The organism is Pleomorphomonas sp. T1.2MG-36 (assembly GCF_950100655.1).
In the GTDB taxonomy this organism is placed as follows: Bacteria; Pseudomonadota; Alphaproteobacteria; order Rhizobiales; family Pleomorphomonadaceae; genus Pleomorphomonas.
This window is the reverse complement of record NZ_CATNLY010000006.1, coordinates 1-56,988: the sequence shown is the minus strand read 5'-3', so window position 1 is coordinate 56,988 and position 56,988 is coordinate 1. Positions and strand designations below refer to the sequence as shown.

Annotated in this window: 46 protein-coding genes and 1 pseudogene (1 of these 47 only partly in view); 30 read left to right on the top strand and 17 right to left on the bottom strand. The window is 65.3% G+C overall.

All coding sequences use genetic code 11. The features are described from left to right. Positions 1 to 908, top strand: partial view of an SDR family oxidoreductase gene (locus tag QQZ18_RS06775; RefSeq protein ID WP_284539371.1) — the 3' portion only. The gene continues 136 nt to the left of window position 1, outside the view; 908 of the gene's 1,044 nt are visible here — the last part of the coding sequence; the start codon falls outside the window, past its left edge; it ends in the stop codon at positions 906 to 908. Positions 909 to 1,529: 621 nt separating this feature from the next. Next, entirely contained in the window at positions 1,530 to 3,635 is a 2,106-nt protein-coding gene (locus tag QQZ18_RS06770) for a methyl-accepting chemotaxis protein (protein ID WP_284539370.1), read from the top strand. Positions 3,636 to 4,673: 1,038 nt separating this feature from the next. Here the strand turns inward: QQZ18_RS06770 and QQZ18_RS06765 are convergent. Continuing rightward, positions 4,674 to 5,117, bottom strand: coding sequence for an SRPBCC family protein (locus tag QQZ18_RS06765; RefSeq protein ID WP_284539369.1), 444 nt, complete (start codon positions 5,115 to 5,117; stop codon positions 4,674 to 4,676). Between the two features lie 204 nt (positions 5,118 to 5,321). Here QQZ18_RS06765 and QQZ18_RS06760 point away from each other — a divergent pair, with 204 nt between their 5' ends. Further along, positions 5,322 to 5,618 (top strand): DUF1330 domain-containing protein, encoded by a 297-nt coding sequence (locus QQZ18_RS06760; protein WP_284539368.1) that lies wholly within the window; start codon positions 5,322 to 5,324, stop codon positions 5,616 to 5,618. 19 nt (positions 5,619 to 5,637) lie between these two features. On the opposite strand, the gene QQZ18_RS06755 is transcribed toward QQZ18_RS06760, so the two are convergent. Then, entirely contained in the window at positions 5,638 to 6,036 is a 399-nt protein-coding gene (locus tag QQZ18_RS06755) for a VOC family protein (protein WP_284539367.1), read from the bottom strand. Positions 6,037 to 6,142: 106 nt separating this feature from the next. Between QQZ18_RS06755 and QQZ18_RS06750 the strand changes: the two genes are divergently transcribed. Next, a complete protein-coding gene (locus QQZ18_RS06750; RefSeq protein ID WP_284539366.1) occupies positions 6,143 to 6,721 on the top strand; it encodes a TetR/AcrR family transcriptional regulator in 579 nt (192 codons plus the stop codon). 110 nt (positions 6,722 to 6,831) lie between these two features. On the opposite strand, the gene QQZ18_RS06745 is transcribed toward QQZ18_RS06750, so the two are convergent. From QQZ18_RS06745 to QQZ18_RS06730, 4 genes and pseudogenes are all read right to left on the bottom strand, one after another. After that, positions 6,832 to 7,668, bottom strand: coding sequence for a hypothetical protein (locus QQZ18_RS06745; protein ID WP_284539365.1), 837 nt, complete (start codon positions 7,666 to 7,668; stop codon positions 6,832 to 6,834). Positions 7,669 to 7,759: 91 nt separating this feature from the next. Continuing rightward, positions 7,760 to 7,894 (bottom strand): annotated as a pseudogene (locus QQZ18_RS06740) (nucleotidyl transferase AbiEii/AbiGii toxin family protein); the annotation flags it as partial. Next, positions 7,881 to 8,669, bottom strand: coding sequence for a type IV toxin-antitoxin system AbiEi family antitoxin domain-containing protein (locus tag QQZ18_RS06735; RefSeq protein ID WP_284539364.1), 789 nt, complete (start codon positions 8,667 to 8,669; stop codon positions 7,881 to 7,883). The pseudogene QQZ18_RS06740 and the gene QQZ18_RS06735, both read right to left, overlap by 14 nt. Before the next feature lie 129 nt (positions 8,670 to 8,798). Then, the gene (locus tag QQZ18_RS06730) at positions 8,799 to 9,320 is read right to left on the bottom strand and encodes a 2'-5' RNA ligase family protein (RefSeq protein WP_284539363.1); all 522 of its coding nucleotides are present in this window, start codon (positions 9,318 to 9,320) and stop codon (positions 8,799 to 8,801) included. A gap of 415 nt (positions 9,321 to 9,735) precedes the next feature. Here QQZ18_RS06730 and QQZ18_RS06725 point away from each other — a divergent pair, with 415 nt between their 5' ends. The 4 genes from QQZ18_RS06725 to def all read left to right on the top strand — a co-directional run bounded on the left by QQZ18_RS06725 (position 9,736) and on the right by def (position 12,547). Further along, positions 9,736 to 10,275, top strand: a complete 540-nt coding sequence (locus tag QQZ18_RS06725) for an AAA family ATPase (protein WP_284539362.1) — start codon at positions 9,736 to 9,738, stop codon at positions 10,273 to 10,275. Between the two features lie 260 nt (positions 10,276 to 10,535). Then, positions 10,536 to 10,922: a hypothetical protein gene (locus QQZ18_RS06720; RefSeq protein WP_284539361.1), complete on the top strand. Its 387-nt coding sequence runs from the start codon at positions 10,536 to 10,538 to the stop codon at positions 10,920 to 10,922. A gap of 102 nt (positions 10,923 to 11,024) precedes the next feature. Next, positions 11,025 to 11,849 carry an SDR family NAD(P)-dependent oxidoreductase gene (locus QQZ18_RS06715; RefSeq protein ID WP_284539360.1) on the top strand — a complete coding sequence of 275 codons (825 nt, stop codon included), beginning with the start codon at positions 11,025 to 11,027 and terminating at the stop codon, positions 11,847 to 11,849. A gap of 98 nt (positions 11,850 to 11,947) precedes the next feature. Beyond that, positions 11,948 to 12,547, top strand: coding sequence for a peptide deformylase (gene def / locus QQZ18_RS06710; RefSeq protein ID WP_284539359.1), 600 nt, complete (start codon positions 11,948 to 11,950; stop codon positions 12,545 to 12,547). Between the two features lie 803 nt (positions 12,548 to 13,350). Here def and hemA read toward each other — a convergent pair. Beyond that, complete coding sequence (gene hemA / locus QQZ18_RS06705) at positions 13,351 to 14,571, bottom strand: 5-aminolevulinate synthase (protein WP_284539358.1); 1,221 nt, start codon at positions 14,569 to 14,571, stop codon at positions 13,351 to 13,353. Between the two features lie 315 nt (positions 14,572 to 14,886). On the opposite strand from hemA, the gene QQZ18_RS06700 reads away from it, so the two are divergent. The 4 genes from QQZ18_RS06700 to QQZ18_RS06685 all read left to right on the top strand — a co-directional run bounded on the left by QQZ18_RS06700 (position 14,887) and on the right by QQZ18_RS06685 (position 18,915). Next, positions 14,887 to 16,263, top strand: a complete 1,377-nt coding sequence (locus QQZ18_RS06700) for an aminotransferase-like domain-containing protein (protein WP_284539357.1) — start codon at positions 14,887 to 14,889, stop codon at positions 16,261 to 16,263. Between the two features lie 73 nt (positions 16,264 to 16,336). Further along, a complete protein-coding gene (locus tag QQZ18_RS06695) occupies positions 16,337 to 17,752 on the top strand; it encodes a cytochrome ubiquinol oxidase subunit I (protein ID WP_284539356.1) in 1,416 nt (471 codons plus the stop codon). A gap of 12 nt (positions 17,753 to 17,764) precedes the next feature. Then, the gene (gene cydB / locus QQZ18_RS06690) at positions 17,765 to 18,772 is read left to right on the top strand and encodes a cytochrome d ubiquinol oxidase subunit II (RefSeq protein WP_284539355.1); all 1,008 of its coding nucleotides are present in this window, start codon (positions 17,765 to 17,767) and stop codon (positions 18,770 to 18,772) included. Continuing rightward, positions 18,772 to 18,915, top strand: coding sequence for a DUF2474 domain-containing protein (locus tag QQZ18_RS06685; RefSeq protein ID WP_284539354.1), 144 nt, complete (start codon positions 18,772 to 18,774; stop codon positions 18,913 to 18,915). Before cydB ends, QQZ18_RS06685 begins: the two co-directional genes overlap by 1 nt. 200 nt (positions 18,916 to 19,115) lie before the next feature. Here the strand turns inward: QQZ18_RS06685 and QQZ18_RS06680 are convergent, their stop codons facing one another. Then, a complete protein-coding gene (locus QQZ18_RS06680) occupies positions 19,116 to 19,664 on the bottom strand; it encodes a TetR/AcrR family transcriptional regulator (RefSeq protein WP_284539353.1) in 549 nt (182 codons plus the stop codon). A 111-nt stretch (positions 19,665 to 19,775) separates the two neighbouring features. On the opposite strand from QQZ18_RS06680, the gene QQZ18_RS06675 reads away from it, so the two are divergent. From QQZ18_RS06675 to QQZ18_RS06665, 3 genes are all read left to right on the top strand, one after another. Continuing rightward, on the top strand, positions 19,776 to 20,564 hold the full coding sequence (locus tag QQZ18_RS06675; RefSeq protein WP_284539352.1) for an SDR family NAD(P)-dependent oxidoreductase: 789 nt from the start codon (positions 19,776 to 19,778) through the stop codon (positions 20,562 to 20,564). Between the two features lie 109 nt (positions 20,565 to 20,673). Further along, positions 20,674 to 21,498 carry an oxidoreductase gene (locus QQZ18_RS06670; RefSeq protein ID WP_284539351.1) on the top strand — a complete coding sequence of 275 codons (825 nt, stop codon included), beginning with the start codon at positions 20,674 to 20,676 and terminating at the stop codon, positions 21,496 to 21,498. A 68-nt stretch (positions 21,499 to 21,566) separates the two neighbouring features. Beyond that, the gene (locus QQZ18_RS06665; RefSeq protein ID WP_284539350.1) at positions 21,567 to 22,568 is read left to right on the top strand and encodes an NADP-dependent oxidoreductase; all 1,002 of its coding nucleotides are present in this window, start codon (positions 21,567 to 21,569) and stop codon (positions 22,566 to 22,568) included. Between the two features lie 1,125 nt (positions 22,569 to 23,693). Here the strand turns inward: QQZ18_RS06665 and QQZ18_RS06660 are convergent. Both QQZ18_RS06660 and QQZ18_RS06655 read right to left on the bottom strand, forming a co-directional pair. Then, positions 23,694 to 24,974: an MFS transporter gene (locus QQZ18_RS06660; protein WP_284539349.1), complete on the bottom strand. Its 1,281-nt coding sequence runs from the start codon at positions 24,972 to 24,974 to the stop codon at positions 23,694 to 23,696. Between the two features lie 85 nt (positions 24,975 to 25,059). After that, positions 25,060 to 27,357 (bottom strand): beta-glucosidase family protein, encoded by a 2,298-nt coding sequence (locus QQZ18_RS06655; RefSeq protein ID WP_284539348.1) that lies wholly within the window; start codon positions 27,355 to 27,357, stop codon positions 25,060 to 25,062. Positions 27,358 to 27,499: 142 nt separating this feature from the next. Between QQZ18_RS06655 and QQZ18_RS06650 the strand changes: the two genes are divergently transcribed. Then, on the top strand, positions 27,500 to 28,129 hold the full coding sequence (locus QQZ18_RS06650) for a TetR/AcrR family transcriptional regulator (protein WP_284539347.1): 630 nt from the start codon (positions 27,500 to 27,502) through the stop codon (positions 28,127 to 28,129). Between the two features lie 106 nt (positions 28,130 to 28,235). Here QQZ18_RS06650 and QQZ18_RS06645 read toward each other — a convergent pair whose 3' ends face one another. Continuing rightward, positions 28,236 to 28,871, bottom strand: a complete 636-nt coding sequence (locus QQZ18_RS06645) for a YceI family protein (RefSeq protein ID WP_284539346.1) — start codon at positions 28,869 to 28,871, stop codon at positions 28,236 to 28,238. A gap of 62 nt (positions 28,872 to 28,933) precedes the next feature. Then, the gene (locus QQZ18_RS06640; protein WP_284539345.1) at positions 28,934 to 29,641 is read right to left on the bottom strand and encodes a hemerythrin domain-containing protein; all 708 of its coding nucleotides are present in this window, start codon (positions 29,639 to 29,641) and stop codon (positions 28,934 to 28,936) included. A gap of 215 nt (positions 29,642 to 29,856) precedes the next feature. Between QQZ18_RS06640 and QQZ18_RS06635 the strand changes: the two genes are divergently transcribed. The 8 genes from QQZ18_RS06635 (at position 29,857) to QQZ18_RS06600 (ending at position 38,018) form a co-directional block, all read left to right on the top strand. Further along, complete coding sequence (locus QQZ18_RS06635) at positions 29,857 to 30,327, top strand: hypothetical protein (protein ID WP_284539344.1); 471 nt, start codon at positions 29,857 to 29,859, stop codon at positions 30,325 to 30,327. Continuing rightward, a complete protein-coding gene (locus QQZ18_RS06630; protein ID WP_284539343.1) occupies positions 30,324 to 31,670 on the top strand; it encodes a GAF domain-containing protein in 1,347 nt (448 codons plus the stop codon). Before QQZ18_RS06635 ends, QQZ18_RS06630 begins: the two co-directional genes overlap by 4 nt. A 641-nt stretch (positions 31,671 to 32,311) precedes the next feature. After that, positions 32,312 to 32,602: a GIY-YIG nuclease family protein gene (locus tag QQZ18_RS06625; RefSeq protein ID WP_284539342.1), complete on the top strand. Its 291-nt coding sequence runs from the start codon at positions 32,312 to 32,314 to the stop codon at positions 32,600 to 32,602. Between the two features lie 440 nt (positions 32,603 to 33,042). Beyond that, the gene (locus tag QQZ18_RS06620) at positions 33,043 to 34,623 is read left to right on the top strand and encodes an ABC transporter substrate-binding protein (protein WP_284539341.1); all 1,581 of its coding nucleotides are present in this window, start codon (positions 33,043 to 33,045) and stop codon (positions 34,621 to 34,623) included. 1 nt (position 34,624) lies between these two features. Further along, positions 34,625 to 35,632: an ABC transporter permease gene (locus QQZ18_RS06615; protein ID WP_284539340.1), complete on the top strand. Its 1,008-nt coding sequence runs from the start codon at positions 34,625 to 34,627 to the stop codon at positions 35,630 to 35,632. Continuing rightward, positions 35,629 to 36,489, top strand: coding sequence for an ABC transporter permease (locus QQZ18_RS06610; RefSeq protein WP_284539339.1), 861 nt, complete (start codon positions 35,629 to 35,631; stop codon positions 36,487 to 36,489). The genes QQZ18_RS06615 and QQZ18_RS06610 overlap by 4 nt, the downstream gene beginning before the upstream one ends. Next, the gene (locus QQZ18_RS06605; RefSeq protein WP_284539338.1) at positions 36,486 to 37,274 is read left to right on the top strand and encodes an ATP-binding cassette domain-containing protein; all 789 of its coding nucleotides are present in this window, start codon (positions 36,486 to 36,488) and stop codon (positions 37,272 to 37,274) included. Before QQZ18_RS06610 ends, QQZ18_RS06605 begins: the two co-directional genes overlap by 4 nt. 150 nt (positions 37,275 to 37,424) lie before the next feature. After that, the gene (locus QQZ18_RS06600; RefSeq protein ID WP_284539337.1) at positions 37,425 to 38,018 is read left to right on the top strand and encodes an ABC transporter ATP-binding protein; all 594 of its coding nucleotides are present in this window, start codon (positions 37,425 to 37,427) and stop codon (positions 38,016 to 38,018) included. Positions 38,019 to 38,827: 809 nt separating this feature from the next. Here the strand turns inward: QQZ18_RS06600 and QQZ18_RS06595 are convergent. Continuing rightward, positions 38,828 to 40,915 carry a methyl-accepting chemotaxis protein gene (locus QQZ18_RS06595; RefSeq protein WP_284539336.1) on the bottom strand — a complete coding sequence of 696 codons (2,088 nt, stop codon included), beginning with the start codon at positions 40,913 to 40,915 and terminating at the stop codon, positions 38,828 to 38,830. Positions 40,916 to 42,159: 1,244 nt separating this feature from the next. On the opposite strand from QQZ18_RS06595, the gene QQZ18_RS06590 reads away from it, so the two are divergent. From QQZ18_RS06590 to QQZ18_RS06580, 3 genes are all read left to right on the top strand, one after another. Beyond that, on the top strand, positions 42,160 to 43,068 hold the full coding sequence (locus QQZ18_RS06590) for a FecR family protein (protein WP_284539335.1): 909 nt from the start codon (positions 42,160 to 42,162) through the stop codon (positions 43,066 to 43,068). Between the two features lie 23 nt (positions 43,069 to 43,091). Next, positions 43,092 to 45,821: an EAL domain-containing protein gene (locus QQZ18_RS06585; protein ID WP_284539334.1), complete on the top strand. Its 2,730-nt coding sequence runs from the start codon at positions 43,092 to 43,094 to the stop codon at positions 45,819 to 45,821. Between the two features lie 101 nt (positions 45,822 to 45,922). Next, positions 45,923 to 46,555, top strand: a complete 633-nt coding sequence (locus QQZ18_RS06580; RefSeq protein ID WP_284539333.1) for a hypothetical protein — start codon at positions 45,923 to 45,925, stop codon at positions 46,553 to 46,555. A gap of 1,009 nt (positions 46,556 to 47,564) precedes the next feature. Here the strand turns inward: QQZ18_RS06580 and QQZ18_RS06575 are convergent. Together QQZ18_RS06575 and QQZ18_RS06570 are read right to left on the bottom strand one after the other, a co-directional pair. Next, positions 47,565 to 47,819, bottom strand: coding sequence for a BrnA antitoxin family protein (locus QQZ18_RS06575; protein ID WP_284539332.1), 255 nt, complete (start codon positions 47,817 to 47,819; stop codon positions 47,565 to 47,567). Then, complete coding sequence (locus tag QQZ18_RS06570) at positions 47,782 to 48,051, bottom strand: BrnT family toxin (protein ID WP_284539331.1); 270 nt, start codon at positions 48,049 to 48,051, stop codon at positions 47,782 to 47,784. Before QQZ18_RS06570 ends, QQZ18_RS06575 begins: the two co-directional genes overlap by 38 nt. A gap of 1,181 nt (positions 48,052 to 49,232) precedes the next feature. Here QQZ18_RS06570 and QQZ18_RS06565 point away from each other — a divergent pair. After that, entirely contained in the window at positions 49,233 to 50,495 is a 1,263-nt protein-coding gene (locus tag QQZ18_RS06565; RefSeq protein WP_284539330.1) for a TCR/Tet family MFS transporter, read from the top strand. A gap of 217 nt (positions 50,496 to 50,712) precedes the next feature. On the opposite strand, the gene QQZ18_RS06560 is transcribed toward QQZ18_RS06565, so the two are convergent. Then, complete coding sequence (locus QQZ18_RS06560; RefSeq protein WP_284539329.1) at positions 50,713 to 52,323, bottom strand: P-loop ATPase, Sll1717 family; 1,611 nt, start codon at positions 52,321 to 52,323, stop codon at positions 50,713 to 50,715. Between the two features lie 285 nt (positions 52,324 to 52,608). Beyond that, positions 52,609 to 53,025: a hypothetical protein gene (locus tag QQZ18_RS06555; RefSeq protein ID WP_284539328.1), complete on the bottom strand. Its 417-nt coding sequence runs from the start codon at positions 53,023 to 53,025 to the stop codon at positions 52,609 to 52,611. Positions 53,026 to 53,914: 889 nt separating this feature from the next. On the opposite strand from QQZ18_RS06555, the gene QQZ18_RS06550 reads away from it, so the two are divergent. Together QQZ18_RS06550 and QQZ18_RS06545 are read left to right on the top strand one after the other, a co-directional pair. Then, on the top strand, positions 53,915 to 54,973 hold the full coding sequence (locus QQZ18_RS06550; RefSeq protein ID WP_284539327.1) for a hypothetical protein: 1,059 nt from the start codon (positions 53,915 to 53,917) through the stop codon (positions 54,971 to 54,973). 3 nt (positions 54,974 to 54,976) lie between these two features. Then, positions 54,977 to 55,378: a terminase small subunit gene (locus QQZ18_RS06545; protein ID WP_284539326.1), complete on the top strand. Its 402-nt coding sequence runs from the start codon at positions 54,977 to 54,979 to the stop codon at positions 55,376 to 55,378. Positions 55,379 to 56,988: the final 1,610 nt, after the last annotated feature.

Genomic DNA, 56,988 nt, shown 5'->3' with positions numbered 1-56,988 from the left:
ACAAGGCGGCGCGGCAGTTCGCCGGGCTCGACGTGGAGATCGTCAAGGGCGACATGCTGGACGTGGCGGGCTTTGCCGATGCGCTGTCCGGCGTCGACGTGGTGTTCCACACGGCCGCCTATTTCCGCGATTCCTACAAGGGCGGCAGCCACTGGCCGGCGCTGAAGGCGGCCAACGTGGACGGCACGCGGGCGCTGCTGGCGGAGGGCTGGCGGGCGGGGGTGCGGCGCTTCGTGCACGTCAGCTCGATCGCGGTGCTCACCGGCGCGCCGGGCTCGCTGATCGACGAGACCATGCTGCGCCGCGAGCGCGACGCCGACGACTACTACCGCAGCAAGATCCTGGCCGACCGCGAGGTGCTGGGCTTCCTCGCCGCCCACCCCGATTTCTGGGCGGCCATGGTGCTGCCCGGCTGGATGCACGGGCCGGGCGACATCGGCCCCACCTCGGCCGGGCAGACGGTGCTGGACGTGGCGGCGGGGCGCCTGCCCGGCCTGCCGCCGGGCTCCTTCTCGGTGGTGGACGCGCGCGACGTGGCGCGGGCGATGATCCTCGCCAACGCCCACGGCCGGCGCGGCGAGCGCTACCTCGCCGCCGGCCGCCACATGACCATGGCCGAGCTGATACCGCTGATCGGCGCGGCCACGGGGGCCAGGGCGCCGACCCGGCGCATCCCCCGGGCGCTGTTCTACCTGATCGCCGCCGGCAACGAGGTCTACGCGCGGCTCACCGGCAAGCCGGTGCTCCTGAGCTGGGCCATGGCGCGCACCGTGGCGCGCGAGGCCGACCGCTCGCGCTACGACCCCGGCAAGAGCGCGCGCGAACTGGGCCTGACCTTCCGCCCGGTGGCCGAGACGCTGGCCGACGAAGTGGCGTGGTTCCGGGCCAACGGGTGGCTCACCCCCTGACGTAGCGGCCGATCAGCTCGACCTCGGCGGCCGCCACCGACCGCATCGCATCCATCGCGCCGTCGGTTGGACTGTCCGACGGCGCTACTTTCGTCGTGGTGGGCGGCAAGTGGGCGCTCGGTATCGGGCGAGGGCTTGAGGCGGGGCGTGGGCGCCAAGCGAGGCGATCGGCGTTGGATCGTTCCAATTGGCGATAGCGTTCCTTGGCAATTTTTCCCATCACAATGCGGTCTGCACGAAGTCAACGCCGGGCCTTGGCCCGTGTCGTGATGGCAACGTTACGGTTGGTTGCCGGGCGAGGCCGAGGAGGTTTGGGTCGATCATCCTTATTTTTCGAGATTAAGCCGTGATCTTATCGCGAAACGTGTAGGGTTTTCTGGTGATACAAGTGTTTTGTGCAAGAATAACTGGGATCCATTCTGGTGTTCTTGTGCGCGGCCTATGGTTGAAGCTGCTCGTAAACCACAAGCAAAAGATAGAATAATTTCTATAAATGCCCGTTTTCATGGGGTTGGAAATTTGGAAAACCAAATTCCATTACCGGTTGCTCCAGTTTTTACTTAAGGATCTGTTCAGCAAATTCGTTCTACCCATTTCATATGTTGCGCTTGGGAGGGCAAATTGAGCAAGTTTCTAAGTCGCTTCAGCCTGGGGACCGTTCTGGGCTTTTTCACGCTTCTCATCTGCGTCGCCGTCGTCGGGCTCAGCGCCAAGCTGATGGTCGCCAGCTATTCGTCCTGGCAGACGGCGCGGTCGGTCACCGCGCTGACCGACCAGGACGTCTTCGTGTTCAACGTGCTGCAGGCCCTGCGCTATGAGCGCGTCGACACCGACACCGTGCTGCGCATGCCGGCCGACAAGGCGGCGGCGCTGGTCAAGGGCGTTGCCGACTATCGCGCCACCGTCGACGCCAACATGGCCAAGGTGACGGCCGAGCCGCTCGACGATTTCCCGGCCTGGGCCGAGACGGCCAAGGCGATCGACGACGGCTACCGCGCCATCCAGGCGCTGCGCACCTCGGCCGACGGCAACCTCGCCAAGGCGCCGGAGGCGCGCGACGCCGCGCTGCTGGGCAGCTACATGAAGGACACCGCCGGCATCCTGACCGTGTTCGAAGCCGCGTCCAAACAGCTCGACGCCGAGATCCGCCGCCGCGACGCGGCCAGCGGCGAACTGCTCTTGACCAAGCAGATGGCCTGGAACGCCCGCTCCGTGTCTGGCACGCCGGCCGTGTTGTTGCAAGGTGCGCTGGCCGCTGGCCGGCAGCTTGCCCCGGCCGAGGCGCGCGCCATCGTCGCCGGGCGGGCGCAGGCCGAGATCACCTGGGCCAGCATGAAGGAAATGGCGAAGACGCAGGGCCTCGGCCCGGCCTTCGACGCCGCCGTGAAGACGGCCGACGAGGCCTATTTCACCGGCGCCTTCAACGACGCCTACCTGAAGGCGCTCGACGACCTGACCGCCGGGACCACCACCGCGCTGACCTTCGACGCCTTCAAGGGCGAGATCACCGTGGCGCTCGGCAAGATCGCGGCGGTGTCCAGCGCCGTGCTCGACGTGGCGCTCGCCCGCACGGAAGCGGAGGCCGGCCGCCAGCAGGGGCTGTTCGTCGCCTACGCGGCGCTGATGGCGCTGGCGATGGCGCTGTCGCTGGTGAGCTATCTCGTGGTGCGCGGGCACGTGCTCCGGCCGCTCGACGCCATGACGCGGGCCATGTCGCGCCTCGCCGACAACGACCTCACGATCGACATCCCCGGCGCCGGCCGGGGCGACGAGATCGGCGCCATGTCCTCGGCGGTGGGCTTCTTCAAGGACAAGCTGGTGCACAACCGCCAGCTGGAGGACGACGTCGCCGCCGAGAAGGCCAAGGCGGAGAACGACCGCCGCCGCGTCATGGCCGAGATGGCCGATGGCTTCGAGGCGGCCGTCGGCAGTGTGGTGGGCGCCGTTTCCACCGCCTCCGAGCAGCTGCAGGGCGCCGCCGAAACCATGTCGGCCACCGCCGAGGAGACCACGCACCAGTCGACGGCGGTGGCCGCCGCCGCCGAGCAGGCCTCCTCCAACGTGCAGACGGTGGCCTCGGCGGCCGAGGAGCTGGCCGCCTCCGTCGGCGAGATCGGCCAGCGCGTGCAGCACTCGGCCCAGATCGCCGGCGAGGCTGCCAAGGATGCCGACGCCGTGGCCGCCAAGGTGGGGCGGCTCGCCGAGGCGGCGCAGAAGATCGGCGCTGTGGTCGAGCTGATCAACTCCATCGCCGGGCAGACCAACCTCCTGGCGCTCAACGCCACCATCGAGGCGGCGCGGGCGGGCGAGGCCGGCAAGGGCTTTGCCGTGGTGGCGGCCGAGGTGAAGAACCTCGCCGACCAGACGGCCCGAGCCACCAGCGAGATCGCCCGCCAGATCGAGGAGATCCAGGGCTCGACGATGGAATCGGCCTCGGCCATCGGCACCATCACCACCACCATCCGCGAGATGAACGACATCGCCATGGCCATCGCCGCCGCCGTGGAGGAGCAGGGCGTTTCCACCAACGAGATCGCCCGCAACGTCCAGCAGGCCTCGACCGGCACCAGCGAGGTGTCGTCCAACATCGTGGGCGTGACGCGGGCGGCCTCCGAAAGCTCCGCCGCCTCCACCCAGGTGCTGGCCTCGGCCTCCGAGCTGAGCCGGCAGTCGGCAAAGCTGGGGGAGGAAGTGGCCCGCTTCCTCTCCACCGTCCGGGCGGCCTGACCGAAATTCTACTGGGGCGGGTATAGGGCCTAGTGTTCTGCGCTTCCGGTGCTCACGGGCCTTAAGCCCGCTCCGCTCCGGTTCTCGAACCCGTCGCCCTCTGCCGCGCCCCAGCGAATTTCGCCTCAGGCCGCAGGAGCCCTATGAGTTCCGGGAGCACGATATCGGCGGTTCGCTCTACCGTCCTGAGATCCTCTGCCTTCGCAGAGGAGGACAGCTTGATGGAGGCGGGAGACAGGTCGGCGGCGGGGCGCTCTCGGGCCAAGCTCCCGTTTCATATCCCTCTGTCATTCTCTGCGAAGGCAGAGAACCTCAGGCAGAATGGGACACGGGGGCTTCTATAGGGCTCCCCTTGGTGAGTGGGCGCCCGATATCTGCGGCTCGTTTCACCTTCCCGAGGTCCTCGCCTGCGCAAGGATGACAATTTATATAAATGGAACAATGGGATGGAGCGTCTCGCCTGAGCCTCTGAGGTTTTCTCCCCCGTATACGGCGTCACGATGCGCTCCGCATTGTGGCGCGCGGGTTACCCAACTGATTCCTCTATATAAATTGTCATCCCTGCGCAGGCCGCTTGAATTCGCGAGCGAATTCAAGGTGTACCTCAGGCAGAAAGGGGCTCGGGGCTTCTATAGGGCTCCCCTCGGTGAAGGGCGCCCGATATCGGCCGCTTGCTCTACCGTCCTGAGGTCCTCGCCTGCGCAAGGATGACAATTTATATAAATGGAACAGTTGGATAGAGCGTTTCGCCTGCCTTTGAGGTTTTCTCCTCCACATAAGGCGTCACGATGCGCTCCCCTTGGTCGCGCGAGGGTTATCTAGCTGAATCATATATATAAATTGTCATCCTTGCGCAGGCGAGGACCTCAGGCAGAAAGGGGCTCGGGGTTTCTATAGGGCTCCCCATGGTGAAGGGCGCCCGATATCGGCGGCTCGCTCTACCTTCCCGAGGTCCTGCGCCTTACGCGCAGGATGACGGTTAATTGATATAAAACAGATAGTTAGCGCACGTTTAGCGCCGGCTGCCCCCCTCTCGCCTCACTCGAGGATCTCGGGCTCCACCAGCTTGGCGAGTTTGCGCAGGGATTCCTGCCAGCCGAGATAGCAGGCTTCGCGCGGGATGATGTCCGGGATGCCCTGCTGCACGATGGTGACGTCGGTGCCGACCGACACGGCGGTGAGGCTGACCGTGACCGTCATCTCGCCCGGCAGGCCGGGGGCGTCGAAGCTGTCGGTGTAGACCAGCCGCTCGCCGGGGACGAGTTCCTGATAGACGCCGCCGAAGGAATGGCTGACGCCGGTGGTGAAGTTGCGGAAGGACATGCGGTGCCGGCCGCCAACCGTCGGGTTGAACTCGTGCACGGTGCAGGTGAAGCCGTTGGGCGGCAGCCAGCTGGCCAGCGCATCGGGCTCGACGAAGGCCCGGTAGATCTTGTCCGGCCGGGTGGTGAAGACGCGGTGGAGTTTCGCGGTGCTGGTCATGATCGGCCCTCCTCCGAGGCGAAACGCACGCGAGGCGTCGGACCTATGTGGTTTCCCTCATGCCGACCATACCACGACGGCCCCCCGGCCGGCACTCGCCGATCGGGGCAGGGCGCATCGATGGGCGCGCGACTATGCATCGCACCGGACGGCGGCGCTCCGGCGATGGTGTAGAAATGGGGCGCACATTCCCGGGGGGGCAGCATGACCGCCTATTTCGTGGCCCAGATCCGCATCGACGATCCCGCCGAGTACCAGCGCTATCTCGATGCCTGCGACGCGGTGTTCGCCCGCTTCAATGGCGAGTATCTCGCCGTCGATCCCGCGCCGACCGTGCTGGAGGGCGAGTGGCCCTATTCCCGCTCGGTGCTGATCCGCTTTCCCTGCGAGGCCGACCTTCTCGCCTGGTACAACTCGCCCGACTATCGGGAGATCGTCGTCCATCGCCTTGCCGGCGCCAAGTGCGACAGCATCCTCGTCCATGGCAAGGACGAGGGGTAGGCGGGGCATCGCTCCGGGGTCAGCGGGCGGCGAAGCGTTGTCTGGCGGCGTCGGTGACGGGCATGTAGAGCGACACCGCCGTGCCCTCGGGATCGCGGAACTGGAAGGTCTTGTTGCCCCAGGGCATCACCTTCATGTCGTGCACCAGGGCGACCTTGTCCTTGAGGCGGGCGTAGGCGGCGTCGATGTCGTCGACCTGGAACTCCAGGATGGCGGTGCGGTTGCGGCCGGGTTCGGCGCAACCGGCCTGCCAGAGGGCGACGGTGTCCTCGGCGCCGATGGCCAGCGCGCCCGACGGCGTGACGATCTCGGCGAACACTGGCGCCAGCCAGTCGGCGGTAAGGCCGGTCACCATCTCGTAGAAGGCAACCATGGACTTGATGTCATGGACGATCAGGCGCGTGGAGGCGAATTTCATGACTGTCTCCCTTGTGGCGGCTTAAAGTTCGCCGATGGATATGCTACGATACGGTATCGTAGCGAAATAGTCGAGGGGTGCGATGGCCGTGGATAGGGGCGCTTCCATGAGAGGCGAGGACGCCGAGGGCGCAGGCGTGATGGACGAGCGGGTGCGGCGGTCGCGGGCGGCGGTGCTGGCCGCCACGTCGGCGCTGCTGTTCGAGCGCGGCTATTCCGGCGTCAGCGTCGATGAGGTGGCGCGGCGGTCGGGCGTGGCGAAGACCACCATCTACCGCCATTGGCCGGCCCGGACCGATCTCTTGCGCGATGCCTGCGCCAACATCGGCACGCCGCAGACGGCGCCGGACCTCGGCAGCCTGAGGGCCGACGTCGCCGCGCTGATGGGCGCCCTGGCCGAGGCGCTGACAACGGCGCCGTGGACGTCCGTGCTGCCGTCGATCGTCGATGCCGGCGAGCGCGACCCCGACATGGCCGAGATGTATCGCCGCCTGCAGCAGGGCTATTCGGCGCCGTTCGAGGCGGCGATCCGGCGCGGCATCGCCCGGGGCGAACTCCCCGCCGACACCGACGTCGCCGCCCTCGCGGCCGCACTGATCGGCCCGCTGTTCTTCCGCCGCTGGTTCGCCCGCGAGCCGCTGACCGAGGGCTTCGTGGGGGAGATCGTGCGGATCGTGGTGGGGTAGGGGATTAGGGCGATGCCGAGCCGGCATCGTGGCTGGACACGTTGCTGGTGATCAAGCCACACCAAGCTCCTTGGAGAAGGCGATCAGACTAACTGGGGAAAGCGAACATTCTAAAATGAAACTGTTAGAGAAATACCGGTTCTGTCCACAAGGTCTCTTTGTTCTCGAAGGGGGACATAATCATATAGGGCTGGTATTTTCTCTATAACATTGTCGATAAGGTCTAGGGGCTTTGCCTTTCCTGACTTTAGGTTAATAAGTTCTTCGTCGGTCAGAACTATTTGCACGACGCCGACTCTGTAGCGCTCAGCATAATAAGCCATTCCCTTTGGTATGACCTGCTCTTGCGGGAGTCTGTAGCAAAACCATGATCTGTTCGCGAATCTCTTGTGTGAGATTGCCTCAAAAATTACCTGCTCCCAGTTTTGTTCTGCCAGTTTCACCTCGCAGGACGCTAGGTCAATCTCAACCGCTCCGAATAACTCGACGCGTTCCGCCCCAATGATATCTGGATTACCCCAGCGTCCACCACTCTTTACGTTGGACATGTCCTTAGATTTGTAACCTTTCTGCTGGAGCCAAAGCTCCATCAAGGGGTACAAGTCCTTTTCTAGGATGGTTATTTCGGCGCCTTTTTCCGGTTTTATCTTCTCTTCGTCGGCAGGCTTAGCCTCTGTAATTTGCGGTTTAGACTGGCTGTACCAATATCCTCCGCGCGGGCCTCCGCTGACGATGTTTGACTCCACATCAGTATTTGCAGCGTTGCTAAGATAGGACAGCATAGTTCCGTCCGCCGCATCAACGCTTATTTCGCCATTCTGAATTTTGGAACGAATTGCCGCAACGATTTGCTTGTTGCTCTTCGATGAGTCCGGCCCCGTACTTCCTGTTTCTTGAAGAAAAGCAGCTGCGGCTTTCACGATTGTATCGTAGGTCGAACTCGGCACGCTGAATATCCTTTATTTTAGCTAGCGAAGCCAACTCAAGTCGATACTACTATGACGTGTGATATCGCGCAACTTAAAGCGCCTAGGAGATTAGTCGCGGCAGGTTGCGCAGGAAGAGGTTGATCGCCGTGCCGCCCTTGAGGGCGAAGCATGCCTCGTTCGCCACGAGAGGGATGAGGCGCATCAAGAGCCGCACTTGGGCCCGATACTGATCATGAAACGGCATCGAGGTCCTCGGGAACGGTGATCAGATAGGTCGGGTCGAGCTTGCCGCCGGGAACGAGTGCGCGCTTTCCCCGCCCGAGATCGAGAACCGACTTGTCGAGGCGGTTGACCCAGGCATGGCGATGCCGGTCGGCGAAGAAGAAGAACAGGCGCTTCACCTTGACGCTGCGGCAGTCGACCAGCAGCCTTTGCAGCCGTCGCGGGCTGAAGTTGGCGGCGCCTTGCATGATCATGTCGGCTTGGTGGAAGCTTTCGTGGCGGGGCAGTTCGTCGAGCAGTTCGAGATAGGCGCGCTCTGGTTGGGAAAGGGTGAGCGGCCAGTCCCACTGCCCCCATGGCAGGGTTGTCAGGGTGCCGTGAGCGGCCGGGTCGGTGCGGAACGCGGTGGCGGAGTTGCGGTAGACGAAGCACTGGGGAAGGTCGAGCTTCTGCAGCCACGCGGGCGGTTTCTCCGGCCCGTGCAGGTAGACGGTTCTGGTGTCCTGCGCGAGGTAATGCGCAAAGCCTTGCAGCTCCAGCGCCATGCGTCCGCCGACGACGAGCGGCGCCTGCGCGAGCAGCGTTTGCAGCGATATGACCGCTTGCTGCCAGCTCAGACCGCCGCGTGGCTTTTTGTAGAGGCCGCGCACCGGCTGCTCCAGCCAGCCGGCCTTGACGTAATAGGCGCGCAGGTTGCTGGCGATGCCGCGCGCCTCCAGCCATGCGGCGTCGACGACCAGCCCTTCGGGCAGGTCCCTTTGCAGGCGGTTCAGGAGCGATACAAATTGCTCAACCATGCTGAGCATCTTACGGCCTGCTCAAACCTGTTGCAAGTTTGGGTGATGGCTAATTTACTCAATCGGATTGAGTGAGGGCGCTGCAGAACAAACCTCCGGGTGGGCTCACAATGTGCCCCCCTGGCCTCCTCACCGCAGCCGGTAGCTCCGCTCCACCCTGACGGGCGGGAACTCGACGAAGTCCGCCGTGTCGAACTCGACCTTGAAATCCAGCCGCTTCTGCCTCGCCCATGCGATCGCTGCCTTGACCTCGGCGCGCGGCACCTTGGTGGCGAGGCTGCAGTGGGGCACCCAGTTGCCCTCGCGGTAATGCGGATCGCAGAGGGCGGGGGCGATGTGTCGATGCAGCTTCTCGTGCAGCGCCATCAGGGCATCGTTGCGGCGCGGTCTCGCCCACAGCACCAGCAGGTCGTTGTCGAAATAGGCGACGCCGTCGAAGGCGATGGTCAGCTTGGGCTGGGCGGCGAACACCTCGTCCAGCCCGTCGACGATGCGGCCCGGATGGTCGGGGAAGACGGCCAGCGTGAGGTGCGGCGGATAGTTGAGGGCGGTCATCGAGGCGGTGACCTCGAAGGCGCTTGCCTCGTCCCAGAGCTTCAGGATGGGAGCGGCCGTATCGTTCAGGCACTTGATGCAGATGGCATAGGGCATCGGCTTCTCCCCGCGTTCCGCCGACAGGAGGCGCAGCTTACGCCCGGAGCGGATGGCTGGTCGAGCTTCTTCGGCAGGTTGTGGTTTGTTGCAGGGAGCCTGATACGGGCCGGTGCGACGTCTCGTCCTGAGGTCCTGCGCCTAAAGCGCAGGATGACAAATTTATATATAAAAACAGACGTTTGCCGGATTCTCCCTATCCATCAGGCGTCATCCTGCGCGTGAGGCGCAGGACCTCAGGCAGAAAGGAGCAAGCGGCCGATATCACGCGACGCCAGCCCTCGATGACCGTTGCCCCCCTTGCCGCGCGCCGCTTCTCCGGTTACCCTCTCTCCGCGCTTGGCAATTCCCCCCGCAAATGACGGGCGGCGGCCGGCGCAAATCCCCCTTTCAGATCCAATTTCGAGGATGGCACATGTGTGACCATTTGTTTGTCGTGACCGGCGGCCCCGGCGCGGGCAAGAGCACGTTGATCGAGGCGTTGTCGCGGCGCGGCGTCGGCAGCATGCCGGAGGCCGGGCGGGCGATCATTCGCGATCAGGTGGCGATCGGCGGGGCGGCGCTGCCCTGGGGCGACCGCGCCCTCTATGCCGAGCTGATGCTGGGCTGGGAGCTGCGCTCCTTCCACGAGGCCGAGGCGATGGCCGGGCCGGTGGTGATGGACCGGGGCGTTCCCGACATCGCCGGCTACCTGACGCTGATCGGCCTTCCGGTGCCGGCCCACGTGGAAGAGGCGGCGCGGCGGTTCCGCTACAACCGCGCCGTCTATCTCGCCCCCTACTGGGAGGCGATCTTCGCCCAGGACGCCGAGCGCAAGCAGGACAAGGCCGAGGCCGAGGCGACCTGCCGCGCGGTGGCGGCCACCTATGCCCGGCTCGGCTACGAGCTGATCGAGCTGCCGTTCGCCAGCGTGGAGGCGCGGGCCGATTTCGTGATGGAGCGGGTGGGGCGCTGATTGGCCGTCATCGGCCTGTGGCTAAGAGCCTGCCCCGAAACTCTACTGGGGTGGACATCTAGCTTCGGCTTCTGCGCGTCCGGTGCTCACGAACCTCAAGTTCGCTCCGCTCCGGTTCTCGAAACCATCGCCATCTGCCTCACCCCAGCGAGTTTCGGGGCAGGCTCTACGCAATTCGAATAGGATACTCGCCAGGGTTTCAGGTGATAACTCTGGAGTGTGGCGGATTGAGTCCGGACATTTTGAGGGAGGGTGAGCGAGTGGGGGGTCGTTTTCTCAAGAGGCTGGCGATCGTGGCGGCGCTCGGCGTGTTCGTCGCGCCGTCCGTTGCCAGTGCCGAGACCATGGAGAAGCTGGTCAAGGATGGGTTCAAGGTCAGCAAGCTGACCAACAGCAAGTCGGGGCGGCTGGGCTGGCACGTCACCAAAGGTGATCGGACGTACTTCTGCCCGATCGGCTTCGCCTCGGCCTATATCGACGACAAGAACATGTATGGGTTTTCCAGCTCGGGCCGGCCGATCTCCATGGATCGCAAGGTCTACGATTCCTATATCGGCGGCCCGGACCCCAACATCCCCTACTGGAAGGACATCCAGGCCGGGCGCATCAGACCCGGCGACGTGGCCCCCTGCGTGCGAGCGCCGTAGACGGCCGCCGCTCCGCCGCGTCCGGGCCCTTTCGGCATCTGCCAATGGGCGGACCGGGCCGGATGGCGTAGACTGTCCGCCTCGACAGCGGGGGAGGACGGCATGCGGACCATCGTCATCACGGGCGCCAGCGACGGCATCGGCGCCGCGGCGGCGCGTCAGCTCAAGGCCGGCGGGCACAAGGTGGTGCTGGTCGGGCGCTCGCCGGCCAAGACCGAGGCGCTGGCACGGGCGCTCGACGCGCCGTTCCACGTGGCCGACTATGCCCGTCTCTCCGAGGTGAAGCGGCTGGCCGGCGAACTTGCCGCCTACGAGCGGATCGACGTGCTGGCCAACAATGCCGGCGGCATCATGGGGCCGCGCACGGTCACCGAGGACGGCTTTGAGAAGACCTTCCAGGTCAACCACCTCGCCGGCTTCCTGCTGACGCGTCTCCTGATGGACAAGCTCTCGGCGAGCGGCGCCAAGGTGATCCAGACCTCGAGCTTTGCCGCCAACGTCTGGGGGCGCGGCTTCGACGTCGACGACCTCGACCAGCGGCGCGGCTATTCGCCCACCAGCGCCTATGGCCGCAGCAAGCTGGCCAACATCCTGTTCACGCGCGAGCTGGACCGGCGCCACCGCGCCGACGGCATCGCCGCCGTGGCCTTCCATCCGGGCTTCGTGCGGTCGAACTTCGCCGAGGACACCACCTTCTTCATGCGCTGGTTCTACCACACCCCGCTGCGCTACCTCGCCACCATCAGCCCTGATACCAGCGCCCGCCGGCTGGTGAGGCTGGCCGAGGGCGAACCGGGCCGCGACTGGCAGCCGGGCGAGGTCTATCTCAAGCGCGCGCAAATGCCGGTGTTGTTCCGCGACGATGGAAGCGTGGCGCGGGCGCTGTGGCAGCGCAGCGAGGAGATGGTGGCGCCGTTCCTGGGGTGATGGGCTGCCTCGGCGCACCCTCGACAAATGCCGTATGGTGCGGTGGGCGGGATTGATCGTTATGTTGGCGCCGGGTGGATGTGACACGGAGCGTGAGCATGACCGAGGTTGACGAAGATATTCCCGAGGGCGCGGCGCGCGCCTCCATCGTGACCGGCAGCCGGACGACGTTGCAGATCGCCGAGTCGGTGTTGCGCATGGTGGCGAAGCCGGTGCCCGAGGAGATGATCGGCTCGGAGACGCTGCGCCGCCTCGTCGAGGAAATGTGGATGTGCATGCTCGATGCCGGCGGCGTCGGCATCGCGGCGCCGCAGGTCGGCATCTCCTGGCGCCTGTTCATCGGCTCGGCGATGAACATCCTGCCGTCGACCGTGTTCATCAACCCCGAGGTCGAGTATTTCGGCGAGGCCTCGGTGCTGGGCGAGGAAGGCTGCCTGAGCGTGCCCGGCTGGCGCTCGGCCAAGGTGTTGCGCCACCCCAAGGTGATCGTGCGCTACCGCGACCTGACCGGCGCCGCCCGCGTTGCGACCTATGAGGGGCTGGCGGCGCGGATCGTCCAGCACGAGTTCGACCACCTCAACGGCAAGCTGTTCATCGACCTCGACGAAACCCCGGATGTCGACCACCCGCTGCGGCGGCGGGCGCTGAGGGCCATGCAGGAGATGGACACGCGGTTGAAGGAGGCGGAGGACGCCTGAGGGTGGGGCGGGCGATATCGGGCCGCTTGTTTCAGGGAGCCTGATATGGGCCGAAGAGATATCTCGTCCTGAGGACCACCTTGAATTCGCGCGCGAATTCAAGCGGCCTTCGCGAGGATGACAGGAAAGTGATATATAACAAATAGTTGCGTTGTGATTCCGTCGCGTTTCCGATGCGCGTCGGTGACCGAAAGAGGCTCCCGTTCCCATCATGCTGTCATCCTTGCGCAGGCGAGGACCTCAGGCAGGAAGGGGCGAGGCGTGGATATAGGTCTCCCCCTGTTTCATGGAGCTTGATATGGGCGGAGGAGGTATCTCGTCCTGAGGTCCTCGCCTTCGCGAGGATGACAGGAAAGTGATATGTAACAGTTGGTTAGCTGTTGCGCGTGGACTTTCGCGGTTGTGCTGTCCATTGGGGGGGGAAGCGATGCGGTGGCGGGGTTGGCGCGCCGCTTATCCCATTGTTCCCTATATATAAATTGTCATCCTTGCGCAGGCGAGGACCTCGGGCAGGAAGGGGCACTGAGGGAGATATCGGGCGCCCGTGCTTCATGGAGCTTGATATGGGCCGAGGAGGTATCTCGTCCTGAGGTCCCCGCCTTCGCGGGGATGACAGTTAATTGATATGAAACAAAGAGATGCGTCGCGTTTCCGTTGCGCTCCGGTGACCGAAAGTGGCTCCCGTTCCCATCGTGCTGTCATCCTTGCGCAGGCGAGGACCTCAGGCAGGAAGGAGCGAGACGTGGATATAGGTCTCCCCTGTTCCCTCTCGATGAATCGTCGTGCTCGCGCTGGCCTTGGGCTCAGCCTTTGCGCTTAGCTGGCCAGCCGAGGTCGCGGCCGATGGATTGGAGGGCGGCGACGAGGGTGCGCATGTGGGCTTCGGTGTGGAAGGGTGTCGGGGTGATGCGCAGGCGCTCCTGGCCGCGCGCCACCGTCGGGTAGTTGATCGGCTGGACGTAGATGGCGTGCTCGGCGATCAGGCGCTCGCTGATGCGGCGGCAGAGGTGGGCGTCGCCGACGATGACGGGGAGGATGTGGCTCGGCGTGTCGAGCACCGGCAAGCCGGCCTCCATCAGCATGGCCTTGAGGCGGGCGGCGTTGGCGGCTTGCCGCGCGCGGTCTTCGGGGTGGCTGCGCACGTGGCTGATGGCGGCGCGCGCGCCGGCGGCGAGATGCGGGCAGAGCGAGGTGCTGAAGATGAAGCTTTCGGCCAGGCTGCGCACGACGTCGATGAGCGCGGCGGGGCCGCTGATGTAGCCGCCCATGACGCCGAAGGCCTTGGCCAGCGTGCCCTCGATGATGGTCAGCCGGTGCGCGAGGCCGTCGCGGTCGGCGATGCCGCCGCCCTGCGGGCCGTAGAGGCCGACGGCGTGGACCTCGTCGAGATAGGTGAGGGCGCCGTATCTGTCGGCGACGTCGCAGATGGCGGCGATCGGCGCGATGTCGCCATCCATGGAATAGACGCTCTCGAAGGCGACGATCTTGGGGCGGTCGGGGTCGACGGCGGCCATCAGTTCGTCGAGATGGGCGGCGTCGTTGTGGCGGAAGATGCGCTTTTCGGCGCCCGAGCGGCGGATGCCCTCGATCATCGAGTTGTGGTTCTGGGCGTCGGAGAAGATGACGCAGCCCGGCAGGACGCGGCCGAGCGTGCCGAGCGCCGCCAGATTGGAGATCCAGCCGGAGGTGAAGATCAGCGCCGCCTCCTTGCCGTGGAGGTCGGCCAGCTCGGCTTCCAGCGCCACGTGCTGGTGGTGCGTGCCGGAGATGTTGCGGGTGCCGCCGGCACCGGCGCCGGACAGGTCGAGCGCGGCGTGCATGGCGGCGAGCACGTCGGGGTGCTGGCCCATGCCGAGATAGTCGTTCGAGCACCAGACGGTGACCTCCCGCGTCTCGCCGTCCGGCCGGTGCCAGAGGGCGGCGGGAAAGGCGCCGGCCCGGCGCTCGAGCTCGGCGAAGGTGCGGTAGCGGCCGTCGCGCTTCATGTCGTCGAGCAGGGTGTTGAAATGCTGGGTGGTGTCCATGTCGAATGCCTTGTCGGAACGTGCTGTCGATGGGGCGCCCTTGCGTCGATGCCATACGCCTGATGCCATTGTGTATGGATCAAATCCATACATTACAAGCCGGGCGCTCGCGACAAAGTCCTGCGTCACGAACATTCATGGCTGCTATGCTCAGGTTTTTTGAAGGCGATGACGGGGCAAATCTGGCTGAAATCAGCGGTTTTCTGGACGGAGTCTTGCGTCGGCCGGACAGCCCGCATCACCGTAAGGGGTTTCCTTTATGGGCCATACATGATAGATGTCTTGTATGTGCTGTTGCCATACAGAGAGGCCGCCATGTGGAAGCCGCGACTGATCGAGGGCGCGCGGGCGAAATATCTCGGCATCGTCGAGGCGCTTGAGTCCGACATCCGCTCGGGCCGCGTGGCGCGCGGCGATCGCCTGCCGGCGCAGCGGGCCATCGCCGAGGCGCTCGGCGTCGACCTGACGACGGTGACGCGGGCCTTCAACGAGGCGCGGCGGCGCGGGCTGGTGGCGGCGCAGGCCGGGCGCGGCACCTTCATCTGCGAGACGGCCGACGACGCGGGCGGCGATGTCGCCCCGCCGCTGATCGACCTCAGCATGAACATTCCGCCGCAGCCGGCGAGCTTCGATTTCCGCAAGCTGCTGCCGCAGGGCATTGCCGGCGTTCTCGCCAACCCCAACGGCCTCCTCCGCCTGCACTACCAGGACAGCACGGGCTCGGAGGCCGACCGGCAGGCCGGCGCCGGCTGGCTCGCCCGCCGCGTCGCCGGGGTGACGGCCGACCGCGTGGTGGTGGCCGGCGGGGCGCAGTGCGCGCTCTACGCGCTCAGCGAATTGCTGCTCGGCCGGGGCGACGTGGTGGCCGCCGGGGCGATGACCTATCCGGGCCTGAAGGCCGTGGCGCTGGAAAAGGGGCTGGCGATCGAGCCGCTCGACATGGACGAGAAGGGCATCCTGCCCGAGGCGTTCGAGGCGGCCTGCCGGCGGCGGGCGCCCAAGCTCCTCTACGTCATTCCCAGCATCGACAACCCGACGACGGCGACGCTGCCCGAGGAGCGCCGCCGCGCCATCGTCGCCATCGCCCGCCGGCACGAGGTGACGATCGTCGAGGACGACCCTTACGCGCCGCTCCGGCCCGACCGGCTGGTGAGCATGGCGGAACTCGCGCCCGATCTCGTCTGGCACATCGCCACCTTGTCGAAATGCGCGACGCCGGCCCTGCGCGTCGCCTATGTGCTGGCGCCGGGCGCCGCCTCGGCGCTGCGGCTGGCCGGCGTGTTGCGCGCCACCAGCCTGATGGCGCCGCCGCTGATGTCGGCGCTGGTCAGTCGCTGGATCGTCGAGGGCGCGCTCGACGAGCTGGCCGGGGCGATCAGCGCCGAGAATGCCGCCCGGCAGGCGCTGGCGGCGACGATCCTCGGCGCCGCCGTCTACGCGGCCGATCCGCACGGCCATCACCTGTGGCTGCGCCTGCCGGCGCACTGGCGGGCCGCCGACTTCGCCGAGCACGCCGACCGGGCCGGCGTCTCCATCGTGCCCGCCTCGGCCTTTGCCACGCTCGCCCAACCCGTCGAGGCCGTCCGGATCTCGCTTGGCGTCGCGCCCGACCGGGGCGACCTCGAGGACGGGCTGATCCAGCTTTCAAGCCTCATGTCGCAGCCGGCGTTCGCCACACGGGCGGTGGTGTGAGGCAAAGGATGTTCGCCATGACCGCGTTCGACACCACCCCCACGACGACCGCCAAACCCACGGAGGGCGCACCATGTTCGGCCTGACCGCGCTGGAACTGGCCCGCATCCAGTTCGGCTTCACCATTTCCTTCCACATCGTCTTTCCGGCCATCACCATCGGCCTCGCCAGCTACCTCGTGGTGCTGGAAGCGATGTGGCTCTGGAAGAAGGATCTCGTCTATCGCGACCTCTATCATTTCTGGTCGAAGATCTTCGCCGTCAACTTCGCCATGGGCGTCGTGTCGGGCCTGGTCATGGCCTATCAGTTCGGCACCAACTGGAGCTATTTCTCCTCCTTCGCCGGCTCGATCACCGGGCCGCTGCTGGCCTACGAGGTGCTGACCGCCTTCTTCCTGGAGGCGGGCTTCCTGGGCGTGATGCTGTTCGGCTGGAACAAGGTGGGGCCGGGGCTGCACCTCTTCTCCACCATCATGGTGGCGCTCGGCACGCTGATTTCCTCCACCTGGATCCTCGCCTCCAACAGCTGGATGCAGACGCCGCAGGGCTACGAGATCGTCAACGGCGTGGTGGTGCCGGTGGACTGGCTGAAGGTGATCTTCAACCCGTCCTTCCCCTACCGCCTCGCGCACATGGTGGTGGCGGCCTTCCTGGCGACGGCGCTGTTCGTCGGCGCGTCCGGGGCGTGGCACCTCCTGCGGCGCAACAACACGCCGCGCATCCGCACCATGTTCTCCATGGCCATGTGGATGGTGCTGTTCGTCACGCCCTTGCAGATCCTGGTCGGCGACATGCACGGCCTCAACACGCTGGAGCACCAGCCGGCCAAGGTGGCGGCGATGGAAGGCCACTGGCGCAACGAGCCGGGCGCCGGCGCGCCGCTGATCCTGTTCGGCTGGCCCGACATGGAGGCCGAGGTGACGCGCTACAAGCTGGAAATCCCCCGGCTGGGCGGCCTCATCCTCACCCACAGCCTCGACGGCCAGTACCAGGCCCTCAGCGAGTTCCCGAAGGAGGACCGGCCGAATTCCACGGTGGTGTTCTGGTCGTTCCGCGTCATGGTGGGATTGGGCATGCTGATGCTGGTGCTGGGCCTTGCGAGCGCCTGGCTGCGCTGGCGCGGCAGCTTCTACGAACAGCGCTGGTTCCTGCGCTTTGCCACCTGGATGGGGCCGTCCGGCCTGATCGCCATCCTGGCCGGCTGGTACACCACCGAGATCGGCCGCCAGCCGTGGATCGTCTATGGCGTCATGCGCACCAAGGACGCCGTGTCGAACCATTCGGCGCCGGTGCTGTCGGCCACGCTGATCGCCTTCATCGTCATGTATTTCGCCGTGTTCGGCACCGGCGTCAGCTACATGCTGAAGCTGGTGGCCAAGGGGCCGGAGACCAGCGACGACGGCGAGCCGCCGCACGACGAGGGCCAAGCGAAGAGGCCGGCCCGTCCGCTCTCCGCTGCGCCCGACGACGTCGACCCGGCGATCAACTGAGGAGGACACACCATGGGCATCGATCTTCCTCTCCTGTGGGCCATCATCATCGCCTTCGGCCTGATGATGTACGTCATCATGGACGGCTTCGACCTCGGCATCGGCATACTCTTCCCCTTCGTGCGCGACCGTGAGGACCGCGACACCATGGTCAACAGCGTGGCGCCGGTGTGGGACGGCAACGAGACCTGGCTGGTGCTGGGCGGCGCGGCGCTGATGGCCGCCTTTCCCATCGCCTATGCCGTGGTGCTCAGCGCGCTCTACCTGCCGCTGATGCTGATGCTGGCCGGCCTCATCTGGCGCGGCGTCGCCTTCGAGTTCCGCTTCAAGGCCGACGAGAGCCACAAGCCCTTCTGGGACAAGGCGTTCATCTGGGGCTCCTACATCGCCACCGTCTCGCAGGGCGTGGCGCTGGGCGCCTTCATCAACGGCTTTCCGGTGGAGGGCGGCGCCTATGCCGGCGGCGTGTTCGACTGGCTGACGCCGTTCAGCCTGTTCACCGGGCTCGGCCTCGTCGTCGCCTACGCGCTGCTCGGCTCGACCTGGCTGGTGATGAAGACCGAGGGCGGCTTGCAGGCCCGCATGCGTCAGTTGGGCAAGCCGGTGACGGTGGCGGTGCTGGCGACCATCGTCGCCGTCAGCATCTGGACGCCGCTCGCCCACCCGGACATCGCCGGGCGCTGGTTCGCGCTGCCCAACCTCTACTACCTCGCGCCGGTGCCGGTGTGCGTGGCGCTGGTGGGCTGGTTGTTGATCCGCACGCTTGCCGCCGACACCCACGCCGCGCCCTTCGTGCTGGCGCTGGCGCTGCTGTTCCTGGGCTATTCCGGGCTGGCGATCAGCCTGTGGCCGAACATCATCCCGCCGTCGATGTCGATCTGGCAGGCCGCAGCCCCGCCGCAAAGCATGGGCTTCGCCCTGGTCGGCGCGCTGTTCATCATCCCCTTCATCCTCGGGTACACCGCGTGGTCCTACTACGTGTTCCGCGGCAAGGTGAAAGCGGGGGAGGGCTACCACTGATGGCCGGCGAGAAGACGACCAAGGGGCTGTGGTTCCGCCGCGTCGGCTGGCTGGTGGCCATCTGGGCCGGCAGCATCCTGGCGCTCGGCGTGGTGGCCATGGCCTTCCGCCTGCTGATGAACCTTGCGGGAATGAAGAGCTGAGCGGGGGGTGGGGAGGGATCTCGTCGCGAGGTCCTGCGCGTGAGGCCGCCTGAATTCGCGCGCGCTCAACGTGGACCTCGGGCGGGATGGAGCGAGATCTGGAACACCTCCGGCGAACTCTGGTTCGCCAACGTGCTCCATCTCTTTGCTCTCACGCAATTCCGGACGCAAAACCGGTATCCGCTTTTGCTGGAGTTGCCTTAGCTGGCGCGGACTTCGATCCAGGAGCGCGTCTGCTCCAGGATGTCGTCGGACAGCGCGGGATCGTCGATGGCCCGGGCGAGGATGACAGCCCCCACCATCGCCGCCCAACTGCCGATTGCCGCGCGATGCCGGTCCGTCGGGGCCGCATCCGGAAGCGCTGTCTCGATGCGGGCGATCTGTGCGCGCAGTCCTTGTGTCATGGCGGCTTTGGCGGCCGGAGTCTGGTGGCGAATGGCCGCGACGAGACCTGCCGTCGGGCAGCCGCCGGCCGCGTCGTCGCGATGGCGTGGCGCCAGGTAGGCGCGGATGAAATCGCTGAACTCGCCCTCCCCGAAACTGTCGGCGGCAAGGGCATGAGCAAGGGTCTGCGCCACCAGATCGTCCTTCGAACTGAAGTGGCCATAGAAGCCGCCATGGGTCAGGCCGGCGGCCTTCATCACTTCCGCGACGCTCACCGCATCGAACCCCTTGTCCTTGAACAGCCGGCCGGCCACGTCCAGAATCCGGCGCCGGTTTTCGGCCATCTGCTCTCGACTCACCTTCATTTCGAAGAATCTCCCGGACAGCCGTTGACATTTACATGATGGCCGTCATATTTGATCTCAATCATGATGATCGTCATGAATATAGACCCGGCCAACGAAAAGAGCAATCCGATGAGCCACGCTCCCGCAGTCCTGATTACCGGCGCCTCCACCGGCATTGGCGCCACCTACGCCGAACGCTTCGCCCGGCGCGGGCACGACCTCGTGCTGGTGGCCCGCGACGCCGCTCGCATGGAAGCGCTGGCGAGCCGCCTCCGCCAGGACTCCGGCGTGGCGATCGACATCCTCCCGGCCGACCTGACGCAGGCGTCGGACCTCGCCAGGGTCGAGACCAGACTGCGCGAGGATGCGCGCATCGGCATCCTGATCAACAATGCCGGCACGGCCATCGGCGGCAGCTTCGTCGAGCAGAGTACGGACGACATGGCCCGTCTCGTCGCGCTCAACGCCACCGCGCTCGTCCGGCTTGCCGGCGCGATCGCCCCGCGTCTTGCCGAGGCGGGCAACGGCGCCATCATCAACATCGGTTCGGTGGTCGGCCTTGCCCCCGAGTTCGGCATGACCGTCTACGGGGCGACCAAGGCCTTCGTGCTGTTCCTGTCGCAGGGGCTCGCCCTGGAACTTGGCCCGAAGGGCGTCTACGTGCAGGCGGTGCTTCCCGCCACGACCCGAACCGAGATCTGGCAGCACGTCGGCACCGACGTCGACGCCATGACCAACGTCATGGAGGTGGGCGACCTGGTGGACGCGGCGCTGGTCGGCTTCGACCGTCGCGAGCCGGTGACCATTCCCCCGCTTCACGACGACGGCCAGTGGAACGCCCTCGAGGCCGCGCGCAAGGCCATGCTCGGCAACATCGTCAACGCGCGTCCCGCCGAGCGCTATCGCTCGCCCGCCTGAGCCTGTCGCCCCATCCCGCCGGGCGCCGGGCGTCGGCCCGCCCCCGGCGGATTTCGCCCCCCTCGCGGGGCTGTCCTGCCACCCCCTTCGAGCCAGACAGAGAACACCGATGGCGACGTTTGCATCGAAAGACCAGAAGACCGCGCTCGTGACCGGGGCGTCCAGCGGCATCGGCAAGGCGGCCGCGCAAGCGTTGCGCCGGGCCGGCTATCGGGTGATCGGCACCAGCCGCAAGGCCACCCCCGGCGGCGCACTCGGCGGCGTGAGGATGATCGTCTGCGACGTGACGTCCGACGCATCCGTCACCGCCGCCGTGGCTGAGGCGCAGGCCGAACTCGGCCGGATCGATCTCGTGATCAACAATGCCGGCTACGCCGTTTCCGGCGCGGCCGAGGAAAGCTCCGTCGAGCAGGTCCGCGCTCTGTTCGACACCAACTATCTCGGGGTGGTGCGGGTGACGAACGAGGTGCTCCCGGTCATGCGCCGGCAGGGCTCCGGCAGGATCCTGAACGTCGGGTCGGTCGTCGGCCTGATTCCCGGCCCCTTCGGCGCCCACTACGCGGCAACCAAGCACGCGATCGAAGGCTATTCGGAATCGCTGGACCATGAGGTCCGGCGGTTTGGCATACGGGTCGCCGTGATTGAACCCTGGGCGACGAAGACCTCCATCGAGACCAACTCGCCCCAAGGCGATCGCCCCATCGAGGCCTATCGCGAGACCTTCGCCCGGTACCGCGCGGCGTTCGACGCGGCCATGGCCACAGGCGACACGGCGGACGACGTCGCGGCCACCATCCTGACGGCGGCCACGACCGAGGTGCCCCGGCTGCGCTACCCCTCGGGCAAGGCCGCCAGACAGACCTCCTTCGCCCGGCGCTTCCTGCCGCGCGCGCTGTTCGACCGCATTCTGCGCAAGCAGTTCAACATCGCCTGACGGAAGCGGATGAGTCCAGATCGAGCGGACGGGGTATGATCCGACACGTTTCACACCGGAGAAAAGCCGTGAAAGCCTTCGTCGTCGACACGTACAAGAAGAAGGGCGCCCTGCGCCTCGCCGACATGCCCGATCCCCGGATGGGGCCGGACGACGTTCTGGTGCGCATTCGGGCCACCGCGATCAACCTTCTCGATTCCAAGGTGAGGGACGGCGAGTTCAAGCTGTTCCTGCCCTATCGCCCGCCCTTCGTTCTCGGCCACGATCTGGCCGGAACGGTCTTGCGCGTCGGCGCCAACGTGCGGCGGTTCAAGCCGGGGGACGAGGTCTACGGCCGTCCGCGCGACCATCGGGTCGGCACCTTCGCCGAGTTGATCGCCGTCGACGCCGCCGATCTGGCCCTGAAGCCCGAACGCCTTTCCATGGAAGAGGCGGCGTCGATCCCGCTGGTCGGGCTGACCGCCTGGCAGGCGCTGGTCGAAGTCGGGAAGGTCAAGCCCGGCCAGAAGGTGTTCATCCAGGCCGGGTCCGGCGGTGTCGGCACCTTCGCCATCCAGCTCGCCAAGCATCTCGGCGCCACGGTGGCGACCACAACCAGCGCCGCCAATGCCGAACTGGTCAAGAGCCTCGGCGCCGATGTGGTGATCGACTACAGGACGCAGGATTTCGAACAACTGCTCTCCGGCTACGACCTGGTGCTGAACAGCCAGGACGCCGGGACGCTGGCAAAGTCGCTGAACGTGCTGAAACCGGGCGGCAAGCTGATCTCCATCTCCGGCCCGCCGGACGTCGCGTTCGCTAAATCCCTGGGGCTGAACGTCTTGCTGCGCTTCGTGATGCGGATGCTGAGCCGAGGCATTCTGAACAAGGCCAGAGGCCGGGGCGTCGATTACAGCTTCCTGTTCATGCGCGCCGATGGCCGGCAGTTGGCGGAGATCGCCAGGCTGATCGATGCCGGCGCCATCCGCCCGGTGGTGGACAAGGTGTTCCCCTTCGCCCAAACGGCGGAGGCCCTGGCCTATGTCGAAACCGGCCGCACCAAGGGCAAGGTCGTCGTCACCCTTGCCTGACGACCGTCTGGCCGGCAGCATCGCCGCCCTCGCGGTGTTGGCAATGGCCCTCCGCCTGCCGATGAACCTCGCGGGAATGAAGAGCTGAGCAGGGGGGTGGGGAGGGCGCGCTATATCGGCGTGGAGCCCTTTTTTGCCTGAGGTCCTCGCCTGCGCAAGGATGACAATTTATATAGATGGAACAAGCGGATAGCTGTTGCGTTCGCTTGCGGGCGTTGTGTTCCGCGTAATGGCGCTGATGAGGCAGTGGGGCTTCGCGGGTGGCTTATCCCACTGTTCCATCTATATAAATCGTCATCCTGCGCTTCAGGCGCAGGACCTCGGGCCGGAAGGGGCGGTGGGTTGATATAGGGCTCCCTGTTGCAGGGAGCTTGATATGGGCCGCTCGCTCAACCTTCCTGAGGTCCTCGCCTGCGCAAGGATGACAATTTATATAGATGGAACAATCGGATAGCGGTTGCGTTCACGTGCGGGCGTTGTGTTCCGCGTCGGGGCGTTGAGGCCGCAAGGAAGGCTTGCGGGCGGCTTATCCCACTGTTCCATCCATATAAATCGTCATCCTGCGCTTTAGGCGCGGGACCTCGGGCCGGAAGGGGCGGTGAGGTTGATATCGGGCTCCCTGTTGCAGGGAGCTTGATATGGGCCGCTCGCTCAACCTTCCTGAGGTCCTCGCCTGCGCAAGGATGACAATTTATATAGAGGGAACAATCGGATAGCGGTTGTGTTCACTTGCGGGCGTTGTGTTCCGCGTCGGGGTGTTGAAGCCGCAAGGAAGGCTTCGCGCGCCGCTTATCCCCCTGTTCCATCCATATAAATTGTCATCCTGCGCTTTAGGCGCAGGACCTCGGGCCGGAAGGGGCGGTGAGGTTGATATCGGGCTCCCTGTTGCAGAGAGCTTCATATGGGCCGCTTGCTCAACCTTCCTGAGGTACACCTTGAATTCGCGCGCGAATTCAAGCGGCCTTCGCCAGGATGACGATTTATATAGATGGAACAAATGGATAGCGGGGTGCGGGCGTACCGGGCAAATTCCCGGGTACCCTTGCTCCGGGCGCATCGACGGCGAAGGGCCGCCTTGTTGGGGCGGCCCTTGCAGGGGTGGTGTCGTTCCGAAGTTGAACTCTCTCAGCGGACCGAGCGGATCATGGCGATCAGGATGACGCCGATGATGGCGACGACGGCGACCGTGGGGAAGATCATCTGGTAGCCGATGGCCGAGATGGCGATGGCGGCGATGGCCGGCCCGAGGATCTGGCCGCCGGTGTTGGCGAGGTTGAGCACGCCGAGGTCCTTGGCCGCCGTGGCGGCGTTGGGCAGCACCTCGACGTTGAGCGCCTGATCCACCGAGTTGAAGATGCCGCTGCCGATGCCGGCGATCAGCGCGTAGACCAGCATGGTCCAGGGCGCGGTGGAGAAGAAGGGCACCAGCGCGCCGACGGCGACCATCAGCCCGGCGAGCGCCACCGGGCCCTTGCGGCGGCCGATCCTGTCGGAGATCGGGCCGGCCACCAGCGCCATGGCCAGAGCCGTGACCATCAGGATGATGGAGATCAGCTCGATCTGCCGGCCGACGTCCCCCTCGGCCACCTTCAGGTAGTCGGTGAGGATGAACAGCTGGTAGCCCTGGATGGCGAAGGTGGCGGTGGTGATCATCAGCTTGCCGAACAGGGCGAGGTAGTAGTCGCGGGCGTTGCGGCGGGGAATGGAGAAGTTGTCGAGGATCATGTCGCGGTCGAGGACGCGCCTCGGCATCGACCGGCTGGAGGCCTCGCGCATGATCAGCGCCGCGATCGGCCCGGAGAGCAGGATCAGCACCGCCATGGAGACGAAGCCGGTCATCAGGTCGCCGAGGAAGCGGGCGTTGAAATACTGCCCGCCGTAGAGGCCGAGGGTGAAGCCGAAGGCGTAGATCGACGAGATGGTGCCGCGGTGGGCCGGGGCGATCCGGTCGGAGATCACCGCCAGCAGCGGCGCGACGATGGCGTTGAGGAACACCTGGAAGATGCACCACTCGACGAGCAGCAGACCGACGCTGTCGGCCTTGCCCATGAACACCAGCATCACGGCCGAGCCGACGGAGCCGCCGATCAGCCAGGGCGTGCGGCGGCCGAGGCGCGAGCGGGTGAGATCGGAGAGGGCGCCGATCAGGATGTTGGCGACGGTGGCGACCACCATGGCCGCGACCGACAGCATGGCGATGATGTTGGCCTTGTTGCCGGGGTCGATGATGGCGACGCGCGCCGGCAGCAGCACGGTGGCGGTGCCGAAATAGGGCCCGAGCCACAAGAGCACGCCGACGCAGAGCGCGATGCCGAGACGATAGGGAACCTTCGGCTGGTCGGCATCGCCGATGGCGGCCGACCAGGGCAGAGCGGTTTCGCCCTGGGACGAGGGGACAGAGGTCATGGGAAATCTCCGAGGGGATCGACCACGCCGCCGGGGACTCAGGGTGTGAGGCCCCGGCGGCGGGCGGCCTGGCAAATGGGGGGGGTCAGTTGCCGGCGATCTTGCCAGTGACGTTGCCAGTGACGTTGCCAGTGACGTTGATGGTGGCGGACAGGCGATCGGGATCGCCCCAGAAGCCGGCGGCCTCGACGCGGATGAGGCCCGGGGCGACGCGGACGCGGCGGGCGGCGGCGTCCCAGCGGCCGAGCGGCAGCAGCGAGGCCGTCACCTCGACGGTCTTCCGCTCGCCGGGGGCGAGAGCCACCACGGCAAAGCCGAGCAGCTCGCGCTCGTCGGCCCGGTCGCCGTCGCGGCGCGCGCCGTAGACCTGCTCCACGTGGTGGCCGGCCATGGCCCCGGCATTGGCGACCGAGACGCGAAGCTTGAGCGCGTCGCCGCCGGCCGGGTCGACCTGCATGTCGGACAGGCGGAAGGCCGAGTAGGACAGGCCGAAGCCGAGCGGGTAGTCGGCCTCGACGCCGGTCTTCTGCATCAGGCGGTGGCTGTACCAGTGGTCGTAGGTGATCGCCTTGGCGTCGCGGTCGAAGACGGGCGTGTCCTTCGCATCGGCCGGGATGGGGTAGGGCAGGCGGCCGCTGGGGTTGCGCTTGCCGAACAGCACGTCGGCCAGCGCGTGGCCGCCCTCCATGCCGGCGTACCAGCCGATGAGGATGGCCGGCACCAGATCCTTCCAATCGTGGACGATGACGGCGCCGGCCGTCTCGATCACCACGACGGTGCGCGGATTGACGGCGGCGACGGCCTTGATCAGCGCCACGTCCTCCGGCAGCAGCTCCAGCGACAGGCGATCGCCGCCGGCCTTGCCGCCACCCACCACGCTGGTGCCGCCGCCGAGGGCTGCGAGCACCTTGTCGCGCAGGCGGCCTTCCGCCTCGGTCTGCGCCTTGGGGTAGAGGGCCAGGAGATCGGCGCGGCTGGCCACCGAGCCGTCGACGAACTCGCCCTCGTCGGCCGAGGTGTAGCCGACGACGACCACGGCCGCCTCGGCCTTGGCGGCCAGCGCGGCGGCCTTGGCCGGATCGCCGCTGGCGTCGGAGTGGAGCGCGACGGAGGTGCCGTCGAGCGCCTTGGCAAGGCCGGCGAGCGGGGTGACGACATGGGGCGCGCGCACCGACGACGAACCGAGGTCGCCGGTGTTGGCGGTGTCGCAGAGCCGGCCGACGACGGCGAGCGAGGCGAGCGTTTTCGGATCGAGCGGCAGCACCGGGGCGGCGCCGACCTTTTCGTTGCGCAACAGCACCATGGCGCGGCCGGCCGCCTCGCGGGCGAGGGCGACGTGATCGGCGGAGGCGACCACCGACGGCGTGGGCTCGGCGGCGTCGCGCTCAGCGTAATAGCGCAGCTGCGTCTTCAGGATGCGCAGGCCGGCGCGTTCGACGTCGGCCCAGGAGCACTTGCCGCTGTCGAGGTCGCCCGGCAGGCGTTCGCCGCGCTGCTGGCGCATCGGCGCCTCGACGTCGAGGCCGGCGACCAGCGCCTTGCCGCCGTCGCGCATGCCCCAGATGAAGTCGGTGATGACGAAGCCTTCGAAGTGCCAGGTGTCGCGCAGCGTCCTGGTCAGGAGGTCGGCATTCTGGCCGGCCCAGGTGCCGTTGACCGAGTTGTAGGAGCTCATCACCGCGAAGGCGCCTTCATCGATGACGCGCTTGAAGTGCGGCAGGAAGGTCTCGTGCAGGTCGGCCTCGCCGATGGTGACGTCGACCGAGAAGCGGGCGTTCTCCATGCTGTTGAGCGCGAAGTGCTTGGCGCAGGCCATGGCGTGGTGCTGGATGCCGCGCGTCAGCGCCGCGCCCATCTCGCCGAGGATCACCGGCTGGTCGGAGTAGGTCTCCTGCACCCGGCCCCAGGCCGGATGGCGCGGCAGGTTGATGCAGACGCCGCCGAAGAAGTTGGCGCCGAGGGCGCGGATTTCCCGGCCGATCACCTCGCCGACCTGTTCTTCCAGCTCGACATCCCAGGTGGCGCCGCGCGCCATGGAGACGGGGAAGCAGGTGGAGCGGCCGAGAACCGAGCCGCGCGGACCGTCGGCGAAGCGCACGCCGGGAACGCCCAGCCGGTCCACCGCGCCCATGACGTAGGGGTAGACGTTGTAGCCGTCCTCGACCAGGCTCAGCATGCCCTCCCAGAAGGGCTGGTCGCCGTCGAGCAGGCCGAGGCGCTCGTCGGTGGTCATGCGGGCATAGAGCGCGCGGGCTTCGCCATCGGGATTGGCGCCTTTGCGCACCCGGTCGACGGCCTGGGTGAAGGTGTCTTGGGTGAAGGCTTCCGGCTCCGGCGACGCAGCAGCGGGCGCCGCCTCCGTGTGGTGGCGGGTAAGGGTCATTCTGGTCCTCCCTCGAGTAACGCGATGCGCCTTACTTAATACATACTAGGTATTCTGTAAAGCTAGGGAGTGACGCTGACGGAGGCGAAAAAGATGTGCTATAAGAAGGCCATCCGTGAATTTACGAAGAGAGTTGATTCCCTTGGCCCGCGACCTTTCACCCCCGCCCCGCCTGACGCGCGAGCGCAAATCGGCCGACGAGCGCCGCTCGCAGATCATCGAGGCGGCGACCCAGCTGATTGCCGAGCGCGGCTTCTGGGGGGTGACGCTGAGGGATGCCGCCGTGCTCTGCGGCATCACCGAGGCGGGCGTGCTGCATCACTTCCAGAACAAGGCGCGTCTTCTGATCGCCGTGCTGGAGTATCGCGACGAGGCCGACTTCCAGGCGCTGGCCGGCCTTCTGGGCCTGAACCGGGCCGACATCGACCTCGACCCGCTGCCGGTGACGCTGCGCCAGCTCTGCACCGCGCTGATCCGCCGCAACGCCGGCCAGCCGGAAATCGTCCGCCTCTACAGCGTGCTCAACGCCGAGTCGCTGGAGCCGACCCACCCCGCCCACGCCTATTTCCAAGACCGCGAAGACATGGCGCTGGGGCTGTTCGCCCGGTCGATCCGCGGCGTCGACAACGCCGAGCACGTGGCGCGGCACGTGCTGGCCATGATGGACGGGCTGCAACTGCGCTGGCTGCGCAAGCCCGACCGGATCGACCTCCAGGACGAATGGAACAGCCTGTTCGACCTCGCCTTCGCCCACCTGGATCCGGGCCGGTAGGGCGGCGATATCGGCCGCGTTCCACCTTCCCGAGGCCACCGCTTTCGCAAGGGGCCTCTGGAAAGGGATGGGAGACGGCGGCCTGTCGGCTTGCCGTTTCCCTTCGCTACTTCGCCGCCGGGGGCGTGGCTTCGGGGCGGAACTCCGTTTCGATGGCTATGTCGACCTCGTCGCCGAGGGCGGGGAGGGCGAAGGTGAGGCCCCAGTCGGAGCGCTTGATGCGCATGTGGCCGGAAAAGCCGAGCTTGGCGATCTTTTCGATCGGGTGTTCGGCCATGGAGCCGTTGAAGGTGACCTCCATGACGGCGGGGCGGGTTTTGCCGCGCAGGGTCAGCTGGCCGAACACCCGGCCGGCGTTTTCGCCCTCCACCACGATGCGTTCGGAGAGGAAGCCGATCGGACTGCCGGCCAGGAAATCGGCGCCGGAGCCGATCTTGGCGTCGAAGTCCTCCACCTCGGGGACGGGGAAGTCGGTGCGGACCTGACGCGGGTCGATCTCGACGGCGAGCGTCGATCGTGCGGGATCGTCGCGGTTCCAGTCGAGGCGGGCCTTGGCGCCGACGAAGCGGGCCGTGTAGCGCGAGAGGCCGAAATGGTCGATGCGCCAGGTGACGCTGGTGTGGGCGCCATCCTGTTCGTAGCGGCCGCTCGGCGCGGGGGCGGGGGCGGGGGAGTCTGGCGCGGCGAGCGCCAGGGTGGGGCAGGCGAAGAGAGCCGTGGCGAGCGTCAGTCTGGCAAGCATGGTCGATCTCGTGGGACAGGAGGGGAAGGAAGCCGGGGCCGCCGGCGAAGGCGCTCGGCGGCTCATGCGGCGAGACCGACGCTGAGGCGGAGGGCCTGGAAATCCGCCTCGGTCAGCGATGGGCGGATGGCGAACTCGACCACGGCGGCGAACACCTCGCGCGGCATCGCCTGGAGCATGCCGCCCACCAGCGCGGCGCGCTGATCGGGGTTCATGGCCGGCAGCATGATGCGGGTGAAGGCCATGTTCTCCTCGGGCGGCAGCGAGGCGATGATGCGCATCTCGATGGCCAGCAGCTCCTCATCGGTGAAATGCCGCCAGAGCAGCGGGGCGGTGACGGTTTCCTCCTCGTGCATGTGGGCGAAATCGTCGGCGATGTAGGCGGCGAAGGCGAGGTAGAGCGCGCGGCCGGCTTCGGCGCGGTGGGCGGCCGGGGCCGTTTCGACGGCGACGATGCCGCTTTCGAGGGCGGCGAAGGCGGCGCGGTGATCGTCGTGTTGCGCGTCGACGAGGTCGGTGGCGATGCCGCGCCCGTTCAGCGCCGCGTGGATCTCGCCGTCCTCGTGGCGGACGTGGGCAGCGGCCAGGGCGAGGAGCCGGCGGATGTCGGCGAGCAGCTTGTCGGTGGCCGCGGCGTCGGCGAAGTCGTTGGCGCCCAGGCGGGACAGAAGAAGGCACTCGGTGCGGCGAAGCCCCTTGTGAATGTTGCCGTAGATGTCGTAGCGGCCGTCCAGCGCGGGAACGCGGCCGAGAAGGTCTGCATGGGTCATGATGATCTCGATGATCTCCGGGATTGCTCGATGCCGCGCTCCTGTCGGGCGGCGAGGCGAGGCAATACAGCCGCCCCCCGGACGGGCTTCCTAAAAGCTTGCTAAGGGCGGCGCCGGATTCCTAAATGTTTCCTACCGTCCGCCGCCCGCGTGTGCCGGCGCCGCAGGCGTGCTAAAAGACTGACGGTTCCCCCGACCTGACCGGAAAATCTCCCATGCTCGAGGACGATGTCGCCGCCTTTCTTTCCGGCAACGTCATGATGATCGCCGCCACGCGCGACGCGGCGATGCGGCCGCACATCGGCCGGGGGTGCGGCGCCGCCTTCGATCCCGATGTCGGCGACCTCACCTTGCTGACCTCGTCCACCCAGTGGCCCGGGTTTTTTGCCAACGCCACGAGCGGCGCGCCCATCGCCATGACGGTCTGCCAGCCGGACACCTACAAGTGCCTGCAGGTGAAGGGGCAGATCGTCGGCGTCAGCCAGGCGACGGATGAGCAGAAGGCGCGCGCCCAGCGCTACCTCGACACCATGCTGTCGATCATGGCCGGCCTCGGCGTCAGCCGGTTGCAGCTTTCGACGGTGTTTTCCAACGCCGACCTCGTCGCCATCCGCTTCTGGCCGGTGGACCTGTTCATCCAGACGCCCGGCCCGGAGGCCGGCGAGCGGATGCGGAGGGAGGCATGACGGCCGTTCCGCTGGAGGCCCTGCGCGACAGCTTCGAGGGCATCATGCCCTCGGTGATCGCCACCACCGACGCCTCGGGCATGCCCAACGTCTCCTACCTGTCGCACGTCCACTATGTCGACGGCGACCACGTGGCGCTGTCCAACCAGTTCTTCTCCAAGACCGCCGCCAACGTGCGCCTCACCGGGCGGGCGACGGTGGTGGTGCTGGACGGGCGCACCAGCCTGCAGCACTGCCTCGACCTGACGTTCGAAAGCTCCGCCCAGTCCGGCCCGATCTTCGAGCGCATCGCAGCGCAGCTCGACGTGATGGCCAGCCTCCAGGGCAAGTCGCACATGCTGAAGCTCAGGGCGGTCGACATCTACCGGGTGGAGGACTGCCGGCGCATCGAGCCGGTCGCCCCGCTGGAAAGCCCGCCGGCGCGCCCCGAGGTGGGGCGCGACCTGCTCGCCCAGGCGGCCGCCGCCACCGGGGAGCTGACGCGCATTGCCGATGCCGAGGTTCTGCTCGACCGGACGCTGGAGCTGCTGGAGGAGCGCTGCGGTTTTCGCCACTCGATGATCCTTCTGGCCGACGGCGACGGACGCAAGCTGACGACGGTGGCGAGCCACGGCTATCCGCACTACGGCTTCGGCGCCGAGATCGCCTTCGGCGAGGGCATCATCGGCGTCGCCGCCGAGCGCTGCCTCACCGTGCGCATTGCCGACATGCGGCGCGGCCAGCGCTATGCCTCGGCGGTGGCGCTGGCCAGCGGCCTGTCGCGGGACGACATCCCCCTGCCGGCCATCGCCGAGCCGCAGTGCCAGATGGCCGTGCCGCTGATGGCCGGCGGGCGGCTGTCCGGGGTGATCTTCGCCGAGTCCGAGGAGAGCTTCGCCTTTTCCCATGCCGACGAGGCGGCGCTGGAGATCATCGCCCGCCAGATGGCGGCGAGCCTCGCCCTGTTCGAGCTGACCGACGCCATGGGGGAAACCGGCATGCGCGGCGCGGCGGCGCACGGGCCGGCGCGGGCCGAGGAAGCCTTCAGCTTCCAGTTCTTCCCGCGCGACGGCGGCGTGTTCATCGACAACGACTACGTCATTCGCGGCGTGCCGGGGCGGCTGCTCTATCATTTCGTGCGCAGCTACGTGGAAACCGGTCGCTCGGACTTCTCCAACCGCGAGATCCGCCGCGACCGCACGTTCAACCTGCCCGACTTCAAGGACAACCTCGAAACGCGCCTGATCCTGCTGCGCCGCAGGCTGGAAGAACGCGGCGGCCCGGTGCGCATCCTCCGCCCCGAACGAGGGCAGATCCGGCTGGTGATCGACGGCGCGCCGGAGATCCGGGTGGTGGAGACGTAGGGGGATGGGGGAGAGGGGGCGCGATAGGGGGCTCCGGCCTCCATCATGGTGTCCTCCTCTGCGAAAGCAGAGGATCTCGGGCAGGAAGGGGCCGCGAGGGGGATATCGGGCTCCGGTGATGTTGTGGGGAGCGTGATAGTGGCCGAGGTGCGTTCTCGTCCTGAGGTCCCCGCCTTCGCGGGGATGACAGGAAAATGATATGAAACAAGGAGATGCGTTGCGTTTCCGTTGCGTTTTCGGTGATCGGAAGGGGCTCCCGTTCCTATCATATTGTCATCCTTGCGAAAGCGAGGACCTCGGGCAGGAAAGGGCGGTGAGGTTCATATAGGTCGCCCGTGGTTCATGGAGCTTGATAGGGGCCGAGGTACGTTCTCGTCCTGAGGTCCTGCGCCTAAAGCGCAGGATGACGGTTAATTGATATAAAACAAAGAGATAAGTCGCGTTTCCGGTGCGTTTCACTTGCGTTTTCGGTGACCAGAAAGGGCTCCCGCTCCCATCAATCTCCCGTCATCCTGGCGAAGGCCGCTTGAAATCGCGCGCGAATTCAGGGTGTACCTCAGGCAGGAAGGGGCGATGTGGGTGATATCGGGCTCCCTAACGCAGTGGTTGCCTCACCCCCGCATTTTCGCGAAGCTTGCCCCATGAATCCGGGTTGGGTCTATATCGTCACCAACAAGCCGCGGGGCGTGCTCTATGTCGGCGTCACCTCCGATCTGGAGGGGCGCATATGGGAGCATCGCAACCACGTCTATTGCGGGTTCACCGACAGCTACAACTGCACGCGGCTGGTCTGGTACGAGGACTATGACGAGATCACCGACGCCATCGCGCGCGAAAAGCAGGTGAAGCACTGGAAACGCGAGTGGAAGATCAAGGCGATCGAGGAGATGAACCCAGGGTTGGAGGATCTCTTCGAGACGATCATGTGGTGATGGGAGACCTATATCGGCGTTGCGCCTCTTCCTGCCTGAGGTCCTCGCCTGCGCAAGGATGACAGCTTTATATAGAGGGGGCACCGGGATAAGCCAGCTCGCAGGGCTCCCACACGGCATCACCGCCACGATGCGGAACACACCGCTCGCAAGTACATGCACCTCGCTATCCGTTTGTATCTTATATATAAATTGTCATCCTTGCGCAGGCGAGGACCTCAGGCAGAAAAGGGCGAGGGGTTGATATCACGCTCCTCTTTTCCCTCGCAGCCGCCGTCCCCCTCAACCCATCCCGCTCCCCGGAAATGGATAGTTTTCCGGATCTGTCGTATGATGTTTTTGCCTAGACATCATACTCGACTCGGTTTTAAGGTTCCCTCGCATTCCGGTTTGCTCGATGTGCAACGACCGCGTCCCCGACGCGAGCGAGGAGTATTGCCGTGTCTTTTCGTGCCTGCCTTTCCGCCGTTCTGGCGACGTCCGCCCTGGTGGCGTTTCAGCCTGCCGCCAGCCTTGCCGCGCCGAGGACGGAGCTGGTGCTGGCCATCGGCGGCGAGCCGGATGACGGCTACGATCCGGTGCTCGGCTGGGGGCGCTATGGGCATCCGTTGTTCCAGTCGACGCTGCTGACGCGCGAGGCGGATCTTTCTACGTCGCCGGATCTCGCCACGGCCTGGACGCTGAGCGACGACCGGCTGACCTGGACGATCAAGATCCGCCAGGGCGTGAAATTCTCCGATGGCACGCCGCTGACCGCTCGGGACGTCGCCTTCACCTTCACCGAGACGGCCAGGTCGGGCGGCGCCGTCGATCTCACGGCGATGGAAAGCGCCACCGCCACCGACGACACGACGGTGACGATCACGCTCCGGAAGCCGTGGATCACCTTCATCGAGAACTTCTATGCGCTGGGCATCGTGCCGGCCGCCGGCCATGGCGCCGACTATGCCCGCAAGCCGATCGGCTCCGGCCCGTTCCGCATGGTGTCCTGGAGCCAGGGCGAGCAGCTGATCGTCGAGGCCAACCCGTTCTACTACGGGAAGAAATCGCCCTTCACCCGCATCACCTTCCTGTTCACCGGCGAGGACACCTCGCTGGCCGCCGCCAATGCCGGCAAGGTGGACATGGTGTCGGTGCCGGCAACCCTGGCCGACGCGCTGCCGACCGGCTTCAAGGCGGTGGTGGCCGATACGGTCGACAATCGCGGCCTCGTCTTCCCGATGGTGCCCGACGAGGGCAAGACGGACGCCAGGGGCTACCCGATCGGCAACGACGTGACCGCCGACATCGCCATCCGCAAGGCGATCAACCTCGGCATCGACCGGCAAGCGCTGGTCGACGCGGTGCTGCTGGGACACGGCACGCCCGCCTATGGCCCGGCCGACGACCTGCCGTGGTCCAACCCGGAGGCAAGGGTGAGCGAGGACGTGGACGCGGCCAAGGCGCTGCTCGATGCGGCGGGCTGGGTGCCGGGGGCGGACGGCGTTCGCGTCAAGGACGGTCTGCGCGCCGCCTTCCCGGTGATCTACCCCTCGACCGACAGCGTGCGGCAGGGCCTTGCCGTCATGTTGGCCGAGCAGACGAAAGCCCTGGGCATCGAGATCACGCCCAAGGGCGACACGTGGGACGGCATCGAGCGGGCGATGCATTCGACACCGGTGCTGTTCGGCTGGGGCAGCCACAGCCCGGAAGAGGTCTACAGCCTCTACCAGAGCGGCTTCGCCGGCATCGCCTACTACAACGCCGGCTACTATGGGAATGCCGCCGTCGACGGCCATTTCGCCAAGGCGCAGGCGGCGGAGAGCCTGGAGGCGTCCTACCCCTTCTGGCAGCAGGCCGAATGGGACGGCGAGACCGGCTTTTCGGCCAAGGGCGACGCCGCCTCGGCCTGGATGGTCAACCTCGACCACGTCTATTTCGTCGGCGCCTGCCTCGACATCGGCCAGACGCAGATCGAGCCGCACGGCCACGGCTGGCCCGTGACGGCAACGCTGCAAACCTGGAAATGGACCTGCCAATAACATGTCCGTCTGGCTGAGATTTGTCGCGACCCGCTGTCTCCGGCTGGCCTTGTTGCTGGCCGGGGTGGCGGTGGTCGCTTTCGCGCTGGCCAAGCTGTCGCCGGTCGATCCGGTCACCGCCTATCTCGGCCCCGCCATCGCCAAGGTCGGCCCCGAGCAGCGGGCGTTGATCGCCGCCCGCTGGGGGCTCGACCAGCCGGTGACGGTGCAGTTCCTCCATTGGCTCTCCAACCTCGTCTCCGGCGATTTCGGCTGGAGCGCCACCTACAACGCGCCGGTGGCCGAGGTGATCGGCAGCCGCGTCGCCGCCTCGGCGGCGCTGATGGGGCTGGCCTGGCTCGCCTCCGGCGTCATCGGCTTCGGGCTTGGCGTCACCGCCGCCACCTTCCAGGGCGGCTGGTGCGACAGGATCATTCGCGTCTACGCCTATGTGCTGGCGTCGACGCCGACCTTCTGGATCGCCATCCTCTTGCTGATGGGCTTCTCGGTGGCGCTGGGCTGGACGCCGGTGTGCTGCGCCGCGCCGATCGGCCTCTTGCCGGACGAGGCGACGCTGTTGCAGCGCCTCCATCACCTGATCCTGCCGCTGGTGGCGCTGTCCATCCTCGGCATATCGCAGATCGCGCTGCACACCCGCGCCAAGATGATCGACATCCTCGCCTCGGATTTCGCCACCTACGCCCGGGCGCAGGGGGCGAGCCGCCTCGACGTGGCGCTGCGCCACGGCGCGCGCAATGCGGCGCTGCCGGCCATCACCGTGCTGTTCGCCTCGCTGGGCGAGTTGTTCGGCGGCTCCATCCTGGCCGAGCAGGTGTTCGCCTATCCCGGCCTCGGCAGCGCCACCATCGCCGCCGGGGTGCGCGGCGACGTGCCGCTGCTGCTGGCCATCGCCATGGGTACGACGCTGGTGGTGTCGCTGGGCAACACCATCGCCGATATCCTCTACGTGGTGGCCGATCCGCGCATCGACATCGCCGCCGGCGCGCCCCTCCGGGAGATCGGACCATGACCGCCGTCGCCGACGCCTGTTGCGTCACCCCCGCCCCGCGCTTCGGCACGCGCAAGGCGGTGCTGATCGTCGCCGCCCTGGCCGCCGCCGGGCTCGCCGCCGTCATCGTCTTCGCCCTGGTGTCGGGCGATGCCGGCGTCGTCACCAACTTCCGGGCGCGGCTCGCCGCCCCGTCGCTCTTCCACCCCTTCGGCACCGACGCGCTCGGCCGCGACATGCTGGCGCGCACGCTGAAGGGCCTGGCGCTTTCCTTCCGCGTCGGCCTGTTCGCGGCGACGGCCTCGACCGTCATCGCCCTGGTGCTGGCGCTGGTGGCGGCCGGCGGGCCGCGCTGGGCCGACGCCATCGTCGCCTATCTCGTCGACATGACCATGGGCCTGCCGCATCTGGTGCTGCTCATCCTGATCTCCTTCGCCTTCGGCGGCGGCGCCAACGCGGTGATCGTCGCCGTGGCGCTCACCCACTGGCCGCGCCTCACCCGCATTCTGCGCGCCGAGATCCTGCAACTGCGGCAGGCCGAATACGTGACGATCTCGCGCAATTTCGGCAAGTCGCCGCTCCACATCGCCCGCCATCACTTCGCGCCGCACCTCGTGCCGCAGATGCTGGTGGGGCTGGTGCTGATGTTCCCGCACGCCATCCTGCACGAGGCGGGGCTGACCTTCCTCGGCTTCGGCATCGAGCCGACGACGCCGGCCATCGGCGTGCTGCTGTCGGAAAGCCTCAGGTACCTCACCGCCGGCAAGTGGTGGCTGGGCCTGTTCCCCGGCTTGGCGCTGCTGCTTGCAGTGCTGGCCTTCGACGCCATCGGCAATGGCCTCCGCACCCTGACCGACCCGCGTGGGAGCCAGTCATGACGCTTCTTTCCGTCGACCGCCTGACGGTCGCCTTCCGCCGCTACCAGGGCCTGATGGGCGAGGTCGACATCGGCTGCCTCTCGGACCTGACGCTGGAGGTGGCGCGCGGCGAGATGGTGGCGGTGTTCGGCGCCTCGGGGGCGGGCAAGAGCCTGTTCGCCCACGCCGTGCTCGGCCTGCTGCCGCCAAACGCCGTGGTCACCGGCTCGATCCGTTTTTCGGGCGAGCGTCTCGACGCGGCGCGCATCGCCCAGCTCAGGGGGCGGCGCATCGCCCTGGTGCCGCAGTCGCTCAGCCATCTCGATCCGCTGGCGACCGTGGGCCGACAGATCGGCTGGGCGGCGAAGCGGGTGGGGCGCAAAGGCTTCACGCGGGAGGACGCGGTGGCGGCGCTCAACCGCTTCGGGCTCGACGAGCTGTTCCTCGACAGCTACCCGCACACGCTGTCCGGCGGCATGGCGCGACGGGTGATGCTGGCCATCGCCTCGGTGGGCGACCCCGACCTCGTCATCGCCGACGAGCCGACCAACGGGCTCGATCCGGTCAATGCCGAGAAGGTGTTCGGTTTCCTGCGCGGCTTTGCCGACGACGGCAAGGGCGTGGTGGTGATCAGCCACGATCTGGCGGCGGCGGTGGCCTCGGCCGACCGGGTGGCGGTGCTGCGCGACGGGGCGCTGGTGGCGACCGAGCAGGCCGCGACCTTCATGCGCAACGGCGGCGAGGGGCTGACGCCCTACGCGCGGGCGCTGTGGGGGGCGCTGCCGCAACATGCGTTCAGAGCCTGACCCGCAGTTCTACTGGGCCGGGCACCTAGCTTCGTCTTCTGCGCTTCCGGTGCTCACGAACCTCAAGTTCGCTCCGCTCCGGTTCTCGAATCCATCGCTATCTGCCTCGGCCCAGCGAACTTCGGGCCAGGCTCTCACGGAGGCCGGTTCATGCTTGAGGCGCGCGACATCTCCTTCCGCTACGGCCGGCGCGATCCGCTGGTCGTGCAGGGCTTCGACCTCGCCATCGGCCCCGGCGAGGTGGTGGGCCTTGCCGGCCCGTCGGGGCGCGGCAAGTCGACCATCGGCCGGCTGCTCGCCGGCCATCTCCGCCCGACGGCCGGCGCGGTGACGGTGGATGGCGCTCCGGCGCCGGAGCGCTGCTTCAACCCGGTGCAGCTCCTGTCGCAAAGCCCGGTGTTCGCCGTCAATCCGCGCTGGACGGTGGGGCGGATCGTCGGCGAGGCATGGACGCCCGACACGGAGACCGTGCAGGCCCTCGGCGTCCGCCGCGCCTGGTTCGACCGCTACCCGCACGAACTCTCCGGCGGCGAGTTGCAGCGCCTCACCATCCTGCGCGCCCTGGCGCCGGATTTGCGCTACCTCGTCGCCGACGAAATCACCTCCATGCTCGACCCGCTGGCCCAGGCCGAGATCTGGAAAGCGCTGCTCGGGGTGGTGAAGCAGCGCGCCATCGGCCTCCTCGCCATCAGCCACGACGCGCACCTGTTGGGGCGGGTGGCGGACAGGGTGGTGGGGGTTTGAGGGGAGGGTGATATCGGGCTCCCTTGGTTCGGGGAGCATGATATGGGCCGGGGAGCGATCTCGTCCTGAGGTCCACCTTGAATTCGCATGCGAATTCAAGCGGCCTTCGCGAGGATGACAGTTAAGTGATATGAAACAAGGAGATGCGTGGCGTTTCCGGTGCGCTTTCGCTGCGCTTCTGGTGCGTTTCCGGCGCGCTTTCGGCGACCAGAAAGGGCTCCCGCTCCCATCATGCTGTCATCCTTGCGCAGGCGAGGACCTCAGGCAGGAAGAGGTGCTGAGGGAGATATCGGGCTCCCCTGTTTCAGGGAGCTTGATAGGAGCTGAGGAGATATCTCGTCCCGAGGTCCCCGCCTTCGCGGGGATGACAATTTATTGATATGAAACAAATAGTTGCGGTGCGCTTCTGATGCGTTTTCGTCGTGCTTTCGGCGACCAGAAAGGGCTCCCGCTTCTATCATGCTGTCATCCTTGCGCAGGCGAGGACCTCAGGCAGGAAGGGGCGCAACGCCGATATCGGGCTCCCGTTTCTATCACGCTGTCATCCTTGCGCAGGCCAGAACCTCAGGCAGGAAGAGGTGCTGAGGGAGATATCGGGCTCGCTTGTTTCAGGGAGCTTGATATGGGCCGAGGAGATATCTCGTCCTGAGGTCCACCTTGAATTCGCATGCGAATTCAAGCGGCCTTCGCGGGGATGACGGTTAAGTGATATAAAACAAGGAGTTGCGTCAGCTCGCTCGGCGGCCTGTCCGCAAGCGAAAAGGGCGCGACCCCTCGGCCGCGCCCTTTGCCTTGTCTGCGATTGCCCCTTACGCGGCCCGGATCGTCGCCAGGAACCGCGTCATTTCCTCGGCGAGGGCTTGCGACTGGGTGGAGAGGTCGCCGGCCAGGGCGTTGACGCGGCCGGCGGCGTCGCCGACGTTCTGGGTGGTGGCGGCCACCGTGGAGATGTTGGCGGTGACTTCCGCCGTGCCGGCGGAGGCCTGGGAGACGTTGCGGACGATCTCGTGGGTGGCGGCGCCCTGCTGCTCGACGGCGGCGGCGATGGCCGAGGAGTAGTCGCTCATCGACTGGATGGTGCCGGCGATGGAGCCGATGGCCGTCACGGCGCGGTCGGTCGACGACTGGATGGCGCCGATCTGGTCGGAGATGTCGGCGGTGGCCTTGGCGGTCTGCGTCGCCAGCTCCTTCACCTCGGCGGCGACCACGGCGAAGCCGCGCCCCGCTTCGCCCGCCCGCGCCGCCTCGATGGTGGCGTTGAGCGCCAACAGGTTGGTCTGGCCGGCGATGTTGGAGATGAAGGCGATGATGTCGTTGATCTTGCTGGCGGCGTGCGACAGCTCCTGCACAATGCCGGCGGTGCTGTTGGCCTCGGTGACGGCGGTCTGCGAAATCTCCACCGACTGGGCCACCTGACGGCCGATCTCGCCGACCGAACTCGACAGCTCCTCGGCGGCGGCCGAGACGACGGCGACGTTGGCCGAGGCCTGTTCGGCGGCGGCGGCCACGGTGTTCGACCGGCCGGCGGTGTCCTCGACGTTGGCGGCGAGGTCGCGGGCCGACAGGCTGAGCGTTTCCGAGGCGTGGCCGACGGCGCTGACGATGCCGCCGACGGTGGCCTCGAACATGTCGGCGAGACGGGCCATCTCCTGCCGGCGCTGCTGCTGGCGGGTGGCCTCGTCGCGGGCGGCTTCCTCTTCCATGGCGCGGTTGCGCGACAGCGAGGTCTTGAACACCTCGACGGAGGCGGCCATGGCGCCCATCTCGTCGCGGCCGCCGATGCCGGGGATGGCGGTGTCGAGGTCGCCCTGGGCGATGCGGCCGATGGCACCGGTCATGTCGGAGAGCGGGCGGATGACGCGGCGGCGCACCACCCAGAGCACGGCGGCCGAGCCGACGAGCGCGGCCAGCAGCGAGCCGAGCGACACCCAGAGATTGGAGCGGTTGGTGGCGATGGAGGCGGCGAGCGCGTCGGCGGCGACGTCGAAGGCGGCGTCGCGCAGGGCGATCACCTTCTCCCACATGGCCACGGTGCGGCCGCGATAGCCGGCGCCGTCATAGGGGAACTTGCCGTCGGCAAAGCCCGGCTCCACCTCGGCGCGGATGCCGGCGAAATAGTCGACGTAGCCGCTCTTGGTCTCAGTGAGGGCGGCCTTGAAGGAGGCCGGCGTGTCCTCGAGGCCGTCGAGCGCGGCGAGCGAGGCCCAGATCTGGTCGGTGGGGCCGCGCAGCAGCGCGAGGTCGACCTGCTGCTCGGGGCCGACCGGCTTGGCGGCGGCGACCACGGTCTGGAACATGCCAGCGTAGCGGCCGCCGTAGTTGCGCAGGTCCCAGACGGTGGAGGCGATGTCGGCCCAGCGGAAGGCAAGGCCGCTCGACCGCGACAGGAGGCGCGTTTCCGTGGCCATGACGGCGCCGGCCGCCGTGTTGATGGCGGTGAACTTGTCGGTGATCGCCTTCACGGCGTCGCCGCGCTGGTCGACGGGGAGGGCGAGCTTCTCTTCGGCCAGCGCTCGGGCGGCCTTGAACTGCGCCTCGATGCCGGTCATCGCCGTGTTCAGCGCCTCGGCGCCGTCGAGCCCGTCGGCGGTGGCGGCGTCGACGGCGGCGCGGGCCTTGGCCATCACCGCGTCGGTCTTGCCGCGCAGGGCGGCGAAGTCGGCGGCGGCCTTGATCTCCTCGGGCGACTTGCTCTGCGCCAGCAGCGTGGTGAGGCCGCGCTCGCCGTTCATCTGGTTGGGAATGTCGGCCACCGCGCGCAACGTGGCGAGCCGCACGGCCCCCTGTTCCGCCTCGGCAAGGGCGCGGTACTGGCGCACGGCCGAGGACGTGGCGATGACGCAGGCGATCAGGGCGATAACCAGGATCGAAAGGGACAGAAGGCGGCTCAAGGACATGCACACAACTCCGCTGAAGCGATACAAACTTGAGTACAACCGGCTGAACGTGACGTTAACGGGGAGCGTAAAGTTGCCAAGGGAGGTCAGATTTGTGTTCCCATGGGGGAAGTACGGATGGGTGGGGATGGGGGAGTATGTGCGCTTTCGGTGAGTGAGAGAGGCTCCCGCTTCTATCGTGCTGTCATCCTGGCGAAGGCCAGGACCTCAGGCAGGAAGGGGCAGTGAGGTTCGTATAGGGCGCCCTTGGAAGGGGAGCTTGATATGGGCCTAGGAGCTATCTCGTCCTGAGGTCCTCGCCTTCGCGAGGATGACAGGAAAATGATATGAAACAAATAGATAGAGCGTGGTGCGTGGGATGCGGGGGGTGTCGCTTGCTATTGAGGCAGGCGATGTGCTGGATGAGTTCGCGCGCCGCTTATCCCACTGTTTCCAATATATAAATTGTCATCCTTGCGAAAGCGAGGACCTCAGGCAGGAAAGGGTGGTGAGGTTGATATAGGTCGCCCTTGGAAGGGGAGCTTGATAGGGGCCGGGGAGCTATCTCGTCCTGAGGTCCCCGCCTTCGCGGGGATGACAGGAAATGGATATGAAACAAGGAGATAGAGCGCTGTGCGTGGGATGCGGGGGGTGTCGCTTGATATTGAGGCAGGCGATGTGCTGGATGAGTTCGCGCGCCGCTTATCCCACTGTTTCCTCTATATAAATTGTCATCCTTGCGCAGGCCGCTTGCATTCGCGCGCGAATGCAAGGTGGATCTCAGGCAGGAAGGGGCGGTGAGGTTCATATAGGTCGCCCGTGGTTCATGGAGCTCGATAGGGGCCGAGGAGTAATCTCGTCCTGAGGTCCTCGCCTGCGCGAGGATGACAGTTGATTGATATATAGCGGTTTTTGGCATTGAGCGGCTCGCCCTTCATGCCCGATTGTGCCGCGCTGCAGATGTGTCTTCAGCCTCCATCAGCCTGTCCTTCTCTGCGTAGGCGGCTTGCATTCGCGCGCGAATGCAAGGTGGATCTCGGGCCGGAAGGGGCGATGGGGTTGGTATCGGGCGCCCCGGAGAATGGGGGGCGCGCTTGATATCGGGCGCCTTTCGCAACGCCCCCGGCTCGTCGCCATCGCTCCCGCCCCCTTGGTCGCGGGTGGCCGGAATGCTTGCTATCTCCGATGTTTTGATTGTTTTTGTTAACGAGCGGGCAAGGCAAAGAGGGGATGCTCTTAGGCAAAGATGCAAGAGTGGGGCAACCATGCGTTGGGGCGGAGCGATCGGCGCTTTGGCGCTGTTGGGCAGCGTGGTGCTGGCTTGGCCGGCGCTGGCCGAGGACTGGCAGATTGCGAGCGTGAGCGGCAAGGCTTTCCGCCTGTCGGGCACCGAGTGGGTGCGCGTGGGCGCGAGCGACACCATTGCCGTGGGCGATACGGTGAAGACGCTCGGCTCGGGCGCGCTGACGCTGACGCGCGCGGGCGTGACCGTGACCATCGCCCCCAACAGCCGCGTGCAGCTGTCCGAGCGGATGAACGGTAGCTTCACCGACGTGATCCAGACCGCCGGCAGCACCGAGGTGGAGGTCGACCCCGGCAAGCACATCCGCCTTGCGGTGGCGACGCCCTACATGGCGGCGGTGGTGAAGGGCACGGTGTTCACCGTTTCCACCTTCGAGGGCTACTCGGAAACCACCGTGCAGCGCGGCCGCGTGGCGGTGATCGACACGCGCAACCGGCTGGAAGCGCTGGTGACGGCCGGGCAGGCGGCGACGGCCGGACCGGCGATGCCGCTGTCGCTGTCCGGCGCCGGCAAGCTGGACGCGCCCGAGCCCTTCAAGGGCAAGGTGGTGAAACAGGCGGCCGACGGCACGCTGACCGAGACGACCAACGGCGCCGGCAAGAGCGTGACCAGCCGGGCCGGCGGCAAGGCTGATGGCGCGGCCAACGCGGCCAACGCGGCCAACGGCAACAATGGGAAGGGCAATTCCGGCAATAGCGGCAACTCGGGCAACAACGGCAACTCTGGCAACAACGGCAATTCCGGTAACGGCAATTCCGGCAACGGCAACAACGGCAACTCCAGCTCGAACTCCAGCTCCAACAACGCCGGCGGCAACTCCAACGGCGCCGGCAACTCCGGCAACAGCAACGCGGGCGGTAAATCGAAGTGACGGCGCGGCGGATCGATGGGGCGATGGCTTCCGTGGCGGCGCGGCTCGGCGTCGGCCCGCTGTCGCTCTTTGCCGAGGTGGCGATCCGCGTGGCGCTGGTGGCGGCGGTGGTGGTGGCCGCCGGGCTGATGGGCTGGCTCGACCGGCTGGACGGCCGGCTGACCGACCTACGCTTCGAGGCCGGCACGCGGGCGCCGAGCCAGTCGCTGGTGATGGTGGACATCGACGGCAAGAGCCTTGAGGCCGTGGGCGTGTGGCCGTGGGACCGGACGATCCACGCCCGCCTCGTCGAACAGTTGGAAGACCTGGGCGCGCGGCAGATCGCCTTCGACATCGACTTCAGCGCCCGCTCCAACCCCACCTCCGACAAGGCCTTCGCCAAGGCGATCGGCGCGGCGGAGGTGCCGGTGTTCCTGGCCGCCTTCCGCCAAAACAAGGCGGCGGACGACGCCGGCATCGTGCTGAACCGGCCGATCGACCTTCTGGCCGCCGAGGGCTGGCCGGCGCTGGTCAACGTGCCGCTGGACGAGGACGGCCGCGTGCGCCGCTTTCCCGCCCGGATGACCATCGGCAGCGAGCGGCTGGACGCCCTGCCGGCGCTGATCGCCGGGGCGCCCGAGGGCGCCGGGACGATCGCCATCGACTATTCCGTCGATCTCCGGGCGCTGCCGCACGTGTCGGCCTCCGACGTGCTCTATGGCCGGGTGACGCCGGGGCTGCTGGCCGGCAAGACGGCGCTGGTGGGCGCGCGGGCGCTGGAGCTGCACGACTTTCTGCTGGTGCCGCGCTGGGGCGTGGTGGCCGGCGCCGACGTGGTGGCGATGGCCTCGGAAACGCTGATCCAGGGCCGCAACCTAACCCATCTGCCGGCGCTGCCCCTGGCGCTGCCGCTGATGGCGCTGGCCTTGGGACTGTCGCTGCTGCCGGCGTTGCGGGCGCTGGCGGCGCTGTCCGCCCTGGCGATCCTCACCGAGATGGCGGCCGTGACGGCGCAGGTGTCGGCGGCGCTGGTGCTGGAAACGGCGATGCCGCTCGTTGCGATGGCCGGCCTGATGGCGCTGGTGCTCATCCGCGAATATGGCCTGCGCCGGGCGCTTCTCACCGTGGCGCGGCACGAGACCGTCTACACCCGCCGCTTCCTGGAGCGGGTGATCGACGACGGCTTCGACGGCATCGTGCTGATCGACGAGCGCGACGCGGTGGTGCGCATCAACGGCGAGGCGGCGCGCCTCTTGGGCTTCGGCGAGGCCTGCCCGCTGCGGGTGGCCGACCTGCCCGCCCCGCTGCCCGAGGTGGTGGCGGCGGTGCGCCGGCCGGACGGCAGCCGGGCCAGCGCCAACGCCTCGGTGGAGCTGCGGGGCCGGGTGGTGGAATATTCCGTGGTGGCCTTCCCGCTGGAGGGCGGCGCCTTCCGCCAGGGCATCAACCGCATGTGCGTGTCGGTGGCGCTGCGCGACGTGACCGAGAGACAGCGGGCGGCCGACCGGCTGCGCCACATGGCGCTGCACGACGAGCTGACCGGCCTTGCCAACCGGGCCGGCCTTGCCGAGGCGACCATCCGGGTGGGCGGCGCGCTGATCTATTTCGACCTCGACCATTTCAAGACCGTCAACGACAGCCTGGGCCACAAGACCGGCGACCAGCTGCTGATGGAGGTGGCGCGGCGGACCGAGGCGCGGGTGGGCGGCGCGGGCACGCTGGCGCGCATGGGGGGCGACGAGTTCGCCGTCTACTGCCCCGACGGGCTGGACGTGGCGGGCGAGCTGGCGGCCGCGCTGCTCAATGACTTCGCGAGGCCCTTCGTCGTGGGCGGCCACCGGGTGACCGTGGGCGCCAGCTTCGGCGTGGCCGGCGCCGACTGGGACTGCCGCGACCTCAACGTGCTGATGCGCCGGGCCGACCTGGCGCTGAACGCCGCGCAGAAGCAGGGCCGCCGCCGCATCGCCCATTTCGAGGCGTCGATGGAGGCGCGGCTGGTGCGCCGGCTGATGCTGGAGAGCGAGCTTGCCTCGGCGCTCGAGCGCGACGAGCTGCGCGTGGCCTACCAGCCGCAGTTCGACCTTGCCACCGGCACGGTGGTGAGTGCCGAGGCGCTGATGCGCTGGCGCCACCCGACGCTCGGCGACGTGTCGCCCGGCGTGTTCATTCCCATCGCCGAGGAAACCGGCCTCATCCACCAGCTGACCGGCTGGATGATGAAGCGCGCGGCGCTGGACGCGGCGGCCTGGGCGCGGCCCATTCCGGTGGCGGTGAACGTGTCCGTGCACGACCTCAAGTCGGGCGACGTGCCGGCGATGGCGGTGGCGGCGCTGGAGCACTCCGGCCTGCCGGCCAGCCGCTTCGAGCTGGAAGTGACCGAGTCCGCCTTCGTCGGCGCCGACCCGGTGGTGAGCGACGCCTTCGACCGGCTGCGCGCCCGCGGCATCGCCCTGGCGCTCGACGACTACGGCACCGGCTACGCCTCGCTGGGCTACCTCCACCGCTTCCCCTTCACCACGCTGAAGATCGACAAGACCTTCGTCGACGGCGTGCCGGGCGACGCCGACGCCATGGCCATCCTGCAATCGGTCGTGGTGCTGGCCCGCGGCCTCGGCCTCAAGACCGTGGCCGAAGGCGTGGAACACCCCGAACAGCGCGACGCCCTGGAGGCGCTGGGCTGCGACATCGGCCAAGGCTTCCTGTTCTCCGCCCCCGTGGACAACGCCGTGCTGGCACGGATGCTGGCAAGGGAACGCGCGGCGGCGGTGGGGTAGGGGGGAGCGTCCGAAGGATGACCGGTGGTCTTTTCAGGCCGGTTGCGGATCCGATCGCGCCATGCAAGCCTTTCACCTCGCAATGAATCGAGCTCAGCGCGATGATGTATAGAGTAACGACCTATGTGGTTATGGCGGTTGCTTCGGTAGCCATCGTTTGCGCATCCTTTCCATACCTTTATATACCGTGGATCGTTCTGTCTGTTTTGGGAGCTGCCTTTATTCGCGATGGCGAACATAGTGCGTTGTTATTTCTGGGTATCATTCACGTCGTCATTTATAGCGTACTCTATCTCGTCCTGTTGGCGTTCCTTCCATACTCCGAATACATGCTCTCCGTGTCATCGCTGCTGTGCGACGTCTCCCTGCTGAAGCCGAGTGCGTGCGAGGCTCCCACGTCGCTCACCCTATATGCCTTCACATGGTCGGCCTTGTTCCTGTGCGCACTTCCCATGGCTCCCATTTCAATCTCGACAATGATCGTCGGTGCCTGTGAGGGAAAGAATGCCAAGGCGAGATTCATAGCAATCGCGTTGATTGGCTTTTCCATATGTTGTTTGTATGAAGTATCTATCATGAGATATGGAGCGGATGGCAGTGATCAGTACAAGTCATTGTATGCCGCATCCCGGATTTTAGCCCGCGATTACGGTGTTATACCATTCATATCCGTCGTTATCGGTACGGGCTATTGGGCGATGGCAAAACTGAGAGTCTTCTTGCCTCGCGCTTGAGTGGTGGTGGAGTGCATTTATGGAACGTGATATCGGCCAGGACCTCAGGCCGGAAAAGGGCGAGGGAGACATATAGGGCGTCCGTGGATCAAGGAGCCCGATATCGGCCGAGGCATCTTCTCGTCCTGAGGTCCCCGCCTTCGCGGGGATGACAGGAAATGGATATGAAACAAATAGATAGAGCGTTGTGCGTGGGGTGCGGGGTTGTCGCTTGCTATTGAGGCAGGCGATGTGCTGGATGAGTTCGCGCGCCGCTTATCCCGCTGTTCCATCTATATAAATTGTCATCCTTGCGCAGGCGAGGACCTCAGCCAGAAAGAGGCGAGAGGGAACTATAGGGCTCCCTCACATCAAGCTGTCATCCTGGCGAAGGCCAGGACCTCAGGCCGGAAAGGGCGTGAGGGAACTATAGGGCGTCCGTGGTTCATGGAGCTTGATATGGGCCGAGGCATCTTCTCGTCCTGAGGTCCCCGCCTTCGCGGGGATGACAGGAAATGGATATGAAACAAATAGATAGAGCGTTGTTCGTGGGATGCGGGGTTGTCGCTTGCTATTGAGGCAGGCGATGTGCTGGATGAGCTCGCGCGCCGCTTATCCCGCTGTTCCCTCTATATAAATTGTCATCCTTGCGCAGGCGAGGACCTCGTGCAGGAAGAGGCGAGGGGGATCTATAGGGCGCCCGCCCCCATCAAACCGTCCTCCTGGCGAAGGCCAGGACCTCAGGCCGGAAAGGGCGAGAGAGACATATAGGGCGCCCCATGCTTCATAGAGCTTGATATCGGCCGATGCACCTTCTCGTCCTGAGGTCCACCTTGCATTCGCCCGCGAATGCAAGCGGCCTTCGCGGGGATGACAGTTGATTGATATGAAACGGTGTTTCAGCGCCGTGCCACCCATCGCGCCACTGCGAAATGACGCTCCCTTCCCCATTAAGCTGTTCTCCTCTGCGCAGGTCACTTGAACTCGCACGCGAGTTCAAGGTGGATCTCCGGCAGAAAAGAGCGTCCTCCTACGCCCGCTTCTTTTCCAGCCATTCCCGCAGCGCCGTGTTGATGCGTGACTGCCAGCCCTCGCCGCTGGCGCGGAACTCGGCGATCACGTCGGCATCGAGGCGAATGGTGGTGGATACCTTGCGGCTTTCCGCTTTCGGCCGGCCGCGCTGCACCTTGGCGGTGGCAAACTTCTCCTGCCACTCGGGGGCGCTGAGGTCGGGCGCTTCGTCGGGATCAAAGCCGGGGGGAATAGGCGGCCTGTTCGCGGTCATTGGCTTTCCTCAAGGAGATGATGCGACGGGCCGCGCCGCGCGGGGTCCAGACGATCACCATCATGCGTCCGGCAAGACGGCCGATGGTGATGAAGCGCTGTTCGCCGTAGTCGAAGCGATCGTCCTCGATCGTCAGCGTGTCGCCCTCGAACACCCGTTCGGCCTCGGCGAGGTCGATCTGATGCTTTGCCAGATTGGTGGCGCGCTTGACGGGATCGAACTCGATCTGCATGAATTTTTGTTACTACAAAAAAGGATGCGCGGCAACATTTGTGTAGGGACGAAAATTGGGGTGAGGGGGGCGTGATATCGGCCGGGGAGCGATCTCGTCCTGAGATCCCCGCCTTCGCGGGGATGACAGGAAATGGATATAAAACAAATAGATAGAGCGTTGTTCGCGGGATGCGGGGTTGTCGCTTGCTATTGAGGCAGGCGATGTGCTGGATGAGCTCGCGCGCCGCTTATCCCGCTGTTCCCTCTATATAAATTGTCATCCTTGCGCAGGCGAGGACCTCGTGCAGGAAGAGGCGAGGGGGAGCTATAGGGCGCCCGCCCCCATCAAACCGTCATCCTGGCGAAGGCCAGGACCTCAGGCCGGAAAGGGCGAGGGGGATCTATAGGGCACCCTGTTTCATGGAGCTTGATATGGGCCGAGGAGCGATCTCGTCCTGAGGTCCCCGCCTTCGCGGGGATGACAGTTGATTGATATGAAACGGTATTTCAGTGCGTCGCCCACCATCGCGCCGCTGCGAAACTAAGCTCCCGCCCCCATCAAGCCGTCATCCTGGCGAAGGCCAGGACCTCAGGCCGGAAAGGGTGTGAGGGAACTATAGGGCGTCTGTGATTCATGGAGCGTGATATCGGCCGAGGAGTGATCTTGTCCTGAGGTCCCCGCCTTCGCGGGGATGACAGTTGATTGATATGAAATGGTATTTCAGCGTTTCGCCACCATCGCACCACTGCTAGGTGACGCTCCCTTCCCATCAAACCGTCCTCCCCCGCGCAGACAGAGAATCCCAGCCAGAAAGAGGCGCGGGAAATCCATAGCCCCCTCGTTCACCACGCCACCCGGCACCGCCCCTCTCCGTCTTGCCTCCGCACCAACCTTGGCGTATCCCTTCGCCATCGCGAAAAGCGATCGCTTCCCTTGATCCGCCCGTTGGCGGAGTAAACAGGTGGACGACTCCCCGTCCAGGCGATCAGGCACAAGCGGTCCGTTTCCATCCGATGCGGATCGACCAGCGATTTCCAGACATCACCGCCTGAACCATCAGGCTCCATCCGTCCGCCATGCGCAGCGTTGCGTCTGGCGCCTTGTGCCTGGGCATCCGCCACCAGCGGTCCCCGGTCTATTCGGCATCATCCGATCGGGCCGCGCGGCGCTCCGGTCGGATGGTGCTCGGGAGTTTCGCCATGAACAGACCTCTCATCGTCATCTACGCGGCCATCCTGCTCGACGCGGTCGGCATCGGCCTCATCTTCCCCATCCTGCCGGCGCTGCTGGCCGAGGTGACGCACGCCGGCAACGTCGCCCCCTATATCGGCATCATGACCGCGCTCTACGCGGCGGTGCAGTTCGCCTTCGCGCCGCTGCTGGGCTCGCTCAGCGACCGGATCGGCCGGCGGCCGGTGCTGGTGATCTCGCTCGCCGGCGCCGCCATCAACTACGTCTTCCTCGCCTTCGCCGGCAGCCTGACGCTGCTGCTCTTGGGCCGGGCGATCGCCGGGCTGACCTCGGCCAACGTGTCGGTGGCCACCGCCTACATCACCGACATCACCGAGGCCGACAGGCGCGCCCGCCGCTTCGGGCTGATGAACGCCATGTTCGGCATCGGCTTCATCGTCGGGCCGGTGCTGGGCGGCACGCTGGGCGACCACTTGTTACGCCTGCCGTTCATCGCCGCCGCCGTGCTCAACGGCGTCAACCTCCTGATGGCGCTCGTCTTCCTGCCGGAATCCCGCGAGCCGGTCGCGACAGCCGCTCCTGACGGAGCGGAGGTGCGCTCCCGGTCTTTCTTCTCTCGCTTCCGCTTGGTCCGAAAAGTCTGCAACTTTTCGGGCGGAAGCGCCCACGAAAAGCTCGACCTCGCGTCGCTGAACCCGCTGAAGCCGTTCGGCTGGCTGTTCGAGGTGAAGAGCCTGTGGCCGCTGATCGCCATCTTCTTCCTGCTGTCGGCCACCGGCGAGGCCTATGGCACCAGCTGGGCGCTGTGGGGCGGCGACGTGTTCGGCTGGAACGGCATGATGATCGGCCTGTCGCTGGGCGCCTTCGGCGTCTGCCAGACGCTGGCGCAAGCCTTTCTGCCGGGGCCGGCGGTGGCGCTGCTGGGCGAGCGCGCCGCCATCCTCACCGGCCTTTTCGGCGCCATGGCGGCGCTCGTCATCATGGCCTTCGCGACGGAGGGCTGGATCGTGTTCGCCATCATGCCGCTGTTCGCCCTCGGCGGCCTCGGCGTGCCGGCCCTGCAAGCCATGGCGACGCGGCAGGTGAGCGAGAGCCAGCAGGGCCAGTTCCAGGGCGTGCTGGCCTCGGCGCTGAGCCTGGCTTCCATCGTGGCGCCGCTGGGCTTTTCGAGCTTTTACGCGGTAGTGAGAGGGACGTGGCCGGGCGCGGTGTGGCTGAGCGTGGTGGCGGTGTATGCGGTGGCGATGGTGATGGTGGGGCGGAGGAGGTGAGGGGTATTCTCAATTAAATGTTAACGAATCGAAAACCGGTTGAAGGGTTTATCTCTACCGCCCAAATTGACACCCTATTTGATCGTGATATGTTGTTTTCATTGCCATTGGCCGATAGCGCTTGTGGTTAGTTAAACTAGTCTTTATCGGGGATCGTTATGTAATCTTCTCTGAAGTTACCGACCTGAACAGACTAAAAGGGGCCTTTGGCCCCTTTTTATTTTATTGCTGCCATTAATGCTGGGTTTATGGAGTATTGTGGCTCGCCGGCGATGTGACGCATCTCGGCTGCTAGCCGTTTCATACTATAGTCATAGTCGTATATATACTTGTTATCACCATCTTTCTTGACAAAACCTATTACGCCATACCACAGCATCAACTGAAACGCGTGTTCAAGCTTATCCCTTGGGATCCCGCCCTCAGAGAAGCGTTCCAAGACCATCTCTTTCGATACAATCTCTGGGAGGCCAATGAGTTCAAAAAGTATATCCGCTGAAAGGCCAGATGCGTCCCGAATTTCAAATCCAAATTCTGAAATTAAGTAGTTTGAGTGTTGCTTCACCGCGTCCGCAATATCGTCTTCAGAGGCGATGGTATTACTACGATTTATCGCGTTGGCGATTGCGTTCTCAATTATGGTAAGCAGGAAACGCGGACGCATCAGGCAGTGGGAAACGCAATACTCAAAGGAATCGACTCCTCCAACGGTGGGGGCGAAATAATCGAGCCACAGAGATGAGAATGCATCGCCCTCTCTGGCCGTAGAAGCTTGAAGGCGTTTCAATATAACGGTTCTAAGCTTGACTGGATCGTTCCAGTCAATTCGTATCTGTCCAACTTTTCCTCGATCTGGCGTTTGTTCTACAAGCAACTCATAAATGTCATTTCTTAGGAAAACGACACTAAACATGTCTCTGTCGGCATTATGTAGGTCTCTTCGAATTTTCTCGAGTGACTCAACCATAAGCCGAATCATTCGTACGTCGAATTCTTCGACGCCCTGAGTTGGCCATCCTCGGTCTATGTTATCGAACAGCAAAACTATTCTTGTCTTTGGTGTTGTATTTTTGATAATTAGCTGTTTTATTTTGTTGATGCCGCCTCTGAAAACTATGTTCGTTAAGCTCTCGGGTGAAAGCGGCTTGTTACGTGTCTTGGCTGAGCTAATTTCGAATAAAATCGTTTTGCTTAGTCTATTTATTCGAGCAGTGAAGTCTCCGCTGTTAATTATGCCGAATTCCTGAAGTACGTCCTCAATATCTGAAAGTGAGGATAAAGCGCTTGGGTCGTGCTGGAGTTTATACTTGTTTTCTCTCTGTATAGTGAAGAGCATCTCAGTAAGGAAAACGAAATACCAAAAAGCCGCAAGTGTGTGGTCGAATACGCCGATGTCCAAAAGCTTGAGCAACTCTTGCCTAAAAAGGCTTAGCTGATGAGATTCCGGCTTTAGGTCTGTAACAGACGTAAACTTCTTCGAGCGGATTGCATCTCGGACCATGAAGAATATCGCGGTTTTCCCGGAACCCTTTCGACCTGATACGACCGACACCTCTCCGCGAAGAGTCCTTACATACTCTGAGGTTTCGACGAAATAATTCTCAAGCAACCGGAATTCATTTTCTGCTGCGGACGCCCCCAACGACAAGGCTTGAAGCTTGCTCGCGGAACGCCGCCGCTTGGGTTGCGGCTCTTGAGTAGCGAGCAGAGCCAAACCGCAGAATTCCTTCACTTTCTCAAAAATATCAGTTTCGCTATTTAACGTGACAACAAGGTCGCGAAAATCCGCCGGTTGCGAACTAGACGGCGTACCGAACTCAATGATCATTGTTCTCTTATTCATGCCGTGACTAAGTCCCGCCAAGAAGGCGGCTCTTAGGTTGTGCCTGGCTGCATCGTCGATACTATCCGATAATAAAGGTATTAGTACCCCTGAGGATGCGGAAACCTCCATAATTATATTTATTGTCGAAAACCTATAGGTCTCCATTGGGTCAAAACTTCTGTAGAAAATCTTTGCATCCTTGACCGCCGATATTACTGTATTGCGGAAATCAGTCTTCCTAACCGTGTCTATTAAATATAAAGGTTGTGTTGTGTTTAGTTGTTTTGATTATAGCTCAACCAGTTTCGTTGAGGGCAATTTTCTGAATATATCTAGTAATTGATTTGAGTTCTCATATGTCTGGTACGCAATAGTGTCAAAAAAACCATCGAGTTGGATGTATTTTGTGGCGTCTTGGAAAGAAACATTGAGCACTGGGGCTACAGGTTTTCCTTGGCCAACAGCATATCCTATCTCATAGTACACGTTGCGATTAGGAACGGTGATATCAGCAATTAGCACGTCAGATGCGTCAATACTCGATCTCACCTGTTTGGCGATACTGTCGCCGAAGACCTCCATTTGAGGCCAGCCTGTAACGAGTACATCCAGCGCCTTGCCTTGGGTCCGCTCACAGGCAGCTTTGATGGTCGATGCCAAGTCCGCTGGCGCTGCAGGATAAGCAAAAAAAGCCTTCCGAACCATGGCGCTTCCCTCTTTTTAGTTTTGATTCGAGGAAGCATTTCACAACTGTTTCCCCAAGACAACTCAAAGGCGAGAGTTTCGCGTTCAGGGCGCGCCCGACCGGCCATTAGGTAGTTGGATGGTGGCGGACTTGCTCGAGCGCAGGTCCGCTTACTTCGTTCATAGCGTCTCTCGCTTTCCATTTGGGAGCGGAGCGAAGCAAGGGGCTATATAGGCTGTAAGTCTTCTGCCTCTTACGGGACTATAAGCATTTGCTGCAATGACAGAGCTTTGCTCATTCCGTCCCGTCTCCACCCCCCTCTCTCCTAAACCCCGGATTCCGAGTCATTTTCTTTCTCCCCGTCGCAATGAATCTCCGTCCCAACACCCCGTTTCCTATACTCACGTGAAGGGTAGACGGTGATGACGGGATGCGCCGGGGCGCGATAGCGGCGTCTCACCCCTCTCCCTGGTTCCTCTCCCACAAGGGGCGAGGGGACGCGGTTTGGGGCTACCCATGGCTGGAAGGCTCGGTTTGCCCAAGTGATACCGTTTCCGTCGGGTTTCGACCTTTCGGCCGGAACCTGACGGGAAGCGGAAGCGCCCGACCGGGCGCCGGCCGGTCAGGCCGAAACCCGCTTGAGCTGGATGAGTCCGGATCAAGCGGAACGCGTATGATGGGTCGGCAAAGCCAAGCGTCCCCTCGCCCCTTGTGGGAGAGGGATCAGGGAGAGGGGGGGCTGCCGCAACTCCGCCTCGGCTGTTAACGGATTGGCGATGCTGGCGGCTGCGGCGTGGCGGAGAACGCCCGGAATCCCGCGCCTTTTCCTCCCTTCCGTCGTTAACTTTTAGCCGTCAACCTATGTCTTGCCCCACGACGCGCCCGTCGGCTCTTTTCGGGAGAGCCGGCATGGCAGATGACATGATGATTGACAGGCGCGCCGGTGGGCGTGCGGATGAGTACGAGCGTGAGCGGGATGGCGGTTGGTCGTCCGGTGGCGGGCGGGGGATGGAGCACGTCCGCTTTCCGTTGAACCGGGCGCTGGCGGAGAATGGTCTGCTGGAGGCCGTCAAGGCCGAGGCGGGGGCGGCGGCGGTGCGGGTGTCCGGGCCCGGCGTCACCGTGGCGACCAAGGCGGCCGCCGCGCGCAAGCGGCGGGCCGGGCCGGCCAATGCGGTGGAGGCGCGCCTCGATGACGGCGGCGTGCCCAACACCTGGTTTTCCGCCGTGCAGATGAGCCGCGAGGTCGCGAGAGCGCTGTTCGACTATCGCGACAACGGCCGGCTCTACTGGCGCGACCCGGTGGGTCGGCGGCGGCCGGAGGCGGGCGGTGAGCTCTACCGCAAGACCATCGACGACGGGCCGATCTGGACCATCCAGGGCGGCAGCCGGGCCAACGTGATCCGCTACATGCGCCGCTATCTGGTGTGGAACTGGCACTTCGGCGGCACCGACCGCGTGCTGCTGCCTAGGAACGGCGACACGCTGGACGACCGCATCGAGAACATCCGCCTGGGGGATCGATTGCCGGGCTTCGGCGCGGATGCGCCGGTGATGGGGGGGGCGGCGGTGGCCGAGGCCGTGCCGGAGGCGGAAACGGGCGTCACCTGCCCGTGCTGCGGCGGGCTGGCGCCCGTGCTGTCGCCCAACCTGATCGCCCGCGCCTACGAGCTGCCGCCGCAGCAAGAGGCGATCCTTGTCCGCGTCTGGGCCGGCAAGGGCAAGCCGGTGACCGGCGAGGCGATCATCGGCGAGATGTATGCCGACGATTTCGACGGCGGGCCGGAATACGAGACGGCGCGCAAGTATTTCAAGACGCAGCTGTGTTTGCTCCGGAAGCGGATCGAGGGCTCGGGCGTGCGCATCGAGGCGGCCGGCTATCAGCGCGGCTTCAAGCTGGTGCTGGGCCGGGGCGATGAAGGCGGCAAACCCGACGAGGGTAGGGTGGCCGAGACAGACGAGGAGTGATCCGTGCCGCGCAAGGGGAACAAGGGTGAGGGCGATCCGGCCGTCGGCAAGGTGGATGCCGGCTGGCTGCTGGGCCGCCTCGTCGACGAAGCCACCGCCGACATCGCCGACCTCTACGACGGCGAGGGGCGGCTGAAGCCGGTGGACGAATGGCCGGAGGTGTGGCGGCAGGGCCTCATCCAGGGCGTGGAGATCGAGGAGCGCTTCGAGGGCCGCGGCAATGCCAGGGAGCAGGTGGGGTTCGTGAAGAAGGTGCGGCTGAGCGATCGGCTGAAACGGCTGGAGCTGATCGGCAAGCACATCGGGGTGAAGGCGTTCGAGGAGACGGTGCGGGTGAAGGGGCTGGAAGGTTTGGGGGAGAGGCTGACGAGGGCACGGAAGAGATTGGCGGAGGAGGGGGAGTGAGGGCGGGTATCCGTATGATTCGATTATATAAAACTGTCATCCTGCGCGCAGGCGCAGGACCTCGGGAAGGTAGAGCACGGGGTAGATATCAGACTCCCTCGGTTCTTGGAGCGCGATATCGGCCAGGAGCTTCGTTCTGCCCGAGGTCCTGCGCGTGCGCGCAGGATGACAGCCTTATATGTGGGGATGACAAGCGGTTAGGTGGGTGCGCTACGTCGTCGGGCTGTGGTTTTGCGATGTTGCTGCATCGCTCCGCTTCGAGCGGGCATCCCGGGAACTCGAGCTATCTTCCGCTTTCATCAAGCGCTGATCCGGCAACGCTGCTTCGTCGCGCCATCTCATTCGGCCGCCTCGCGTCATCCAGCTATCTCCCGCTTCTATCACGCTGTCATCCTTGCGAAGGCGAGGACATCAGGAAGGTAGAGCGAGGGGGTCGTATCAATCTCCCTCGGTTCACGGAGCCCTATATCGGCCGCTCGCTTCGTTCTGCCCGAGGTCCTCGCCTGCGCAAGGATGACAGTATTATATATAGGTTTTACAATCGGTTAGGTGGGGGCTCTACGTCGTCGGGTTGGCGTGCTGTAAGGGCGCTTCGCCGCTTTGCGCCACGCGGGCATGCTGCGGCGCAGAGCTTTCTCCTCGCGTCATCCAGCTATCTCCCGCTCCTATCAAGCTGTCATCCTTGCGAAGGCGAGGACCTCAGGAAGGTAAGGCGAGGGGGACGTATCAATCTCCCTCGGTTCATGGAGCCCTATATAGGCCGCTCGTTTCATTCTGCCCGAGGTCCTCGCCTGCGCAAGGATGACAGCATTATATATAGGTTTTACAATCGGTTAGGTGGGTTGATCTCTCCATCGCGCCGTGATTTTGCGATGCTGCTGCATCATGCCGCTTCGAGCGGCCACCCCGCGTACTCCAGCTATCTCCCGCTCATATCACGCTGTCATCCTTGCGAAGGCGAGGACCTCAGGNATTATATATAGGTTTTACAATCGGTTAGGTGGGTTGATCTCTCCATCGCGCCGTGATTTTGCGATGCTGCTGCATCATGCCGCTTCGAGCGGCCACCCCGCGTACTCCAGCTATCTCCCGCTCATATCACGCTGTCATCCTTGCGAAGGCGAGGACCTCAGGCAGCTAGAGCGAGCGGAGCATATCAATCTCCCTCGGTTCGTGGAGTCCTATATCGGCCGCTCGTTTCATTCTGCCCGAGGTCCTCGCCTCCGCAAGGATGACAGTTTTGATATATGCGGCAATCGGTTAGGTGAGGGCGCTACGTCGTCGGGTTGGCGTGCTGTAAGGGCGCTTCGCCGCTTTGCGTCACGCGGGCATGCTGCGGCGCAGCGCTTTCTCCTCGCGTACTCCAGCTATCTCCCGCTCCTATCACGCTGTCATCCTTGCGAAGGCGAGGACCTCAGGAAGGTAGAGCGAGGGGGTCGTATCAATCTCCCTCGGTTCATGGAGCCCTATATCGGCCGCTCGTTTCATTCTGCCCGAGGTCCTCCTTGGACTCACGATTGAAGTGCAACACCTGGTAAGGTGTTGCTGCGATGGGACAACATTACTCTCAGCTCTCGTTGCGGGAGCGAATGACGGTCGACCTTCTCCAC

What these genes read in the sequence shown, in the direction of transcription:
- QQZ18_RS06765 (WP_284539369.1), bottom strand. Translation starts at nt 5,117, where the DNA reads ATGACCAGCACCGCGAAACTCCACCGCGTCTTCACCACCCGGCCGGAC.
- QQZ18_RS06760 (WP_284539368.1), top strand. Translation starts at nt 5,322, where the DNA reads ATGACCGCCTATTTCGTGGCCCAGATCCGCATCGACGATCCCGCCGAG.
- QQZ18_RS06755 (WP_284539367.1), bottom strand. Translation starts at nt 6,036, where the DNA reads ATGAAATTCGCCTCCACGCGCCTGATCGTCCATGACATCAAGTCCATG.
- QQZ18_RS06750 (WP_284539366.1), top strand. Translation starts at nt 6,143, where the DNA reads ATGAGAGGCGAGGACGCCGAGGGCGCAGGCGTGATGGACGAGCGGGTG.
- QQZ18_RS06735 (WP_284539364.1), bottom strand. Translation starts at nt 8,669, where the DNA reads ATGGTTGAGCAATTTGTATCGCTCCTGAACCGCCTGCAAAGGGACCTG.
- QQZ18_RS06730 (WP_284539363.1), bottom strand. Translation starts at nt 9,320, where the DNA reads ATGCCCTATGCCATCTGCATCAAGTGCCTGAACGATACGGCCGCTCCC.
- QQZ18_RS06725 (WP_284539362.1), top strand. Translation starts at nt 9,736, where the DNA reads ATGTGTGACCATTTGTTTGTCGTGACCGGCGGCCCCGGCGCGGGCAAG.
- QQZ18_RS06715 (WP_284539360.1), top strand. Translation starts at nt 11,025, where the DNA reads ATGCGGACCATCGTCATCACGGGCGCCAGCGACGGCATCGGCGCCGCG.
- def (WP_284539359.1), top strand. Translation starts at nt 11,948, where the DNA reads ATGACCGAGGTTGACGAAGATATTCCCGAGGGCGCGGCGCGCGCCTCC.
- hemA (WP_284539358.1), bottom strand. Translation starts at nt 14,571, where the DNA reads ATGGACACCACCCAGCATTTCAACACCCTGCTCGACGACATGAAGCGC.
- QQZ18_RS06700 (WP_284539357.1), top strand. Translation starts at nt 14,887, where the DNA reads ATGTGGAAGCCGCGACTGATCGAGGGCGCGCGGGCGAAATATCTCGGC.
- QQZ18_RS06695 (WP_284539356.1), top strand. Translation starts at nt 16,337, where the DNA reads ATGTTCGGCCTGACCGCGCTGGAACTGGCCCGCATCCAGTTCGGCTTC.
- cydB (WP_284539355.1), top strand. Translation starts at nt 17,765, where the DNA reads ATGGGCATCGATCTTCCTCTCCTGTGGGCCATCATCATCGCCTTCGGC.
- QQZ18_RS06685 (WP_284539354.1), top strand. Translation starts at nt 18,772, where the DNA reads ATGGCCGGCGAGAAGACGACCAAGGGGCTGTGGTTCCGCCGCGTCGGC.
- QQZ18_RS06680 (WP_284539353.1), bottom strand. Translation starts at nt 19,664, where the DNA reads ATGAAGGTGAGTCGAGAGCAGATGGCCGAAAACCGGCGCCGGATTCTG.
- QQZ18_RS06675 (WP_284539352.1), top strand. Translation starts at nt 19,776, where the DNA reads ATGAGCCACGCTCCCGCAGTCCTGATTACCGGCGCCTCCACCGGCATT.
- QQZ18_RS06670 (WP_284539351.1), top strand. Translation starts at nt 20,674, where the DNA reads ATGGCGACGTTTGCATCGAAAGACCAGAAGACCGCGCTCGTGACCGGG.
- QQZ18_RS06660 (WP_284539349.1), bottom strand. Translation starts at nt 24,974, where the DNA reads ATGACCTCTGTCCCCTCGTCCCAGGGCGAAACCGCTCTGCCCTGGTCG.
- QQZ18_RS06655 (WP_284539348.1), bottom strand. Translation starts at nt 27,357, where the DNA reads ATGACCCTTACCCGCCACCACACGGAGGCGGCGCCCGCTGCTGCGTCG.
- QQZ18_RS06645 (WP_284539346.1), bottom strand. Translation starts at nt 28,871, where the DNA reads ATGCTTGCCAGACTGACGCTCGCCACGGCTCTCTTCGCCTGCCCCACC.
- QQZ18_RS06640 (WP_284539345.1), bottom strand. Translation starts at nt 29,641, where the DNA reads ATGACCCATGCAGACCTTCTCGGCCGCGTTCCCGCGCTGGACGGCCGC.
- QQZ18_RS06635 (WP_284539344.1), top strand. Translation starts at nt 29,857, where the DNA reads ATGCTCGAGGACGATGTCGCCGCCTTTCTTTCCGGCAACGTCATGATG.
- QQZ18_RS06630 (WP_284539343.1), top strand. Translation starts at nt 30,324, where the DNA reads ATGACGGCCGTTCCGCTGGAGGCCCTGCGCGACAGCTTCGAGGGCATC.
- QQZ18_RS06625 (WP_284539342.1), top strand. Translation starts at nt 32,312, where the DNA reads ATGAATCCGGGTTGGGTCTATATCGTCACCAACAAGCCGCGGGGCGTG.
- QQZ18_RS06615 (WP_284539340.1), top strand. Translation starts at nt 34,625, where the DNA reads ATGTCCGTCTGGCTGAGATTTGTCGCGACCCGCTGTCTCCGGCTGGCC.
- QQZ18_RS06610 (WP_284539339.1), top strand. Translation starts at nt 35,629, where the DNA reads ATGACCGCCGTCGCCGACGCCTGTTGCGTCACCCCCGCCCCGCGCTTC.
- QQZ18_RS06605 (WP_284539338.1), top strand. Translation starts at nt 36,486, where the DNA reads ATGACGCTTCTTTCCGTCGACCGCCTGACGGTCGCCTTCCGCCGCTAC.
- QQZ18_RS06600 (WP_284539337.1), top strand. Translation starts at nt 37,425, where the DNA reads ATGCTTGAGGCGCGCGACATCTCCTTCCGCTACGGCCGGCGCGATCCG.
- QQZ18_RS06595 (WP_284539336.1), bottom strand. Translation starts at nt 40,915, where the DNA reads ATGTCCTTGAGCCGCCTTCTGTCCCTTTCGATCCTGGTTATCGCCCTG.
- QQZ18_RS06590 (WP_284539335.1), top strand. Translation starts at nt 42,160, where the DNA reads ATGCGTTGGGGCGGAGCGATCGGCGCTTTGGCGCTGTTGGGCAGCGTG.
- QQZ18_RS06585 (WP_284539334.1), top strand. Translation starts at nt 43,092, where the DNA reads ATGGCTTCCGTGGCGGCGCGGCTCGGCGTCGGCCCGCTGTCGCTCTTT.
- QQZ18_RS06580 (WP_284539333.1), top strand. Translation starts at nt 45,923, where the DNA reads ATGATGTATAGAGTAACGACCTATGTGGTTATGGCGGTTGCTTCGGTA.
- QQZ18_RS06575 (WP_284539332.1), bottom strand. Translation starts at nt 47,819, where the DNA reads ATGACCGCGAACAGGCCGCCTATTCCCCCCGGCTTTGATCCCGACGAA.
- QQZ18_RS06570 (WP_284539331.1), bottom strand. Translation starts at nt 48,051, where the DNA reads ATGCAGATCGAGTTCGATCCCGTCAAGCGCGCCACCAATCTGGCAAAG.
- QQZ18_RS06565 (WP_284539330.1), top strand. Translation starts at nt 49,233, where the DNA reads ATGAACAGACCTCTCATCGTCATCTACGCGGCCATCCTGCTCGACGCG.
- QQZ18_RS06560 (WP_284539329.1), bottom strand. Translation starts at nt 52,323, where the DNA reads ATGATCATTGAGTTCGGTACGCCGTCTAGTTCGCAACCGGCGGATTTT.
- QQZ18_RS06555 (WP_284539328.1), bottom strand. Translation starts at nt 53,025, where the DNA reads ATGGTTCGGAAGGCTTTTTTTGCTTATCCTGCAGCGCCAGCGGACTTG.
- QQZ18_RS06550 (WP_284539327.1), top strand. Translation starts at nt 53,915, where the DNA reads ATGGCAGATGACATGATGATTGACAGGCGCGCCGGTGGGCGTGCGGAT.